The organism is Chromohalobacter sp. 296-RDG (genome assembly GCF_029889885.1).
Classification (GTDB): domain Bacteria; phylum Pseudomonadota; class Gammaproteobacteria; order Pseudomonadales; family Halomonadaceae; genus Chromohalobacter.
Genome location: NZ_JARANY010000017.1, coordinates 1 through 57,671 on the forward strand (window position 1 = coordinate 1; position 57,671 = coordinate 57,671).

48 protein-coding genes, 11 tRNA genes and 2 pseudogenes (1 of these 61 running past the window's edge) are annotated in these 57,671 nt (G+C 60.7%); 15 read left to right on the forward strand and 46 right to left on the reverse strand.

The window, feature by feature from the left end:
• Positions 1–295: pseudogene (locus OP495_RS08565) on the forward strand (cryptochrome/photolyase family protein); the annotation flags it as partial.
• A 128-nt stretch (positions 296–423) separates the two neighbouring features.
• Here the strand turns inward: OP495_RS08565 and OP495_RS08570 are convergent.
• The 9 genes from OP495_RS08570 to rnr form a co-directional block, all read right to left on the reverse strand.
• Positions 424–726, reverse strand: a complete 303-nt coding sequence (locus OP495_RS08570; protein ID WP_280563048.1) for a DUF6482 family protein — start codon at positions 724–726, stop codon at positions 424–426.
• A 353-nt stretch (positions 727–1,079) separates the two neighbouring features.
• Positions 1,080–1,379 carry a hypothetical protein gene (locus tag OP495_RS08575; protein ID WP_280563047.1) on the reverse strand — a complete coding sequence of 100 codons (300 nt, stop codon included), beginning with the start codon at positions 1,377–1,379 and terminating at the stop codon, positions 1,080–1,082.
• Between the two features lie 65 nt (positions 1,380–1,444).
• Positions 1,445–2,833 carry a replicative DNA helicase gene (gene dnaB / locus OP495_RS08580; RefSeq protein WP_280563045.1) on the reverse strand — a complete coding sequence of 463 codons (1,389 nt, stop codon included), beginning with the start codon at positions 2,831–2,833 and terminating at the stop codon, positions 1,445–1,447.
• A gap of 204 nt (positions 2,834–3,037) precedes the next feature.
• On the reverse strand, positions 3,038–3,484 hold the full coding sequence (rplI, locus tag OP495_RS08585; protein WP_280563043.1) for a 50S ribosomal protein L9: 447 nt from the start codon (positions 3,482–3,484) through the stop codon (positions 3,038–3,040).
• A 15-nt stretch (positions 3,485–3,499) separates the two neighbouring features.
• The gene (locus tag OP495_RS08590) at positions 3,500–4,351 is read right to left on the reverse strand and encodes a hypothetical protein (RefSeq protein ID WP_280563041.1); all 852 of its coding nucleotides are present in this window, start codon (positions 4,349–4,351) and stop codon (positions 3,500–3,502) included.
• 18 nt (positions 4,352–4,369) lie between these two features.
• Entirely contained in the window at positions 4,370–4,597 is a 228-nt protein-coding gene (gene rpsR, locus OP495_RS08595; RefSeq protein WP_040244525.1) for a 30S ribosomal protein S18, read from the reverse strand.
• 23 nt (positions 4,598–4,620) lie between these two features.
• Positions 4,621–5,037, reverse strand: coding sequence for a 30S ribosomal protein S6 (rpsF, locus tag OP495_RS08600; protein ID WP_280563040.1), 417 nt, complete (start codon positions 5,035–5,037; stop codon positions 4,621–4,623).
• A gap of 189 nt (positions 5,038–5,226) precedes the next feature.
• Positions 5,227–6,012, reverse strand: coding sequence for a 23S rRNA (guanosine(2251)-2'-O)-methyltransferase RlmB (rlmB, locus tag OP495_RS08605; RefSeq protein ID WP_280563039.1), 786 nt, complete (start codon positions 6,010–6,012; stop codon positions 5,227–5,229).
• Between the two features lie 31 nt (positions 6,013–6,043).
• Positions 6,044–8,458, reverse strand: a complete 2,415-nt coding sequence (rnr, locus tag OP495_RS08610) for a ribonuclease R (protein WP_280568568.1) — start codon at positions 8,456–8,458, stop codon at positions 6,044–6,046.
• A 203-nt stretch (positions 8,459–8,661) separates the two neighbouring features.
• Here rnr and OP495_RS08615 point away from each other — a divergent pair.
• From OP495_RS08615 to OP495_RS08625, 3 genes are all read left to right on the forward strand, one after another.
• Positions 8,662–8,748, forward strand: a tRNA-Leu gene (locus OP495_RS08615).
• A 31-nt stretch (positions 8,749–8,779) separates the two neighbouring features.
• Positions 8,780–8,866, forward strand: a tRNA-Leu gene (locus tag OP495_RS08620).
• A 28-nt stretch (positions 8,867–8,894) separates the two neighbouring features.
• A tRNA-Leu gene (locus OP495_RS08625) sits at positions 8,895–8,981 on the forward strand.
• A 72-nt stretch (positions 8,982–9,053) separates the two neighbouring features.
• Here the strand turns inward: OP495_RS08625 and OP495_RS08630 are convergent.
• The 5 genes and pseudogenes from OP495_RS08630 to OP495_RS08650 all read right to left on the reverse strand — a co-directional run bounded on the left by OP495_RS08630 (position 9,054) and on the right by OP495_RS08650 (position 14,354).
• Positions 9,054–9,905 carry a DNA/RNA non-specific endonuclease gene (locus OP495_RS08630; RefSeq protein ID WP_280568570.1) on the reverse strand — a complete coding sequence of 284 codons (852 nt, stop codon included), beginning with the start codon at positions 9,903–9,905 and terminating at the stop codon, positions 9,054–9,056.
• Positions 9,906–9,978: 73 nt separating this feature from the next.
• A complete protein-coding gene (locus tag OP495_RS08635) occupies positions 9,979–10,254 on the reverse strand; it encodes an Lrp/AsnC ligand binding domain-containing protein (RefSeq protein ID WP_280563034.1) in 276 nt (91 codons plus the stop codon).
• A gap of 253 nt (positions 10,255–10,507) precedes the next feature.
• Positions 10,508–10,768: pseudogene (locus OP495_RS08640) on the reverse strand (DUF444 family protein); the annotation flags it as partial.
• A gap of 190 nt (positions 10,769–10,958) precedes the next feature.
• Positions 10,959–12,008 (reverse strand): low specificity L-threonine aldolase, encoded by a 1,050-nt coding sequence (locus OP495_RS08645; RefSeq protein ID WP_280568573.1) that lies wholly within the window; start codon positions 12,006–12,008, stop codon positions 10,959–10,961.
• A 333-nt stretch (positions 12,009–12,341) separates the two neighbouring features.
• Positions 12,342–14,354 (reverse strand): NADPH-dependent 2,4-dienoyl-CoA reductase, encoded by a 2,013-nt coding sequence (locus tag OP495_RS08650; RefSeq protein ID WP_280568576.1) that lies wholly within the window; start codon positions 14,352–14,354, stop codon positions 12,342–12,344.
• A gap of 145 nt (positions 14,355–14,499) precedes the next feature.
• On the opposite strand from OP495_RS08650, the gene OP495_RS08655 reads away from it, so the two are divergent.
• On the forward strand, positions 14,500–15,501 hold the full coding sequence (locus tag OP495_RS08655; protein WP_280568578.1) for an alpha/beta fold hydrolase: 1,002 nt from the start codon (positions 14,500–14,502) through the stop codon (positions 15,499–15,501).
• A gap of 24 nt (positions 15,502–15,525) precedes the next feature.
• On the opposite strand, the gene OP495_RS08660 is transcribed toward OP495_RS08655, so the two are convergent.
• The 9 genes from OP495_RS08660 to OP495_RS08700 all read right to left on the reverse strand — a co-directional run bounded on the left by OP495_RS08660 (position 15,526) and on the right by OP495_RS08700 (position 20,395).
• A tRNA-Asp gene (locus OP495_RS08660) sits at positions 15,526–15,602 on the reverse strand.
• A gap of 23 nt (positions 15,603–15,625) precedes the next feature.
• Positions 15,626–15,702 (reverse strand) — tRNA-Val (locus OP495_RS08665).
• Between the two features lie 74 nt (positions 15,703–15,776).
• A tRNA-Asp gene (locus tag OP495_RS08670) sits at positions 15,777–15,853 on the reverse strand.
• 47 nt (positions 15,854–15,900) lie between these two features.
• A tRNA-Asp gene (locus OP495_RS08675) sits at positions 15,901–15,977 on the reverse strand.
• A 53-nt stretch (positions 15,978–16,030) separates the two neighbouring features.
• Positions 16,031–16,106: transfer RNA gene (locus OP495_RS08680), tRNA-Val, on the reverse strand.
• Positions 16,107–16,171: 65 nt separating this feature from the next.
• Positions 16,172–16,909, reverse strand: a complete 738-nt coding sequence (locus tag OP495_RS08685; protein WP_280568581.1) for an alpha/beta family hydrolase — start codon at positions 16,907–16,909, stop codon at positions 16,172–16,174.
• Positions 16,910–16,941: 32 nt separating this feature from the next.
• Positions 16,942–17,796 (reverse strand): tRNA 2-thiocytidine(32) synthetase TtcA, encoded by an 855-nt coding sequence (gene ttcA, locus OP495_RS08690; protein WP_280563026.1) that lies wholly within the window; start codon positions 17,794–17,796, stop codon positions 16,942–16,944.
• 87 nt (positions 17,797–17,883) lie between these two features.
• Positions 17,884–18,501: a 3'-5' exonuclease gene (locus tag OP495_RS08695; RefSeq protein WP_280568584.1), complete on the reverse strand. Its 618-nt coding sequence runs from the start codon at positions 18,499–18,501 to the stop codon at positions 17,884–17,886.
• Positions 18,502–18,577: 76 nt separating this feature from the next.
• Positions 18,578–20,395 carry a DUF294 nucleotidyltransferase-like domain-containing protein gene (locus OP495_RS08700; protein WP_280568587.1) on the reverse strand — a complete coding sequence of 606 codons (1,818 nt, stop codon included), beginning with the start codon at positions 20,393–20,395 and terminating at the stop codon, positions 18,578–18,580.
• Positions 20,396–20,951: 556 nt separating this feature from the next.
• Between OP495_RS08700 and OP495_RS08705 the strand changes: the two genes are divergently transcribed.
• The 6 genes from OP495_RS08705 to mntR all read left to right on the forward strand — a co-directional run bounded on the left by OP495_RS08705 (position 20,952) and on the right by mntR (position 29,494).
• The gene (locus OP495_RS08705) at positions 20,952–21,212 is read left to right on the forward strand and encodes a DUF4212 domain-containing protein (RefSeq protein WP_280563023.1); all 261 of its coding nucleotides are present in this window, start codon (positions 20,952–20,954) and stop codon (positions 21,210–21,212) included.
• Between the two features lie 6 nt (positions 21,213–21,218).
• A complete protein-coding gene (locus OP495_RS08710; protein ID WP_280563022.1) occupies positions 21,219–23,015 on the forward strand; it encodes a sodium:solute symporter family protein in 1,797 nt (598 codons plus the stop codon).
• 93 nt (positions 23,016–23,108) lie between these two features.
• Positions 23,109–23,624 (forward strand): hypothetical protein, encoded by a 516-nt coding sequence (locus OP495_RS08715; RefSeq protein WP_280563021.1) that lies wholly within the window; start codon positions 23,109–23,111, stop codon positions 23,622–23,624.
• 66 nt (positions 23,625–23,690) lie between these two features.
• The gene (locus OP495_RS08720) at positions 23,691–27,641 is read left to right on the forward strand and encodes a NahK/ErcS family hybrid sensor histidine kinase/response regulator (protein WP_280563020.1); all 3,951 of its coding nucleotides are present in this window, start codon (positions 23,691–23,693) and stop codon (positions 27,639–27,641) included.
• A gap of 139 nt (positions 27,642–27,780) precedes the next feature.
• Positions 27,781–29,061, forward strand: coding sequence for an Nramp family divalent metal transporter (locus OP495_RS08725; RefSeq protein ID WP_280563019.1), 1,281 nt, complete (start codon positions 27,781–27,783; stop codon positions 29,059–29,061).
• Positions 29,024–29,494 (forward strand): manganese-binding transcriptional regulator MntR, encoded by a 471-nt coding sequence (gene mntR, locus OP495_RS08730; protein WP_280563018.1) that lies wholly within the window; start codon positions 29,024–29,026, stop codon positions 29,492–29,494. The genes OP495_RS08725 and mntR overlap by 38 nt, the downstream gene beginning before the upstream one ends.
• 134 nt (positions 29,495–29,628) lie before the next feature.
• Here mntR and OP495_RS08735 read toward each other — a convergent pair whose 3' ends face one another.
• The 3 genes from OP495_RS08735 to OP495_RS08745 all read right to left on the reverse strand — a co-directional run bounded on the left by OP495_RS08735 (position 29,629) and on the right by OP495_RS08745 (position 33,197).
• A complete protein-coding gene (locus OP495_RS08735; protein WP_280563015.1) occupies positions 29,629–30,291 on the reverse strand; it encodes a response regulator transcription factor in 663 nt (220 codons plus the stop codon).
• A gap of 260 nt (positions 30,292–30,551) precedes the next feature.
• Positions 30,552–32,501 carry an acetate--CoA ligase gene (gene acs, locus OP495_RS08740; protein ID WP_280563134.1) on the reverse strand — a complete coding sequence of 650 codons (1,950 nt, stop codon included), beginning with the start codon at positions 32,499–32,501 and terminating at the stop codon, positions 30,552–30,554.
• Between the two features lie 153 nt (positions 32,502–32,654).
• Entirely contained in the window at positions 32,655–33,197 is a 543-nt protein-coding gene (locus tag OP495_RS08745) for a SprT-like domain-containing protein (RefSeq protein WP_280563014.1), read from the reverse strand.
• Positions 33,198–33,268: 71 nt separating this feature from the next.
• Between OP495_RS08745 and OP495_RS08750 the strand changes: the two genes are divergently transcribed.
• Entirely contained in the window at positions 33,269–33,919 is a 651-nt protein-coding gene (locus tag OP495_RS08750; RefSeq protein ID WP_280563013.1) for a UPF0149 family protein, read from the forward strand.
• An 8-nt stretch (positions 33,920–33,927) separates the two neighbouring features.
• Here OP495_RS08750 and OP495_RS08755 read toward each other — a convergent pair whose 3' ends face one another.
• Complete coding sequence (locus OP495_RS08755) at positions 33,928–35,040, reverse strand: phospholipase D-like domain-containing protein (protein ID WP_280568590.1); 1,113 nt, start codon at positions 35,038–35,040, stop codon at positions 33,928–33,930.
• Between the two features lie 149 nt (positions 35,041–35,189).
• On the opposite strand from OP495_RS08755, the gene plsB reads away from it, so the two are divergent.
• Positions 35,190–37,625, forward strand: a complete 2,436-nt coding sequence (plsB, locus tag OP495_RS08760; RefSeq protein ID WP_280563011.1) for a glycerol-3-phosphate 1-O-acyltransferase PlsB — start codon at positions 35,190–35,192, stop codon at positions 37,623–37,625.
• A gap of 23 nt (positions 37,626–37,648) precedes the next feature.
• Here the strand turns inward: plsB and OP495_RS08765 are convergent, their stop codons facing one another.
• The 7 genes from OP495_RS08765 to ampD all read right to left on the reverse strand — a co-directional run bounded on the left by OP495_RS08765 (position 37,649) and on the right by ampD (position 46,910).
• The gene (locus tag OP495_RS08765) at positions 37,649–38,419 is read right to left on the reverse strand and encodes a class I SAM-dependent methyltransferase (protein WP_280568593.1); all 771 of its coding nucleotides are present in this window, start codon (positions 38,417–38,419) and stop codon (positions 37,649–37,651) included.
• Complete coding sequence (locus OP495_RS08770; RefSeq protein ID WP_280563007.1) at positions 38,416–39,213, reverse strand: undecaprenyl-diphosphate phosphatase; 798 nt, start codon at positions 39,211–39,213, stop codon at positions 38,416–38,418. Before OP495_RS08770 ends, OP495_RS08765 begins: the two co-directional genes overlap by 4 nt.
• Positions 39,214–39,299: 86 nt before the next feature.
• Positions 39,300–39,986 carry a tRNA (adenosine(37)-N6)-threonylcarbamoyltransferase complex dimerization subunit type 1 TsaB gene (gene tsaB, locus OP495_RS08775; RefSeq protein WP_280568596.1) on the reverse strand — a complete coding sequence of 229 codons (687 nt, stop codon included), beginning with the start codon at positions 39,984–39,986 and terminating at the stop codon, positions 39,300–39,302.
• 144 nt (positions 39,987–40,130) lie between these two features.
• Positions 40,131–40,787: an adenylate kinase gene (gene adk, locus OP495_RS08780; RefSeq protein WP_280568598.1), complete on the reverse strand. Its 657-nt coding sequence runs from the start codon at positions 40,785–40,787 to the stop codon at positions 40,131–40,133.
• A 293-nt stretch (positions 40,788–41,080) separates the two neighbouring features.
• A complete protein-coding gene (aceF, locus tag OP495_RS08785; RefSeq protein ID WP_280568600.1) occupies positions 41,081–43,159 on the reverse strand; it encodes a dihydrolipoyllysine-residue acetyltransferase in 2,079 nt (692 codons plus the stop codon).
• Between the two features lie 156 nt (positions 43,160–43,315).
• A complete protein-coding gene (gene aceE, locus OP495_RS08790) occupies positions 43,316–46,006 on the reverse strand; it encodes a pyruvate dehydrogenase (acetyl-transferring), homodimeric type (RefSeq protein ID WP_280563003.1) in 2,691 nt (896 codons plus the stop codon).
• Between the two features lie 331 nt (positions 46,007–46,337).
• A complete protein-coding gene (gene ampD, locus OP495_RS08795) occupies positions 46,338–46,910 on the reverse strand; it encodes a 1,6-anhydro-N-acetylmuramyl-L-alanine amidase AmpD (RefSeq protein WP_280568603.1) in 573 nt (190 codons plus the stop codon).
• Between the two features lie 168 nt (positions 46,911–47,078).
• Here ampD and nadC point away from each other — a divergent pair, with 168 nt between their 5' ends.
• Complete coding sequence (gene nadC, locus OP495_RS08800) at positions 47,079–47,933, forward strand: carboxylating nicotinate-nucleotide diphosphorylase (RefSeq protein ID WP_280568606.1); 855 nt, start codon at positions 47,079–47,081, stop codon at positions 47,931–47,933.
• A 35-nt stretch (positions 47,934–47,968) separates the two neighbouring features.
• Here the strand turns inward: nadC and nadA are convergent, their stop codons facing one another.
• From nadA to OP495_RS08860, 12 genes are all read right to left on the reverse strand, one after another.
• A complete protein-coding gene (gene nadA, locus OP495_RS08805; protein WP_280563000.1) occupies positions 47,969–49,000 on the reverse strand; it encodes a quinolinate synthase NadA in 1,032 nt (343 codons plus the stop codon).
• 204 nt (positions 49,001–49,204) lie between these two features.
• Positions 49,205–49,279 (reverse strand) — tRNA-Lys (locus tag OP495_RS08810).
• 34 nt (positions 49,280–49,313) lie between these two features.
• A tRNA-Lys gene (locus tag OP495_RS08815) sits at positions 49,314–49,388 on the reverse strand.
• 55 nt (positions 49,389–49,443) lie between these two features.
• Positions 49,444–49,518, reverse strand: a tRNA-Lys gene (locus OP495_RS08820).
• A gap of 68 nt (positions 49,519–49,586) precedes the next feature.
• The gene (gene rluB, locus OP495_RS08825; protein WP_280568609.1) at positions 49,587–50,447 is read right to left on the reverse strand and encodes a 23S rRNA pseudouridine(2605) synthase RluB; all 861 of its coding nucleotides are present in this window, start codon (positions 50,445–50,447) and stop codon (positions 49,587–49,589) included.
• Positions 50,444–51,364 (reverse strand): SMC-Scp complex subunit ScpB, encoded by a 921-nt coding sequence (gene scpB / locus OP495_RS08830; RefSeq protein ID WP_280562997.1) that lies wholly within the window; start codon positions 51,362–51,364, stop codon positions 50,444–50,446. Before scpB ends, rluB begins: the two co-directional genes overlap by 4 nt.
• On the reverse strand, positions 51,364–52,236 hold the full coding sequence (locus OP495_RS08835; RefSeq protein ID WP_280568619.1) for a ScpA family protein: 873 nt from the start codon (positions 52,234–52,236) through the stop codon (positions 51,364–51,366). Before OP495_RS08835 ends, scpB begins: the two co-directional genes overlap by 1 nt.
• Before the next feature lie 153 nt (positions 52,237–52,389).
• The gene (gene pqqE, locus OP495_RS08840; protein WP_280562996.1) at positions 52,390–53,499 is read right to left on the reverse strand and encodes a pyrroloquinoline quinone biosynthesis protein PqqE; all 1,110 of its coding nucleotides are present in this window, start codon (positions 53,497–53,499) and stop codon (positions 52,390–52,392) included.
• Positions 53,499–53,780, reverse strand: coding sequence for a pyrroloquinoline quinone biosynthesis peptide chaperone PqqD (pqqD, locus tag OP495_RS08845; protein WP_280562995.1), 282 nt, complete (start codon positions 53,778–53,780; stop codon positions 53,499–53,501). Before pqqD ends, pqqE begins: the two co-directional genes overlap by 1 nt.
• Before the next feature lie 18 nt (positions 53,781–53,798).
• Positions 53,799–54,560 carry a pyrroloquinoline-quinone synthase PqqC gene (gene pqqC / locus OP495_RS08850; protein ID WP_280562994.1) on the reverse strand — a complete coding sequence of 254 codons (762 nt, stop codon included), beginning with the start codon at positions 54,558–54,560 and terminating at the stop codon, positions 53,799–53,801.
• Positions 54,560–55,459, reverse strand: coding sequence for a pyrroloquinoline quinone biosynthesis protein PqqB (gene pqqB, locus OP495_RS08855; RefSeq protein ID WP_280562993.1), 900 nt, complete (start codon positions 55,457–55,459; stop codon positions 54,560–54,562). Before pqqB ends, pqqC begins: the two co-directional genes overlap by 1 nt.
• Positions 55,460–55,639: 180 nt before the next feature.
• Positions 55,640–57,496 (reverse strand): DEAD/DEAH box helicase, encoded by a 1,857-nt coding sequence (locus OP495_RS08860; RefSeq protein ID WP_280568611.1) that lies wholly within the window; start codon positions 57,494–57,496, stop codon positions 55,640–55,642.
• A gap of 167 nt (positions 57,497–57,663) precedes the next feature.
• On the opposite strand from OP495_RS08860, the gene OP495_RS08865 reads away from it, so the two are divergent.
• On the forward strand, positions 57,664–57,671 hold the 5' portion of the coding sequence (locus OP495_RS08865) for a transposase (RefSeq protein ID WP_247619524.1). Its footprint extends 202 nt past the window's final position; the window shows 8 of its 210 coding nt (coding positions 1–8); it begins with the start codon at positions 57,664–57,666; the stop codon falls past the right edge of the window.

Sequence of the window (57,671 nt, forward strand, 5' to 3'; positions counted from 1 at the left end):
CTCGGGCAAGTACATTGATCGCATGTCGGATCACTGCTCTCAGTGTCGCTATGATCCAAAACAAAGCGTAGGCGACGATGCCTGCCCGCTCAACGCCTTGTACTGGCGCTTTCTGGAACGCCATGCCGACCAGCTTGCTGATAATCCTCGCATGCGCGTCATCTACGGCACGCTCAACAAAATGCCGGCTGAGAAGCGTCGGGCATTGCGCGAACGGGCGGAGACTTTTCTCGATACGCTGACGTGGACGTCACCCTATGGGCAAGGGCAGCATGCAAAAGACTATGGGGAGTGAGGCTTCAAGCGAGGGAAATGCCCGGTGCCTTCGCACCCAGGCCCCGGCTTCTCGCCGGGCTATAAATTCAGCATTGCGGTGGGTGAATGGAGCGCTGGACGCACGTTGGATGAATCATGCGTGGGACGTCAAAATACCAACGGCACGCGCGAAGTCAGCGGAGACTGATAATGAGTGTCACGACCGATCACCTCGTCATGGGCCACCCACTGTACGAGATAGGCGCGATGGATTCCTGCCTGATTGAGCTCGGCATAGACATCGTCCAGGGCACGAAACAGCATCGGTTTGCCACGCCGCATCAGCGGGTAGCACTGGCCTTCGATGTCCTCCATCTCGACGCGGTACAGACGACTGCCTGCGTGGCTTATGACGCGAATCTCGAAGTTATGCTCCGCATCCATGAAGTGTTTGAGCTCTTTGATTTCCATAACGTTCTCCCTGAGAAAATAAAACTCGAAAAGACATACGCCACTTAGCGCAGCGCACGTCCATCTTGCCTTGTTCAGATGACAGAAATGTTGCAATAAGTATGACGAAGACAGTGATCAACGTCTCGTCGAAGAGCGTGCCATCCGTCTAAACCTTGACTGAAAAGAGGAAAAATACACTCATTGAGACGTATCGCCGCGCAAGAAGTTCCACCACTGGCACACTTGGCGAGGGAAATACATAAAGGAAGGAAAGGATATGAAACGCTCAAACAATGAGACGGGGTCCGACCCGACAACCCCTCTCGCCAGGAGCCGGCATACCGGCCCCTGCGTTCACTCAACGTGATGTATCAAGAATCACGCTGGTACGTGGATGGATCGATAGCCACCCCGAGCGAGTTACGATCGACCCAGTTGCCCGCACGGGTTTCCTTGTAGCGAAACACCACTAGATCACCGATCGCGACAGGCAGTTCGGCATCCTCAGTCTGATAGCTGTATGTTTCACCATCGACGACCAGAGAATAACGGTAGAGATCGGGCATCCCCAACCATTCCTTGAACGGCCCTTCACGCTCGACGCTTTCCAGTTTACCGCGCCCCTCGAGCTTAGGGGTACGTTTCTTGCCACGTTGAAATCCGCTCGCCATCTCCCCTCCTGTTCACTTGCGAGCCGGCATTATAAGGCAACACCGGCATGTTTGCCTGGCCATCATCACTCGTCCATATGCTGACCGTAGCTGTCGGGAGCGAGATCCTCAAAACGTGTGTACTTGCCGATGAAGGCCATGTGCACGGTCCCGATCGGGCCGTTACGTTGCTTGCCGATAATCAGTTCAGCCAGGCCGTGATTGTCGGGGTTGTCAGGATTATAGACTTCATCACGATAGACGAAGGCGATGACGTCGGCATCCTGCTCGATAGCCCCCGACTCGCGAAGATCCGACATCACCGGCCGCTTGTTGGGCCGCTGCTCGAGCGAGCGGTTGAGCTGCGACAACGCGACGACCGGGCAGTTGAACTCCTTGGCCAAGGCCTTGAGCGAGCGCGAGATTTCGGAAATCTCGCCGGTACGGTTCTCGGAAAAACCGGGGATCTGCATGAGCTGCAAATAGTCGATCATGATCATGCCGATGTTACCGTGCTCGCGCGCCAGACGCCGAGTGCGTGAGCGCATCTCATTGGGTGAAAGTCCTGCCGTATCGTCAATGAAGAGTTGCTTGTCCTTGAGCAAGTTGACCGCCGAGGTCAGGCGCGGCCAGTCTTCGTCTTCCAGTTGCCCGGTGCGCACACGCGTCTGATCGATACGCCCCAACGAGGACAGCATGCGCAGCATCAAGGCATCGGCGGGCATTTCCATGGAAAACACCATGATAGGCTTGTCACTGGAGATGACCGCATGCTCGACCACATTCATGGCGAATGTCGTCTTACCCATGGAAGGGCGTCCGGCGATGATAATAAGATCCGACGGTTGCAGCCCCGACGTCATCTCGTCCAGATCCCGGAAGCCGGAGGAAAGCCCCGTCATCTCGCCCTGCATGTTGAAAAGCTCGTCGATACGATCGACGGCCTTGCTGAGCAGGTCGCTCATACCGATCGCCCCACCGGTCTTGGGACGGTCCTCACTGATCTGAAATACCAGGCGCTCGGCTTCATTGACCAGCTCGTCAGAGGGCCGGCCCTGCGGAGCAAAGGCGCCTTCAGCGATCTGATTGGCTGCCTGGATCAACTTGCGCAAGGTGGCACGCTCGCGCACGATATCGGTGTACGCACGAATGTTACTCGCCGATGGCGTGTTGCGCGCCAACTCGGCCAAGTAAGCCAGTCCGCCCACGCCTTCCAACTGATCGCGGTTTTCCAGCGCCTCCGAGAGCGTGACCACATCGAGCGGATGCCCTGCTTCGGCGAGCTGCGCCATCGCATTGAAGGTCAGACGATGTTCGTAGCGATAGAAATCGTCAGCGGTCAGACGCTCGGAAACCGTATCCCAGGCGCTATTGTCCAGCATCAGCCCGCCGAGCACTGATTGCTCAGCTTCCAGCGAGTGTGGCGGCACCTTGAGAGCCGCAGTTTCCTGGTCGTGCTCGACGTATTCGCTCATGCTCGTTTCCTGACCGGTCGATATCGAAGGTCGGTGAAGTGCAGACGGTCACCGTTTCGGCCACCCCCATGATGCCGTGATGGCTATACCTTTGCACCTCATGGCCCCTGTCTCACGTACCCCAAGCCCGTGGGTCATGGCACAAAAAGGGCGCGAAGGTTAACCTTCGCGCCCCATACCGGCATGTCACTTGGCGGTAATCGCTTACTCGGCCACGATCACGATGCGCACGCTGGTAGCGACTTCCGAGTGCAGTTGCAGCGTAATGTCGTACTCACCAGTCCGGCGAATCGGGCCTTCTGGCATACGCACTTCGCGCTTGACCACATCAAGGCCTGCCTGCGTCAGTGCGTCAGCCAGATCACGCGGGCCGATAGAGCCGAAAAGCTTGCCTTCATCACCCGCCTTGGCGACCAACGACAGCTCGATTTCAGCCAGCTGTTCAGCGCGTGCTTCGGCTTCGGACTTACGCTCTGCGGCTTGCGCTTCGAGCTCGGCACGTTGCGCTTCAAAAGCGGCAACGTTTTCTTTGGTGGCCGGCACGGCCAAACCGTAAGGCACCAAGTAGTTGCGACCATAACCGGCCTTGACGGCGACTTGGTCACCCAAGTTACCCAGCTTGCCAATCTTATCGAGCAGAATGATATCCATCTCGTTAACCTCTCATCAGTGGTTGCCGGCCAAACGTGCGCGGAAATCCGCGAAAGTATCGACAACGGCCAGCAACAGCACAACCAGAATCGTGGGCCAAGTCGTCAGCAGCAATGCATAAAAGCCGACCAACCAGAACCCGCTCATCCCCTTCAATCCAATCCAACCATGCACCAGCGCAATGCCTGCCACGAGCAAGGGTATCCACGCCAGCATCGTCGCCATCGGCATGGATACCAGCACGCCCAATACACCAACGCCTACCAGCAGCAAAAGCTCCTTGGTGTTCAAGCGCAGCGCATGGAACTCGTTGCGAAAGCCGCCGGGGTTATACAACCCGGCTTGCCAGCTACGCGCTAGTGCCAAACAAGCGACTGCCGCAAGCAGTACCACTAGCCCTGTCACGCCGCCAATCAACATGCCCGCCAACTGTTCGCTGGGCACACCCTGGGCACTCATCTCGGTGAGCATGGCATCGACGTCCGCCGAATTCTGGCGCACCTGTTCGAGCAGCGGTCCCGCCCCACCCGGAGGAAGGAAAATGCCGGACTGGACCAGCACCACACAGACCAGCATGCCGGCAATCAGGGTCTCCCCCCAACGCATCCGAGCGCGTAGTATGGTCGCCATCAGCGTCACCAGCAAAACGCTGGCAAGCGGAACGGCATCCCCCTGCACCCACCACCAGCCGGCTGGCAGCGCGGCGGTAATCAAGACGGGCAGGCCAGGGCCCAGACCGCGACGTAACGTTACCAGCGCGGCGACGGCGGCACTCAGCCAGAACAACCAGGGAATCAACGCCGCAATCAACGTGACCATCGCCGCCTGCGGAGTACCACGCATTACCCAACGGGCCAGTGCCTGCATCGCGCCAGTCGCCTTGTTTTACTGGTGACTGTCGGTATAAGGCAGCAGCGCCAGATAACGAGCGCGCTTGATGGCCGTGGACAGCTGACGCTGATAACGAGCCTTGGTGCCGGTAATGCGGCTGGGGACAATCTTACCGGTTTCAGTGATATAGGACTTGAGGGTATCAAGATCCTTGTAATCGATGTACTTCACGCCTTCGGCGGTGAAGCGGCAAAACTTACGGCGACGGAAAAAGCGTGCCATGGTTTATCCTCCAGAGGTACGAATCAGTTGGCTTCAGCTTCGGCGTCGGCATCAGCGTTCGTTTCGGAACGCTCAACGTTCGGACGCTCGTTTTTCTCTTCACGACGACGCGTCTTTTCTTCAGCCGGCTTCATCATCGGAGACGCTTCGGTGACCGCCTCTTTGCAACGCACCACCAGGCTACGGATGATGGCATCGTTGAAGCGGAAGATATTCTCGATTTCGTCGAGAGTTTCGCCGCTGCACTCGATGTTCATCAGTACATAGTGGGCCTTGTGGATCTTGTTGATCGGGTAGGCCAGATGACGACGCCCCCAATCTTCCAGACGATGCACAGTGCCGCCGTTTTCGGTAACGAGCCCGGTATAGCGCTCGACCATGGCCGGCACCTGCTCGCTCTGATCCGGGTGGACCATGAACACGATTTCGTAATGACGCATGATAGCTCCTTACGGTTTGACAGCTTCCACGAGGCCCGTCATGCACAAGTACCTATACAAGGCTGCAGGACCGCGAGAAGCAAGGAGAGAAAATCTCTATGTTTCCAGACACGCAAAACGATGCCCGGAAAGCCGACCAATTGTAGTGATCACCCCGCGTGCATGCAACTTGTCTCGCCCAACCAGGCATCAAGCGTCATGGCGTTGGCGCACGGCTTCGAACAGACACACGCCTGTGGCAACCGAGACATTGAGACTGGAAACACTACCCGCCATGGGCAGTTTGGCGAGCAGATCGCAGCCCTCGCGCGTCAGCCGGCGCATGCCTTTGCTTTCGGCGCCCATGACAATGGCCACCGGCCCTACCAAGTCGATCTCGTAAAGGTCCTGCGCCGACTCGCCCGCCGTACCGACGATCCATACCCCGTGCGTCTTGAGGCGCGCCATCGCCCGCGACAAGTTGGTGACCTGATAGACAGGCGTGACATCGGCAGCGCCGCAGGCCACCTTGCGCACCGTGGTGTTGAGGGGCGCGGCCTTGTCCTTGGGTACGATGACACCGTGCGCACCTGCCGCGTCGGCGCTGCGCAGGCAGGCACCGAAGTTATGTGGATCGGTCACCCCATCGAGGATCAACAATAACGGCAGAGACGGCTGCTGCCAGGCACCGAGGCGAAACCAAAGCGCTTCCTCGCTCTCGGCCTGCAGCGGTGGCGCGAAGGCGATCACTCCTTGATGCACGGCACCCTTGGCCACTCCATCGAGCGTTTCGCGGGCGACGCCGACGCACTTGATGCCAGCCTGACGGGCGCTCTCCAGAAGGCTTTCAAGGCGTGCCTCGGCACGCCCTTCCTGCAACCAGAGCTCTCGTGGCGGCTGGCCTCGCTCGAACAATGCCCGCACGGCGTGCACACCATACACGGCGTCCAAGCCTTCGGGTGTCGCGACACGCGCCCGGGAAGGTTTAGCTTTCATGATGCTCTACTACCCGCTCTATGGCGCCTATTCAACGCTTGTCACCTTTGCCGCCGCCCTTGCCGCCTCGCGAACGCCGACGCGGCTTGTTGCCGTCACGCTCCTTCTTCGTCGCGTTGCCGGCTTGCCCTTCGCCCTGCTTGCCGCGTGCCGATGCACCATCGCTAGGGGATTTCTTGCGCCGAGCGGGGTTCTGCGGACGCGGTTTCTCGTCGGCCAGTTCGAAGTCGATCTTGCGATCGTCCAGGTCGACGCGCGCCACCTGCACGGTGACCCCATCGCCCAGTCGGTAGGACATGCCGCTACGCTCACCCTTGAGACGGTGTTTCTCGGCCTCGTAATGATAATAATCGGACGGCAGCGAGGTCACGTGGACCAGACCCTCGACATAGACGTCGTCGAGACGCACGAAAACGCCGAACTGCGTTACCGAGGCGATGGTGCCCTCGAAAACCTCACCCAGCTTGTCCGACATGAACTCGCACTTCAGCCAGTCCTCCACGTCACGCGTGGCATCGTCGGCACGACGCTCGGTCATCGAGCAATGCTCACCGAGCTCGAGCATTTGCTCGAAACTATACGGTGCCCATTGGCTGGGCGGCTCTACCGGCGCGCCTTCAGCACGCAGCACCGTATTGGTCTGCCGCGGACCGCGAATCACCGAGCGAATGGCGCGATGCACGAGCAGATCCGGGTAGCGACGAATCGGCGAAGTGAAGTGCGCATAGGCAGGATACGCCAGACCGAAGTGACCATCGTTCTGTGGCGAATAAACCGCACGACTCATCGAACGCAGCATCACCGTCTGGATGACGTCGGCGTCGGAACGACCCTTGATCGCCTCGGCAAGGTCACGGTAGTCCTGCGGCGTGGGATCGTCACCCCCGCCCAGAGACAGCCCCAACTCGTTGAGGAACAGACGCAACTTGTCCAGGCGTTCCGGCGAGGGCTTCTCGTGAATGCGATACAGCGCCGGCAGATCATGCTTGTCGAGAAAGCGCGCCGTCGCCACATTAGCGGCCAGCATGCACTCTTCGATGATCTTGTGCGCATCGTTGCGCGAGCGCGGCACGATTTTCTCGATCTTGCGCTGATCGTTGAAGACGATGGCCGTCTCGGTCGTCTCGAAATCGATGGCGCCGCGTTCCTCGCGGGCTTGCCTCAGGATCGTGTAGAGACTCTTGAGATTCTTGAGCGATGGCACGAGATCGCGATACTGCTCGCGCAGAGCATCCCCTTCGGGGCCTTCGTCATCGAGAATCGAGGAGACTTTGTTGTAGGTCAGGCGCGCATGGGATTGGAAGACCGCTTCGTAGAAACGGTAACGGCTGATCGCACCGTTCGGTGAAATGTTCATCTCGCAGACCAGCGCCAGACGGTCGACCTCGGGATTGAGCGAGCACAGCCCGTTCGAGAGCAACTCCGGCAGCATCGGCACGACCTGGCCGGGGAAGTAGACCGAGGTGCCGCGCGTCAACGCCTCCTGATCCAGCGCGCTACCCGGACGCACGTAGTGCGACACGTCGGCGATGGCCACCAAGAGTTTCCAACCCCCGGACTTGGTCTTCCAGGCACAGACGGCATCGTCGAAGTCCTTGGCGGACTCGTCGTCGATGGTCACCAGCGGCACATCGCGCAAGTCGATGCGGTGCTGCTTGTCGGCCTCGTCCACGGACGTGGACATGTCGGCGATCTCGGCATGCACTTCGGGCGGAAATTCGGCAGGAATCTCGTAACTGCGGATGGCGATGTCGATTTCCATCCCGGGATCCATGCGTTCGCCGAGCACTTCCGTGACTTCGCCCACCGGCTGCACGCGGGTCGCCGGCTGCTGGGTGATACGAGCCGAGACGATCTGTCCGTCACGCGCGCCGCCGCTGACGCTATGCGGGATGATGACTTCCTGAGCGATACGCGATTTCTCGGGAATCAGCACGCCGAATTCGGCGGTATTCTGACGGTAGATGCCCACCAGCGACTGCGTGTTGCGGGCGATGACTTCAACGATGGTCGCTTCGTCACGCCCGCGCCGATCACGACCGCTGACACGCACCAGCACCTGATCGCCGTCGAAGACACGCCGCATTTGACGTGGCGGCATCACCAGGTCGGGCTTCTTGCCATCTTCTCGGATCAAGAAGCCCATGCCATCACGGTGGCCCTGGACCTTCCCCTTGATGAGGTCGAGCTTGTCGATCAACGCGTAGGCGCCACGTCGATTGCGTAGTATCTGGCCTTCACGCTCCATCGCAGCAAGCCGCCGACGCACGCCTTCCAGGCGCTCTTCATCATCCACCGCCAGCATACTACTGAGGTCTTCGGGTGTGATGGGCTTACCGTATTCTTCCAGGCGGGCGAACAAGTATTCGCGGCTGGGGACCGGATTATCGTATTTACTCGCTTCACGTTCCGCATGCGGATCGTCACTGAGCTTCCAATGATTCATGGTAATGACTTCCTTACAGGCGAAGTGGCAAGTAAACGTGGTGCGCCAATGGCGTTGTTATAAAATTCAATCATGCCGCCAGTATAGCGGGCACAGCCAGTCGACCCAACCATGACGACTACCTGCCTGCCAAGAAACAAGGCATGATGCATGGCGAAGTGGCTTGCATTCGCACTCAAAATGGGTATTATACATCGCGCCTTGCCCAGGTGGCGGAATTGGTAGACGCGCTAGCTTCAGGTGCTAGTGTCCGTATGGACGTGGAGGTTCAAGTCCTCTCCTGGGCACCATCGATCTTTCACGAGATCGACGCAAGGCAACGCCCGGATGGCGGAATTGGTAGACGCGCTAGCTTCAGGTGCTAGTGTCCGTATGGACGTGGAGGTTCAAGTCCTCTTCCGGGCACCATCAGAAACATCAGTAAAGTGCATGACGCGCCCAGGTGGCGGAATTGGTAGACGCGCTAGCTTCAGGTGCTAGTGTCCGTATGGACGTGGAGGTTCAAGTCCTCTCCTAGGCACCACCGTGCATGCTGATTTATAATGTTTCAAAGTCCCCGCTCTCTAGAACCCCCTTTCTGTAACTCCCTATTCTCCTATTGGTAACGCCCGGGTCGCCGCGCGACACGCTGCAATCCCCACCCGTCTGTCTCGATATTCGCTTCCAAGGACGTTTCGACACCTTCCGGCAAGCGTGGGAAAAAATCGAGCCGCGTTCTCGCTTCGAGCTCATCGATACTGACCAGAAAACGGTCGAGCGGCTCGTCGCCACGCACCGTCTGCGGAATCAGGAACGCCAGCGCCCGCGGATGCTCACCAGGCACCACGATGATCTTGTAAAACGCCGACGGCACTTGGGTGAAGCCCACCCGATGCATGAAGCGCTCATCGAAGACCGGACCGGTGACCACTCGGAGTTGCTCGAAGCGCGGTAGGAAATCGTCCATCACGACCTCTTCGAGACGTTGCCACACACGCCGGTTCAAATCGGGGCGCTGCGGCGTGATATTGGTCATCTGGAAGGTATCGAGCTGGGCCGCACGCCCGTATACGCGGGCAATGGCGTAGTTGGGAGCCAGGTGGCCGCGGTCGTAGCCGCTGTGCGTGTACTGATCCGAAGTGACCGGCCACAACGAGCGCCAGTCCTGCGCAAAGCCATGCGGGCGATCACCGATCGGCGCATCAGGCGTTTCATGAAGCGAATAACTGACCCATAGGGGGCTGACCCGAATATCCGACCACCCCACCAGAAAGGCGTCACTACGCAGTACCCGGTTAAATCCTTGCCAACTGGTGGTCTGCCACGCGGGCACACCCATCCAGCTAAGCTGGTCGCGGACCTCGCGCTCCTGCCAATACCACAGGCCGGACCCCACCACGGCAAAAACCAGAGAAATGCCCGCGCCACGCACCAAGCGCCGAAACTGATAGGAAATAACGGCGATCATGCCGGCGACGTGTCCTTGTCCTGCGAAAACGAAAACGTGAAGTGAGCGATTACCCTAGACGATGAGGACGCCGCTACCAACCTAACGAGAACATGGTCTCGAGATCGTGACGCGAATGCACCTGCATGGCGTTGAGTGTCTCCGTTTCACGAATGCCCTCGACCTCCATCAGGCGCTCGGTCACGAGCTGCGCCAGCGACTCGAAGTCGCGCGTACGGGCAATGGACACCAGGTCATAACGGCCACAGGTGGAAAACACCTCGCTGATCCCCTCCAGCTCGGCCAACCGCTGGGCGACCGCATTGATCTGGCCCTTTTCCACATCGATCAAAATCACCGCACTTTGCATGACACTCTCCTACACTGCCTACTGCACTCGGGGCGTCGCACCCGCCTAGGCCGGCACGCTCAAGACGCACCGGCACGACACTTCGCCGACGGCGCGAAGGCCAGTATATCAGCCCTGCGCACCGCGGCTAGCGACGCGTTTCAGTCACCGCCTGGCGCATCACCGGGGAGCGGCCACTGATACCGGGGAGCGGCCACTGATAGCGGCGATATCCGCGTTCATCGTGAATGGCACTGATGGTAAGCATCTCATCACGATCGCCCTCGACGAATTCCTGGTTGCCGGAACTGACGATGGTCCGTGAGCCACCAGGGCCATGCTGAAACACCGGCTCGGAAATGTCCTTGGTGAGGTTCGAAACCTTCTCGCCACGCTCCATGTCGGTGATCGAGCGCCGGTTGACTGCTTCCTCCACCGAGCGCTTGATATGACTGCGATAGCGCTGCAGGAAACGCTGCCGGTTCACAGTGATCTTGTTCTTGGCATTGGCGCGTCGATCAATGAAATAGCGCATGTCGCTCACCTCGTCACCAATATTTGTCGATAGATTCGGCGCCCCTCGTAGCTCGTAGCCCGTAGTATTTCCTTTCAACGAAGCGCCACGACCCTGGACATGAGAGCCCATAAACGGCCATTGGTTCGTTGAAATCCAAAAAAGGCGGGCCAGGCGAGAGTACATCGATACCCTCGCCCTGGCGTCTCGATCAGGCAGCCGACAAGACGTCGCGCGCATCGTCGAGCAAGCGATCGAGCAGTGCTTGGGTGGTGTTCCAGGCACAGACGAAGCGCGCACCGCCCGCGCCGATGAAGGTGTAAAACGTCCAGCCGCGCTGGCGCAGGGTCTCTAGTACCGCGACGGGCAACGTCACGAAAACACTGTTGGCCTGGGCGGGAAACATCAACTCAGCTCCCGGCAAGGCAGCGAAGCCTTCCGCAAGATAACGTGCCATGCCATTGGCATGCTCGGCGTTACGCAACCAGGCGCCGCTTTCCAGCAATCCCAGCCAAGGTGCCGTAATGAAGCGCATTTTGGAGGACAGTTGCCCCGCTTGCTTGCAACGGTAACCGAAATCCTCCGCCAGGGCGTGATTGAAGAAGACCACCGCCTCGCCCATCGGCAAGCCATTCTTGGTCCCCGAGAAGCACAACGCATCGACACCGGCCTGCCAGGTGAGCTCCGCCGGCCTGGCCTCGAGCGACGCACAGGCATTGGCGAAGCGCGCCCCATCCATGTGCACGTGCAGACCATGTTTATCCGCCATGGCACGAATCGCCATCAGCTCATCGCGGGTATACACGGTGCCCACCTCGGTGGCCTGGGTCAGCGAAATCGTGCGCGGCTTGGGGTAGTGGATGTCACTACGCTGCGTTACCAGCGACTCGATCCCCTCGGGCGTCAACTTCCCATCCGCACCCGAGCATGTCAGCAGTTTGGCGCCGTTGGAGAAAAACTCCGGGCCGCCGCATTCGTCGGTTTCGATATGCGCCAGTTCGTGGCAAATGACGCTATGAAAGCTCTGTCCCATCGAGGCGAGTGTCAGCGAGTTGGCAGCGGTACCGTTGAAGACGAAAAACACGTCGCAGTCATAGTCGAAGAAACGACGAAAGCGGTCGGCGGCTTTCTGAGTCCAGGCATCGTTGCCATAGGCGAGATCATCGCTTTCGTTGGCACGCAACATATAGTCGAGCGCCTCGGGGCAGATGCCGGAGGTATTGTCGCTGGCCAGAAAACGCGGCGTACAGTCGGATTCCATGCCTTGTTGTCCTCATAGGTGGCGAGAAGGAAGGACGCTTGAAACGCAACGCCAGGCGTCGGGTGCCAACGTCTGCCGTTAACCTGCAAAAAATTGCGTCTCGATCCAGTCTACTCATCGCCGCCTCTCATCGGAAGCCCGCCAGCATGCGCCTTCTTATACACGCGCTTTTTTAGAGGGGGAGTTACAAAACGGGCGAGCGAAGTCAAGACAAGGCAAAATCGGGCGAAAAAACGGAGTTTACACGGGGTAAATGAGTATTTTGACCGGGCTCGCGTACGAGGCCGATTTTAACGCCGGATTGTCGAGCGCAGTCCTTTTGAAAACACCCTCTTATAAACGTGCCGCCAGACGAGTGCCCTGATCGATGGCCCGCTTGGCATCGAGCTCCGCCGCCGCCTGCGCCCCGCCGATGACGTGCACTTCACAGCCGGCCGCCGTCAGCGGCGCTTCGAGATCCGTCACCGATACCTGGCCGGCACACACCACGACCGTCTCCACCTCGAGGCATTCCCGGTGACCATCACGCACGATATGCAGCCCCGCAGCATCGATGCCGAGATACTCGCAGCCGCTGAGCATGCGCACCCTACGCTGGCGCAGGGCGGCACGATGCACCCAGCCGGTGGTCGTGCCCAGCTCCTTGCCGGGCTTGCTGGTCTTGCGCTGGAGCAGCGTCACCTCGCGGGGCACCCTCGGCGCTTGCGGTGTCACGAGACCACCCCGTGCCGCCAACGACAAGTCGACGCCCCACTCGGCACACCACGCCTCGCGATCCAACGCGGGATGCTCGGCATGGGTCAAGAGTTCCGCAACATCGAAGCCGATCCCGCCGGCGCCGATGATCGCCACGCGCTCGCCGACACACTCGGGGTGCATGATCGCCGTGGGATAGTCCACCACGCGCGGATCCTCGCTACCAGGCAGCGACAACGCCCGCGGCGCGACGCCCGAAGCCAGCACCACGACATCGAAGGCCCGCAAGCGTTGTGCCTCGGCCGATGTATTCAGGCACACCGTCACATCCAGCGCCTCGAGCATGCTGCGGTAATAGCGCAGCGTCTCGCGAAATTCTTCCTTGCCAGGGATACGCTGCGCGTAGCGAAATTGACCGCCGATCTCGGCCTCGCGTTCGAAAAGCGTGACGCGATGACCGCACTGCGCCGCCGACACGGCAGCCGCCAGCCCCGCCGGCCCGGCCCCGACCACCGCGATGTCACGCGGCGTCGCTGCGGGTGCGAGCGTCAATTCGGTCTCGTGACAGGCGCGTGGATTGACCAGGCACGAGGTCAACTTGCCCTGGAAGGTGTGGTCCAGACAGGCCTGGTTGCAGGCAATACAGGTATTGATGAACGCCTCACGCCCCTCGCGCGCCTTGGCCACCCACTCGGGGTCGGCAAGAAAGGGGCGCGCCATCGAGACCATGTCGGCGTGCCCTTCGGCCAGCACACGCTCGGCCACCTCGGGCATATTGATGCGATTAGTGGCAATCAACGGCACCTTGAGCACCTCCCGCAGGCGCCGCGTGACCTCGGTAAAGGCCGCTCGCGGCACGCTGGTGACGATGGTCGGCACGCGCGCCTCGTGCCAGCCGATCCCGGTATTGATCAGGTTGGCGCCCGCCGCCTCGATCGCGCGCCCCAGGGCTACGACTTCGTCATGGCTGCTGCCGTCCTCGACCAGGTCGATCATCGACAGGCGAAAGATGATCAAAAAATCATCGCCCAGTGCCCGACGAATGCGCTGCACGATCTCCACCGCGAAGCGCATGCGCTTCTCGAATTCGCCGCCCCACTCGTCGTCGCGGTGGTTGGTACGCCGACACAGGAACTGATTGATCAGGTAGCCTTCCGACCCCATGACCTCGACGCCGTCGTAGCCCGCCTCGCAAGCCATTTGAGCGCAATTGACATAGGCCTCGATCTGCTCCGTCACCTCATCGCCGCTCAACGCCCGGGGCGTGTAAGGGTTGATCGGTGCCTTGAGCGCCGAGGGCGCTACCAGGGCAGGCGAATAGGCATAACGTCCGGCGTGCAGGATCTGCATGCAGATATGGCTGCCTTCGGCATGTACTGCCTGGGTCACCTGCCGGTGCGCCTCGACCTCGTCCGGCTCGGTCAATTTGGCGGCGCCTTCGAACACAGCACCCTCGGGAATCGGAGCGATGCCGCCGGTGACAATCAACGAGATACCCGCGCGTGCCCGTTCGGCATAGAACGCCGCCAGACGCGCGAAGCCTTCGGGGGCTTCTTCCAGATTGGTGTGCATCGAGCCCATCAGAATGCGGTTATCGAGCGTCACGGGCCCCACGGTCAGCGGGCGAAAGAGATGCGGATACTGAGTCACGGCGCGTCCTCGCTTGCACACGGTTTGAAACCACCATACATTTTCAAACAACTGTATGAACAGTGTAGCGAAGGCGTTCCGGGAGGCAATCCCGACCAAGGGCGCAGGCATGACTACCTTCTCACGCTAGACAAGCGAGACCCGAATGAACTACCAGACCTCTCGACATCGCATTCCCATCGCCACCGGCGGAGAGCTGAACCTCACCCACTTCCAGCCGGAACGCATCGACGGCCTGCCCATCCTGTGCTGGCATGGCGCCATCGAGTCGGGGCGCATTTTTCACAGCCGTAGCGGCAAGGGGCTCGCGCCCTGGCTCGCCCGACAGGGCCACGAGGTCATGGTGATCGATCAACGCGGTCGCGGCAGCGCCTCGCCGCGTCCGGCACGCGGTGTATCGTTCTCGCAGCGCGAGGTCATCATCGATGAAGTCGCCGCCGCACTGGCCACCTGCCTGAATCTGAGCGGGCAATCGCGCTGCCATATCATGGCGCATTCCTGGGGCGGCGTCTTGATCGCCGCGCACCTGGCGCGCGTCCCCGGCAGTCGCGAGCGTATCGCCAGCCAGATCTATTTCGGAACCAAGCGTCGAGTCCGGGTCCAGAATCCCAGCAAGAGGCTCTATATCGACCTGATCTGGAAAGGGCTCGCACCGCTGGCACGTCGTGCGTGCGGTTATCTGCCGGCTCGCGCGTTACGCTGGGGCAGTGACGACGAATACGCCGCCAGCCACGCCGACAGCGTCGCCTGGGTGCGCGAGACAGCGTGGCGGGACCCCGAGGATGGCTTCGATTACGCCGCCGCCCTGGCACAGGCAGAATTGCCCCCCACGCTGCATCTGGCCGGACAGCGCGACCAGGCACTGGGACACCCCCGAGATGTCGCACGCTTCGTCGAGGAATGCGGCCCGCATCGGCATGCATTACGCGTACTGGGACGCCAGAACGGTCAAGCGCGAGATTACGGTCATCTGGACATGCTGACGCACCCCGACGCCACAGAAGACGTCTACCCGCAGGCACTTGCCTGGTGCCAGGCACATCAGGGCGACACGGTCTCGATCGAGGAAGACGTTGAGAGCGCAGCGCGACAGGCGCATCTGCGCATTAAAAAGGAAGGCCCAAACGACAAAACCCCAAGTCAATGACTCAGGGTTGGCCGATGGCGATCGTGGCGGACCGGACGGGACTCGAACCCGCGACCTCCGGCGTGACAGGCCGGCATTCTAACCAACTGAACTACCGGTCCGCATTGTCCGATTTGACTCGGATTGGTGGGTGATACAGGACTCGAACCTGTGACCCCCAGCATGTGAGGCTGGTGCTCTAACCAGCTGAGCTAACCACCCGGATCGCATACTACTTGATACTGCGTGTTACTACTTCATGCCTCATCGTCAATGACGCGTCGGCGAGGAAATCGTGGCGGACCGGACGGGACTCGAACCCGCGACCTCCGGCGTGACAGGCCGGCATTCTAACCAACTGAACTACCGGTCCGCTGAATACAACGCTAACCACACATTGTCGAATTTCCTATGAAGAATTGGCGGACCGGACGGGACTCGAACCCGCGACCTCCGGCGTGACAGGCCGGCATTCTAACCAACTGAACTACCGGTCCGCTGCATTCCTCTTTTCACGTGCTCCCCATCACTCGAAATGCATTTCGCGTAATGGTGGGTGGTACTGGGCTCGAACCAGTGACCCCCAGCTTGTAAGGCTGGTGCTCTTCCAACTGAGCTAACCACCCCTGGTCACGTGGCGCTGCATTCTACAGAGAGACTGTGGAAAGTCAACCGATTACATTCATCTGGTTCATTCACTTGCCTGCATGGCAGCGGCCACGACACGTGCCGCTTCCTCGATCAACGCTGCCTGATCATGCCCGGCTCGCCGTCGCGGTTGCCAATCATGATCGCCATCGTCGAGAAAATGCACGTGCGCCACCTCGGGCAAAGCATATTCGCGAACTTCACGGTCACCCCCGAACGGGTCTCGCGTACCCTGCAACACCCAGGTGGGACAGGTCAGATCCGGCCAATGCGCCAGTCGCGTGCGCTCGGGCTTGCCGGATGGATGAAACGGATAGCCGAACAGTGCCAGGCCCGCCGCTTGATCGTGCGCCGCCAGCAGACTCGCCACGCGTCCGCCCATCGACTTGCCGCCTAGCCACAGCGACGATGGTGTATCGTCGGCGAGCGATTTCAACGTGTCGCGCCATACGGCCAGCTCATCGACCAGGCTCTCGACACGCGGCGGCGGGCGCCGACGATTTTCATGCCATACCCGCTGCATGTAGGCGAAATCGAAGGCCCAGACCTGTACGCCATGCAGCGCCAGTGACTCACGCAGGCGCTGCATGAAGGACGAGGTCTGCCCTGCCCCGGCGCCGTGGGTCAGCAACAAGCGCCCCACACGCGGCATGCCACGCACTTCCAGCGGGCCAAGGTCGTCCAGATAAAAATACTGCGCCGCGACGCCGGGCGAGACGCCGCTGTCGTGCAGTGACGTCAGTGAGCGTGGCGTCGAGGCATAGGCATGCTCGAAGCTCATATCAGCCGTGCCTCATTGGGAGGCGGAGTGCGTCACGCCTCACGGCTCAGCACGTCGAGTGTCTCGATACGTTTGCTCTGGAACTCGCGTTGCTTGTCTTCCAGCCCTTCGAAATCGAAGAGGTTTCGGTCGGCCAACTGCGACGGCGCCACATTGGTGATCGACTTGAACATCGTCTCCAGGCGCCCGGGGTGTTTCTCTTCCCACTCAGTGAGCATTTCCTTGACCACCTGGCGCTGGAGATTGGGCTGCGAGCCGCACAGATCGCAGGGAATGATCGGAAACTCGCGCCACTCGGCGTACTCGGCGATATCGGCCTCACGGCAATACGCCAAGGGCCGGATGACGACATTCTTATTATCGTCGGAGAGTAGCTTGGGGGGCATGGACTTGAGCGTGCCACCGAAGAACATGTTGAGGAACAACGTCTCCAGCATGTCCTCGCGGTGATGGCCAAGCGCGACCTTGTTGGCACCGATTTCCTCGGCGAATCCATAGAGGGTGCCACGCCGCAGCCGCGAACAGAGCGCGCAGGTAGTCTTGCCTTCCGGGGTTTTCTCTTTGACTATTGAATAGGTATCACGCTCGACGATGTGGTAAGGAACACCCAAGTCATCCAGGTATTTGGGCAAAACGTGCTCGGGAAATCCCGGTTGTTTCTGGTCGAGGTTGACTGCCACCAGCTCGAACGAAACCGGCGCGTTACGCTGCAGGTTCATGAGGATATCCAGCATGGTGTAAGAATCCTTGCCACCGGAGAGGCATACCATGACCTTGTCGCCGTCACGGATCATGCCGTAATCGACGATAGCGTTTCCCACCTGGCGCCGCAGGCGTTTTTGCAACTTATTGAATGCCAGTTTGTCTTGGCCGGTGAGTGCTTGCATGACGATAGCGCTTTGACCTGCCGTGGTAAGTGAATCCTTCCATGTTATCACCGCAGTCCATCACGACGAAGTCTCGAACCTGGCCGCTCAGGCACTGATCGCACGTCCATGACACAACCGCAGATACATCAGCGCCGTGGTCACGGCATCCCCCAACGCCGTATGGCGCCCCATGACCGGCACGCCCAAGGCCTCGCTCATGGCCTCGAAACGCACATCCGGCTCGATATCCAGCTGCACGCGACGGCGTTCACGCGCATACAATCGGCACACATCCAGCGTTCGATTGGGGAGGTCGAACCCCGTACGCGGGCGCAAGTGGCGATTGATGACCGCCACGTCGTAGTCGATACACCAGCCAACCAACGGGCGATTGCCGATGAAGTCGAGCAGACGGTCGAGTGCATCGCCCAATGCCTCGCCGCCCCACAAGTCGACACCGCGCAAACCATGAATGCGGATGGAGTCGCCCGACAAGCTCTCCGGCCGCTGCAGGCGCAGGTCCAACGACTCGCTGGTCAGGACACGTCCATCGCGCACTTTGACCGCCGCCAGCGCCACTAACTCCGCGCGCCGCGGATCAAGATCGGTCGTCTCGCAGTCCAGGGCAATGACCTCGCTGCCGCAATACGGCTCGAAGCGCCAGGCGTGATGCCCGCCCAGTTGGCGTCGTCGATCACCGGCACGGCGTAATGCTTTTATCATCGCAACCTCCGTATACCTCTGACGATAGCCCGAGTGGCTTGACTCAGCCATTCGTGGCGCTTGCCTGACGAGCACCTCAATACTCGAGATGAAAACGCTGCGACAAGCGTTGCTTGAATTCCTTGACCGTATGCAACGCCTCGCGCAGCAAGTCACGCTCGAAGCCGCTGAGACGCTGAACGACAACGCGATTGGCCTCCTGCGACGTGTCGCTCTCCTCCAGATTTTCCAACTGCTGACGCAGGCGCAGCTCGGAAAACAGTGCCATGGCTTCGCCCAGGTCGTCGGCGAAAGGCCGGTCGAGGCGACCGTCGTCGACCAAGGCATCGAGACGCGCAAACGTCGAAGTGGCCGCGACACGCCGCTCTAGTGCCAGAGTGCGCACACCATGCACGATGGGGAAAAGCCCACCTTTCTTGATCTCGATGCCATGCTCCGGACGCTTGAGCGTGCCGAACAGGGTCAGCGGCGTGGAGTAACGCAACACCCCCCGAGCGAAGTACGACAGTAACAACTCATCGTGGGAACCGCGCGCGAACAGGTGCTCACGCAAGCCCTCGAGCAAGCTCGCGTTGCCGGCGATGGCATGGGCGTCAAGCATGATGGCGAGATTCATCAACGCATTCGGATCGCGGCTCGAGGTCCAACGGGCAATTTTGCCGCGCCATGCCGACTCGCTCGCCACCCACTGCGGATTGGAAACCATGATGTTGCCCGGACAAGGCGGATAGCCAAGCCTGCCCAGCGTGTCGGTCAAGCTGCCCATGGCCGCTTCGATACCCGGCCAATCGCTGCCATCGGCCAGAATCAGCGCATTGTCCTGATCGGTCTTGAGGATCTGCTCGCCGCGTCCTTCGCTACCCATGACCAGTAGGCACGATTGCTCCCGTTGCGTTTCGGGCATCAGGAAACGAAACGCCTTGTGGATGATGCGCCCGTTGAGCGCCGCCATAAGCTCCATGGCGAAACGCAGCTTTATCCCTTGCGCCATCAGCGCCTGGATCAGTTGTGGCAGTCGTGCGCTGGCACGCGCCAAGGTATCGATATCCTCGGCTTGCTCGATTTGCAGACTGACGACATGGGCACGGCTCGAAAAATAGCCCAGCACATCGGTCAACTCGACGACACCCACCGCCTGCGCGCCCTCCATGACCACGACACGCGCCACTTCGTGACGCGTCATGCTGACCAGTGCGGTAAAGAGATAGTCGTCGGCATGCGAGGTGATCAGCGTAAAATGCGCGATGCCACCCACCTCGGAGGAATGTGGCAAGCCTTGCTGAACCAGCGCATCGAGAAGGTCGGTCTTGGTCACCATACCGCAACGCCCGGCATGACTGACCAACAAGCTGTCGGCATGACGCTCGCGCAAATGCGTGACGGCCTCGGCAATCGTGGTATGCCCTTCGACCACGACGGGTTCGCGCATGCATTCCGCCACCCGTGCCAGCATGAAGCGTGCCATGCTCATGCCACCCTCCGCCCGCCGCTGAAGCACATGGCGCGCCTTTTCGGCCAGGTGCTGGCGGAAGTACTTATCGAAGGCAGGATAGGCAGCGCAAATGTCTTCGAAAAGCCGGCGGGGCAGCAAGTAACACAGACTTTCTTGCTCAGCCTGAAACCTATAACGACTCGTACCGTTGAGGATGCTGATCGCCCCGAACAGATCACTCGCCGTGTAGTGGCCGATACGCCGCTCCCCCTCGCTCGCGTTGAGGTCGAGCTCCGCCACTTCGCCCTTGTGAATCAGGAATACATGCTCACCGGGTTGTCCGGCATCGAGTATAATCTCGCTCTCATTGAAATAGGCGAGATCGACTCCGTCCCGAACGCGTTGACGCCCTGTTTCATCGAGCAAGCTGAAAGGTGGTTGCGAGAGGTTAATATCGACCATGGTAGTACCCTCGTCCTGTGCCGACCCTGGCGCGACTTGGTGTCATCATTACCGCTTCATGTTCCTTATACTTTTCGGTAACACGGCCGAAAGATGCTTACTATATTACGTAATCAAGAGTAGCAAAGCTGAATTTTATTACGACACATAGACTATCGTTCTACGCTGAGACCGCATCCCCAAAAAGCCATTGACTTACGCCCCACAAGACTCGCTTACGCCTTTTTTATAAGCCTGCTAAAAAGTCTTGCCCCCTTCACAACACCATGAAAAAAATGATGATTCAAAAAATGACTCTTTAAACTAAGGGCTCGATACCAAAGTATGGGGTTCTTTTTTCCACGTCATTAGCCACTATCATCAGCATGACTATTCAAGGCAATCGCAGATAATTAACACAACGACGGACAGCACTGCCATGGTCGATAAAAGTCTAGCGCCACTATCGTATCAATGACGCCACTCTACAGAGTGTTCTATAACTTAGACTGCTTTGAAGCGTCTCAAAAACTTTCATCACAACGTCCACATATCCCCACCAGTGGAGAGCGATACCATGGCAGATGACAAATCCAATGCCGAAGCTTACTGGAAAGCCAACGTGCGACTAATCACCGGCTGCCTGATCGTCTGGGCATTCGTTTCTTACGGCTGCGCGATCCTCTTCCGGCCGTTGCTGGCCAGCATTCCCATCGGCGGGACCGACCTGGGATTCTGGTTCGCCCAGCAAGGCTCCATCCTGACCTTCGTCGCCCTGATCTTTTTCTACGGCTGGCGAATGAACAAGATCGACAAAAAATTTGGCCTGGAGGAGTAAGCCATCATGAGCCAATTCGTCATCAATTTGCTGTTCGTTGGCGCATCCTTTGCGCTCTATATCGGTATCGCAATCTGGTCGCGAGCCGGGTCGACCAAGGACTTTTATGTCGCTGGCGGGGGCGTGCATCCTGTTCCCAACGGCATGGCAACCGCCGCCGACTGGATGTCCGCCGCCTCGTTCATTTCCATGGCCGGACTGATTTCCTCAGGCGGCTATGCCAACTCTACCTTTCTCATGGGCTGGACCGGCGGCTTCGTCATCCTGGCCATGCTCTTGGCGCCGTACTTGCGCAAGTTCGGGAAATTCACGGTACCTGACTTTATCGGCGACCGTTTCTATAGCCGCACTGCGCGCGTCATCGCGGTAGTCTGTCTGATCGTCGCCTCAGTGACATACGTCATCGGTCAGATGACCGGGGCTGGGGTAGCATTCTCACGCTTTCTCGAGGTCAGCAGCACTGCCGGCATCTGGATCGCGGCGGCCATCGTCTTCCTGTACGCGGTCTTCGGAGGCATGAAGGGCATCACCTACACCCAGGTGGCGCAATACATCGTGCTCATTGTCGCCTACACGATTCCGGCAGTGTTCATCGCCATGCAGCTAACCGGCAACCCGATACCGATGTTCGGCCTGTTCAGTACGCACAGCGAATCCGGGGTGCCACTGCTCGAAAAGCTCGATGAGGTCATCAACGCACTGGGCTTCCAGGACTACACCGCCGACGTCGACAACAAGCTCAACATGGTGCTGTTCACCCTATCGCTGATGATCGGCACTGCAGGCCTACCGCACGTCATTATCCGTTTCTTCACGGTGCCCAAGGTCGCCGATGCTCGCTGGTCCGCTGGCTGGGCGCTAGTGTTCATCGCACTGCTTTACCTCACGGCCCCCGCCGTGGCATCCATGGCGCGCCTCAACCTGATGACCACCGTCTACCCTGAGATGGCCGGCCAGGTCGAGAACTACGACGCCGCCGCCGACAACGCACTGCAATACGAGGACCGTCCCGGTTGGTTCCGCACCTGGGAGGAAACCGGCCTCATCAATTTCGAGGACAAGAACGACGACGGCCGTATTCAATCCTACAACGATAGCAATGAAGACTTCGCCGATACGGCACAGGAACGTGGCTGGGAAGGCAATGAGCTGACGGTCAACAACGATATCCTGGTACTGGCCAACCCGGAGATCGCCAACCTGCCACCTTGGGTCATCGGCTTGATTGCCGCCGGGGGTATCGCCGCCGCGCTCTCCACGGCAGCCGGGCTGTTGCTGGCGATTTCATCGGCCATCAGTCATGACCTGATCAAGAACACGATCAACCCCCGCATCAGCGAGAAAGGCGAAATGCTCGCGGCCCGCATCTCGATGGCCGGTGCCATCCTGGTGGCGACCTACCTGGGCCTCAATCCTCCGGGCTTCGCCGCACAGACCGTGGCCCTGGCCTTCGGCATTGCCGGCGCCTCGCTGTTCCCGGTGTTGATGATGGGCATCTTCTCTACCCGAATGAACAGCGCCGGGGCTGTCTGCGGCATGCTGGCAGGCCTCCTCAGCACGCTGCTGTACATCTTCACTTACTTGGGCTGGCTGTTCATTCCTGGTACCAACATGCTGGCCAATACGCCGGAGAACTGGATGCTCGGTATCTCACCGCTCTCATTCGGAGCTGTGGGGGCGATCATCAACTTCGTAGTAGCCTTCGCTGTCTCCCGGGTCACCAAGGCACCGCCGCAGGAGATCCAGGACTTGGTACAGAGCGTTCGTTATCCGAAAGGCGCTGGCGCCGCGCTCGACCACTAAGCCATAATGACGCGGCCTGGCACGCTAGGCCGCAGCCAACCCTCTCACTCGGGCTTCCTCAGGGAAGCCCGAACGCTTTCAGGAAAGACGCCCATGATATGGCACTTGATAGCAGCGCTTTTCGCCGGACTCGGCACCGCCGGTATCGGCCTGGTGCTGCGTTTCATCAGCGCTAAGCGTCTGCCGCGGTGGATCGTTCCGGCACTGGGTGGCCTCGGCATGCTTGGCTACCAAATGTATTACGAGTACAGCTGGCTGTCGTTCAAGCAGCAGCAACTACCCGACTCGGCTGAAGTCGTCGATGCCGAGTACGGCGCGATGCTATGGCGTCCCTGGACCTATTTGTACCCCATGCCCGTTGCCTTCGAAGTCATCGACCGCGACCATCTGCGCGTCGTCGAGGCCGACGGGGAGCGCATGGTCGAGTTCTTTCTCTACCGTTTCGAAAAACAGGTCGCGGATCGCGTGACCCATCAAGCCTACCTGATGAACTGCGGCGAACGGGAATGGGCACCGCTGGTCGGCGATGAGCGCCAACCGGACGCCTCCGCGCTGCACGACATTGGCGCCGACACCCCGCTTTATCAGGCCCTGTGTGAAACATCCTGAGCATATGGACGACTGACGCGCGCCAGCGGATTACCCTAGAATGGCGGCAGACATAGGAGAGAGAGCATGTTTGCTGGCTGGCTACTGATCGTCGTATCGCTGATCTACATTGCCGTATTGTTTGCCATCGCTTGGCGTGGCGATAGCCAGGCCAAGCGCCATGGACCGGGCAAACGGCGTCCCATCGTCTACAGTCTCGCGCTGGCGGTCTACTGTACGTCGTGGACATTCTATGGCGCCGTCGGTGAGGCCGCTACGTCGGGCTGGTCGTTCGCCAGCATCTTTGTCGGCCCGATTCTGACCTTCCTGCTGTTCTGGCCCGTGTTGGCCAAGATGATCCGTGTCGCCAAGCGCCAGAACGTGACCTCGATCGCCGACTTCATCGCCTCGCGCTATGGCAAGACCCAGTCACTGGCGGCGTTCGCCAGCCTGGTGGCCTTGATCGGCACGCTACCCTACATCGCCTTGCAGCTGAAGGCCGTGGCCTCGGCGTTCACCGTATTGACCGACAGCGCCGACCTGACTCGTGCCCCTGTATTCGGCGATACAGCCTTCTATATCGCGGCTTTCATGGCGCTGTTCGCCATCCTCTTCGGAACGCGACATACCGATGCCACCGAGCATCACGAGGGGCTGATTCACGCCATCGCCTTCGAATCGGTGGTCAAACTGCTGGCGTTTCTGGTCCTCGGCGCCTACGTCACCTGGGGCATGTTCAACGGCCTCGGCGATCTGTTCGGCCGTGCCGATACCTATCTAGAATTGCAGCGCCAGTTGACCGAGCAGGATTTCGGCCACGGCTTCTGGGCACAGACGCTGCTGGCAATGCTGGCCATCTTCTGCCTGCCGCGCCAGTTCCACCTCGCCGTGGTGGAAAACACCCATGCGGACGATGCCAAGCGTGCCCGCTGGCTGTTCCCGCTATATCTAGCCGCCATCGGACTCTTCGTGCTACCTATCGCAGCGGCGGGCTTGACGATATTTCCCGATGGCGACGTCAACCCCGACACCTTCATGCTTGCGCTGCCCATGGCCGGCGGCAGCGAATGGCTAGGTCTACTCACCTTCATCGGCGGGCTCTCAGCAGCCACCGGCATGGTCATCATGGCCGCCATGACGGTGTCGATCATGATCTCCAACGAGATCATCATCCCGCTGCTGTTCCGCCTACGCTGGTTCGTCACCGAAGGCGACTACGCCAAGCTGGTGCTACGTGCGCGACGCGCGACCATCGTCGTCATTCTGCTGCTGGCCTATATCTTTTATCGCCTGATCGCCGAATACAGCACCCTGGCTTCGACAGGCATGTTGTCGTTCGCCGCAGCCGCCCAGTTCGCGCCTGCCTTGCTGGGTGGGCTTTACTGGAAGCGTGGCAACCGCCTCGGTGTCATTGCCGGCATGAACGTCGGTTTCGCGGTGTGGGCCTACACGCTGTTGCTACCATCGCTGGTGCAGGCCGAATTACTGCCGATGACCTGGCTGACCAGCGGCCCCTTGGGGCTCGACTGGCTGGCACCGACGCACCTGTTCGGTCTCAACGTCGGTGACAGCTTCACCCACGGCGTCATGTTGTCCTTGGGACTCAACCTGTTCTGCTACATCTTTGTCTCGCAGATCACCCCGCAGCGCGTCGTCGAGCGCATCCAGGCATCATTATTCGTCGATAGCGTCGAAACTCGCCAGACCTCGGTCAACCGTCCGTGGACCGGTGCCACTACGGTTGGCGATCTCAAGGTTCTCTGCGAGCGCTTCCTGGGCACCAGCCAGGTACAGCGCGCCTTCGAGGACTATTCACGCCGTGGTGGCCAGTCCGTGGACGACAATACCCGCGCCTCGATCGACGTCATCCAGTTCACCGAACGGCTATTGTCGTCGGTACTCGGGGCGTCCTCGGCACGCATCGTGGTCAATTCGGCGTTGCAGGGACGCGGTATCGGTATTTCCGATGTCATCTCGATCGTCGACGAAGCCTCGCAGGTACTGGAGTTCAACCGCGCCCTGCTGCAAGCGACCATCGAGAACATCAACCAGGGCATCAGCGTGATCGATCAGAACGCGCGCCTGGTGGTATGGAACCAACGTTATCTGGAACTGTTTCGCTTCCCTGACAGTTTGATCCGAGTCAACGCGCCGTTCGACAAGATCCTGCGCTACAACGCGCATAACGGTGAATACGGCCCCGGCGACCCCGAGGAGCACGTCGAGCTCTTGATGGACAATATCCGCCAGGGGCAACCGCACCGCTACGTGCGTTACCGCCAGGATGGTACTGTGCTCGAGGTCCAGGGCAACCCCATGCCAGGCGGTGGATTCGTCTACACCTATCAGGACATTACCCAGCAAAAGCGCACCGAAGAGGCGCTGATCCGCTCCGAAAACAACATTCGCATCTACACCGACAATGTGCCGGCGCTGATCGCCTATTTCGACAAGGAATGCCGCTACCTCTTTACCAACCGCGCCTATGAAGCGGCGATGGGCATTGACCGCAACGAAGCGATCGGCGAACGCTTCGACCACGTCATGCCCGCCCAGGTCATCCGCGAGCGTTCGCCGTGGATGCATCGTGTTCTGGCCGGCGAGCGGGTGAGCTTCGAAATCTCACAGGACGACGGCGACGGCGGCGTGCGTTACATGCTGGTGACCTACACGCCGCACTTTGGCGAAGGCGAGAATGTACTCGGGTTCTTCGCCCTCTATCAGGACATCACCGAGCGCCGTCTGGCCGAAATCGCTCTGCGCGAGACCAACGAAAATCTCGAGGAACGCGTCCGCGAGCGGACCCAGGCACTGTCCGAGGCCAATGCGGCCCTGCGTCAGGAAAACCACGTGCGCGCCGAGGCCGAGTCGGCGCTGCGCCAAGCCAAGCAGGTCGCCGAGGAGGCCAACGCCTCGAAAACACGTTTTCTGGCTGCCGCCAGCCATGATCTGCTCCAACCGCTCAACGCCGCGCGTCTATTCACCTCGGCACTGGGGCAGCAGGTCGAAACCGACGAGCTGCGCCATACCATTGATCATATCGACAATTCGCTACAGGCCGCCGAGGAGCTTTTGAGCACGTTGCTCGACATCTCCAAGCTTGATGCCGGCGCCCTGACACCCCGCCGCACACAGTTCCCATTGACCGACATCCTGCGCCCGCTGCGCGCCGAGTTCGAAGTCATGGCGACGGATCGTGGGCTCGATCTGGATGTCGTCGCCACCGGGACCTGGGTGGACAGCGACGCCCAGATGTTGCGACGCATCGTGCAGAATTTCCTCTCCAACGCGCTGCGCTATACACAGCAAGGGCGTGTGCTGCTGGGTTGCCGGCGCAAGGGCGAAAAACTGAGCATCGAGGTCTGGGATACCGGTCCGGGAATTCCCGAGGCCAAGCAGGCGGAAATCTTCCAGGAATTTCGTCGCCTCGATCAGGCCTCGCGTCACAAGGAGGGCGAGAAAGGCCTGGGACTCGGGCTGTCCATCGCCGACCGCATGAGCCGAGTGCTTGAGCATCCCATCAAGATTCGCTCGTGGGAAAATGTCGGCACCGTGTTCTCGGTGTCGGTGCCACGGGTCGAGGAACGCCAGCAGGAAAAAAGCGCCGAGGATACGCCCACGCGGCGTCCCGGCAACAAACTCGCAGGCGCCAGAATCCTGTGTATCGACAACGAGACACTGATCCTCGAGGGCATGAAGGCGATGCTCGATGGCTGGGAGTGCGAAGTCTTCACCGCCACGTCCATCGGCGGCGCCAAGTCGGTGTTACGCCATCTGGACAGCGATCCCGAGGCCATTCTCGCCGACTACCATCTAGATAACGAGGTCACCGGATTGATGACTCTGGAAGCCCTCGAGAAACTCTGCGATGGGCCCGTCCCGGGTATCGTGATCACCGCCGACCAGACCGACGAGGTCGCCGAGGAGATTCGTCGCAATGGCTATCAGTTACTGCTCAAGCCGGTGCGCCCGGCCGCCTTGCGGGCGCTTTTGACACGCACCCTGCAAGCCAACCGCGCCGCTCGCCAGGACCGCTAGCGTGGGAGACAGACGACACCCGGAAGCAATTAATAGTCAAAATCAATCGCCTCTCGGGACAACGACTATTGGTCAAGCCAAGGCCTCTAAGTTAACCTTTAGACATTCGATTAACCATGGTTAAATTAGGGTCGCTACCATGCTGAGTACAATTTCCGACAGTGCGATCCGCGAGCAAGCGGCCTCGACGCTCAATGGCAAGGCCCGACGCTGGGGATGGACAGCCTTTTTCGGCCCTGCGCTGATCGCCGCGGTGGCCTATATCGACCCCGGCAACTTCGCCACCAACATCGAAGCGGGATCGCGCTACGGCTATACCCTACTGTGGGGGGTACTCGTCGCCAACCTGATGGCCATGCTGATCCAGACCCTCTCGGCACGCCTGGGGCTCGCCACCGGGCGCAACTTGCCCCAGGTGATTCGCGCACGCTATCCACGCCCCGTGGTCTGGTGCTATTGGATACAAGCAGAGGTCGTGGCCATCGCCACCGATCTCGCCGAATTTCTCGGCGCGGCATTAGCCTTCAATCTGTTGTTCGGGCTATCGCTGATGGAAGGCGCGTTGCTCACCGGAGCGATCACCTACCTGGCACTGCATCTCTACCGCTACGGTTTCCGCCTCATGGAGATCGTCATCGGCGCCATGATCCTGGCCGTGGCGGGCGGCTTCATCCTCGAGCTGGTGCTCAGCCGACCGGAAACGACACCGCTACTCGAAGGTTTGCTGATTCCCGGCTTTCCAGATAGCTATTCGCTCTACCTGGCGGCGGGTATACTCGGCGCCACGGTCATGCCGCATGTCATCTATCTGCATTCGGCCCTGTCGCAGCAACGCATCCAAGTGAAGGACGATGCCCACCGCTTACGCTTGATGCGTTACTATCGCCTCGATGTCATCATCGGCATGGCTATCGCCGGTGTGATCAACCTCAGCATGCTGGCCATGGCAGCGGCAGTCTTTCATGCCAACGGCCGGTTGGATGTCGCCACCATCAGTGATAGCTATCAATTGCTGGCACCGATGCTGGGGCAGGTCACTGCGAGTCATGTCTTCGGTGCCGCCTTGTTGCTCGCCGGGCTGTCGTCGTCCATCGTCGGCACGCTGTCTGGGCAAGTCATCATGCAGGGCTTCGTGAACTTCACGATCCCTCTTTGGCTGCGCCGCCTGGTGACCATGTTGCCGGCGCTGGTGATCATCATGCTCGGCGTGTCCGAGCAGAAGGCCTTGGTCGCCAGTCAGGTGATTCTCAGCTTCGGGATTCCGTTTGCACTCATCCCACTGCTTTTCTTCACCGCCAATCGCCGTATCATGGGCAACCTGGTCAATCACAAATCGGTAACCGTGGTGGGCGGTATCGTGTGCACGTTAATCGTCGCCCTTAATGCGTACGTGCTATTTTCTACGTTCACGGGACACTGAAAGCAGGGGTTGCATGAAGTCTCAGCCCAAGCACGAATATTTCAAACGCGTTCGGCAGGATCATCAGACCGAGCTGGTCGAGGATTATGTCGAGGAAATCGCGCACCTGCATACGCAGCTGGGCGAAGCTCGTGCCAGCGATCTGGCCGAGTGCTTCGGCGTCAGTGCGGCGGCAGTGTCAAAAGTCATCGCACGTTTGAAACGCGACGGCCTTGCCGTCGCGCGCCCCTACCGCGGGATCTTCCTGACCGACGAGGGGGATGCCCTCGCCAAGCGCGTCATGGCACGCCACCGGGTAGTACTCGATGCCTTGCGGGCGCTCGGTGTGCCCGAGGAAGTCGCACGTGCCGACTCCGAGGGCATCGAGCATCACTGCAGTGAAGAAACCGTCAACGCCATGCGCGATTTCCTGGACCGCCAGTCGCCTTCATGAGCCGCCTGACACGGCCCTGGGAGTGCGTACTGATACGCAGATAGCCCCCGTACGAAGAAGCCGCTCCCATGCTACTGGGAACGGCTTCTTGTCTCTCACATGGCCTCGTCTCGTATGCTGTCGCCAAGGGCAGCCTAGGACTCGACCTTGGGCGGCTCGACCTCGAGTTTCTGTGCAGCGATGACCGCCTGCGTGCGCGAATGCACCCCCAGTTTGCGGAGTATCGCCGTGACGTGCGCCTTGATGGTCGCCTCCGACACGTTGAGCTCATAGGCGATCTGCTTGTTGAGCAGGCCTTCGTTCAACATGTTGAGTACCCGGAACTGCTGGGGCGTCAGTGAGGCGATGGCTTCGGCGAAACGTGCTTCCTCTTCGTTCGATTCGCCGAGAATTTCAGCCATCTCTTCTGGCAACCAGACCTCTCCCTCGAGCACCTGGCGGATCGCCTCGGCGATAACATCCAGCGACGAGGACTTGGGAATGAAACCCGATGCGCCATAGTCGATGGCACGACGCACGACGGGCGGCTCCTCGCTACCCGAAATGACGACCACGGGCACCTCGGGCGACTGACCGCGCAGTTGGATCAGTCCCGAAAAGCCATGTGCGCCCGGCATGTGCAAGTCAAGCAAGATAAGATCGGCATCGGGATGGCGCATTACCATGTCGGAAGTCGCCTCCATGGTATCGGCTTCGACGATCTCCGCCTGTGGCGCTACTTGGCGCAACGCCTGGTTGAGCGCGGCACGAAATAGCGGGTGGTCATCGGCGACGATGAATTTCTGGGCAAAAGCCATTGTGTCTCCTCCGGATCCCCCATGGAGCGAACGGTCGTGCCGCGATTGTCTTCGGCAAGCATCAGGTTCACGTCTTGTTTTCAACATGTTACCCCATGCTGTAGACAATACCCAAGCCTTGCGTCGACGCACCCCCGAACGTTCCTGGTGGCACGAAAAAGCCGGCCATCGGCCGGCGAAAGTCGGGCGGGCACCCGAGGCGAGCTGGCGTGCCGCCCCATGTCGAACGAACCGACGCCGGATACCCACCCCAACACGTGTCAACGATTGGCGCGATGCTCGATCAACTCATCGACCACGCTCGGGTCAGCCAACGTACTGGTGTCGCCCAAGCCCTCGCACTCGTTGGCGGCGATCTTACGCAAGATACGCCGCATGATCTTGCCGGAACGGGTCTTCGGCAGCCCCGGCGCCCACTGAATGACATCCGGCGTCGCTATAGGCCCGATATCCTTGCGCACCCATTGCGTCAATTCCTTGCGTAGCTCCTCACTGGGTTCGACGTCGTCACCCAGGGTCACGTAAATGTAGATGCCCTGTCCCTTGATGTCGTGGGGATACCCAACCACAGCGGCTTCGGCAACAGCGCTATGTGCCACCAGCGAGGATTCGATCTCGGCGGTGCCCATGCGATGTCCGGAGACGTTGAGCACGTCGTCGATGCGGCCAGTGATCCAGTAGTAGCCATCTTCGTCACGGCGGCAGCCATCGCCGGTGAAGTAGACGCCTTCGTAAGGAGAGAAGTACGTCTGCACGAAGCGTTCGTGATCGTTCCAGATGGTACGTGCCTGACCAGGCCAGGAATCGAGGAGCACTAGATTGCCCGAAGTGGCGCCTTCGAGCACGTTGCCATCATTGTCGAGCAACGCCGGGCGCACGCCGAAAAACGGCCGCGTGGCGGAGCCCGGTTTGAGATCAGTCGCCCCTGGCAACGGTGTGATCATGATGCCACCGGTCTCGGTCTGCCACCAGGTGTCGACGATCGGGCAGCGCGAATTGCCGATCACACTGTGAAACCAGCTCCAGGCCTGGGGATTGATCGGCTCGCCCACCGACCCCAGTACACGCAGACTGTCACGCCGGCTAGAGTCCATGATGTTCTCGCCATGCGCCATCAACGCGCGGATGGCAGTCGGCGAAGTGTAGAGGATCGATACCTGGTGCTTGTCGATGATCTCGCCGAGACGCCCATGCGAAGGATAGCTTGGCACGCCTTCGAACATCAGCGTGGTCGCGCCGTTGGCCAGCGGACCATAGACGATGTAGCTATGTCCGGTGACCCAGCCCACATCGGCGCTGCACCAGTACACCTCACCCTCATGGTAGTCGAATACGTAGCGATGCGTCAGCGCCGCATAGAGCAGATAGCCACCGGTGGTGTGCTTGAGCCCCTTGGGACGTCCGGTAGAGCCGGAAGTATAGAGAATGAACAGCGCATCCTCGGCGTTCATGTTCTCCGCCGGGCATTCGCTGGACTGGCGCTCGACCCACTCGTGGTACCAGACGTCACGGTCGTCATGCCATTCGATCTCCCCGCCGGTGCGGCGCACGACCAGCACCTTGTCGACGATATCGGTACCGTCGCGAGTCATCGCGGCGTCGACGTTATCCTTGAGCGGCACATGCTTGCCACCACGTACCGACTCGTCGGCGGTGATGACCACCCGCGACTGGGCATCGACCACGCGCTGAGCCAGAGCATCCGGCGAGAAACCGCCGAATACGACCGAGTGGATAGCCCCGATACGCGCACACGCCAGCATGGCCACCGACGCCTCGGGGATCATCGGCATGTAGAGCGTGACGGTGTCACCCTTGGTGACTCCCATCTCCTTGAGGGCGTTGCTCAAGCGGCACACCTCGGCATGCAGCTCGCGGTAGGTAATGGTCTTGTCCTGCCCCGGGTCGTCGCCTTCCCAGATGATCGCTGGTTGATCGCCACGGGTCTCAAGATGGCGATCGAGACAATTGTAGGCAGCGTTGAGCTCGCCATCCTCGAACCAGCGAATATCCACGTTGGAAGAAGCGAATGAAGTATTCTTGATCTTGGTCGGCGCCTTGAACCAATCCAGAGACTCGGCCTGTTCCGCCCAGAAGCCTTCGGGATCGTCGACGGAGCGCTGATAAAGGCTCAGATACGTCTCGTTATCCGCCCAGGCATTGGCGGCGAAATCCTCCGCCACCGGGTAGACTTTCTGCTGTTCGGTCATGGCTTCCTCGCAAAGGTCGAGAAATGGATAATCGGTCACACGCTTGCCAATGTGACCGTCCAAGAATGTGTTACCAGCATATACCCCTAGCCCCCCTGGCTCCCTATTAGACCTTGGTATTACCATTTTTTCTTTTTAATTCATTGAGTTACATCATTTTTTAGCAACGAAGTGCAAGCGCTGTCGACAATGTCGGCAATGATAGTTCGTGCCTCGCTGTGCCAGCGAATGACGCCGTGCGGAAAAATGATGCTCAGTGACACAACCACAACGGTAGCAATACGGCGCGGGACTGGCACGCGTGACATCGAAGCGATGCGTGGTACGTGGTGGCAAACCGTAGAGCTTGCGCATGACGGTACGCCATTCGTGACCGTGCGGACGCGCTGGCGGCCCCTCGAGATGGAAGACCAGCCAATGCGCCATCTCATGCGGCACCACATCCACCATGAACGCCTGGCGGTTCTCGCGCAGCAGGACCGGATTGAAACGTAGACCACCGCGCGAGAAGTGCGCCTGACCGGCGCCCTTGCCACGCAGATCCAGCCACACGCCGGGGCGCGGCAGAGAAGGATGAACATCGAGGGCAACGCGCCAAGCCGCCTCGACACGCGCATATAGCGCCTCGTGCAGGGCCGGCTCGTCGAGCGACACTAACCAATCGTTATCGGGAGAGGGCAAGGTGACAGACATCATGGGATGCTAGAATGCCGCGCAACGCGACAGGCGTCCACCACTCACCGACAGCTCCCTGCAAGAGGCCCATCATGTCCGAGACGTCGCCCCCCATGCCACTGCTCGACGACGCAGCGCTCGAGACCCTCGACGATTTCCTGGCATCCGACCAGGTCGATCCCGAAGCGCTCGACTTGATCGGCACGCACGGCTTCCTCATCGCTCTCGCGATCGCGCCGATCGAGACACCGGCCACGACCTGGGTCGCCGAGCTTTACCATGGCGAACCGCAGTTCACCGACGCCGCGCAACGCGAGCAGATTCTCGGCCTCTGCGAGACACTCAAGCAAAACGCCATCGAAGCCCTCGAGCACGGCCATCTGCCCGAACTGCCGTTCGATCTCGAGCTCGGCGACATCGCCCCGGAGGAAACGCCCATCGGCGATTGGTGCGCGGGCTTCATGGAAGGCGTATTCCTTAATGAAGTCGCCTGGTTTGAACACGACGAAACTCGGGTCGCCGAACTGCTGCTGCCCTTCATGGCGTTGTCGGGATTGTTCGATGACGAACCCGACATGCACGAGCTGATCGCTGACAGCACTCGCGCCGAGGCACTCGTCAAGCAGCTACCCGAGCTGATTCTGGATCTCTATCTGCACTACCGCGTCCCCGAGGAAAAGCCCAAGCCCACGCCGCGCAAGAAGAAACCCGCCGGACGGCCAGGCAGCAAGGGACGCGGCTAAGCACACGTTCAGCGCAATCGCGTCATCCATCCGTTGAGGGTGCCGAAAATCCATTCACGACCGCGCTGAGTCCATGGACGCTGACGCCACTGATCCCAATGGATTTCCTCGCTGGCAGCGAAGTTGCGCTCGAACAGGGCCGCCACGTCGCGGGCGAAACCGGCGTCCTCGACTTCCTGGTTGGCCTCCAGATTCCACTGCAGACTCCAGTGGTCGAAATTGCACGAGCCGATCGATGCCCAATCGTCGACCAGCACGAACTTGGCGTGAATGAAGGTCGGCTGAAACTCGTAGATGCGCACCCCGGCCCGCAACAGTCGCGCGTAGAAACGCTGCCCAGCATAGCGAATACCCGGATGGTCATGGCGCGATCCCGGAAGCAACAGGCGCACGTCGAGCCCCAGACGCGCGGCACGGATCAGGCGTCGGCGCAGACTGAAGGTCGGCACGAAGTAGGGTGTGCACAGCCACAACCGCCGCTCGGCAGTGGCAATACGCTGATGCAGCGAATGCCGGATCGCCTGGTAACGATGCCCACGCCCACTGATCATTCGCCCGCGCATGTCCTCCGTGAGTGGTGCGATGTGGCGCGGGGACGGCCAGTACCGCAGCGCTGCCTTGCGGCGTGTCAAGGGCGACTCCCAGAGCTGCGCGAACAGTCTGGTCCAATCCGCGACGACCGGTCCCTCGATACGTACGGCGACTTCATACCATGCCTCGATGAAGGAATCGACGGCGCCGAAACCACCAGTAAAAGCCAGTTGCTCGTCGACGATCAGCAGCTTGCGATGATCGCGCGACAGATTTTTGCCCAGTTGATGCCAGGCCAGCGGATTGAAGAAGCGCAACGTCACGCCTGCTTCGCGCAAGCGCTCGCGGTCCGCATGCGCGAGCTTCATCGAACCGTAGCCATCGAGCAGTACCAGCACCGTGATACCCCGCCCAGCCGCCGTGCACAAGGCATCGATCACCCGCGTGGCGAGCGTGCCCGATTCCATCAGATAGAGTTCGAGATAAAGCGTAGTGCGCGCTTCATCGATGGCTGAGAACAAGGCGGGAAGAAAACGCTTGCCTTCCGGCAATAAGGTGAAACGGTTGCCTACCTGCCAACGTCCGCGCATGGTGTCTCCTTGATTCGCCGCCTGCGCAGCGGCTTGGTCATGCGTATTGACGCACGTTTGCAACGTCGCTTAAAAGCGCCAGCCTTGGGCCTACCCCGCCTGGACCTGGCTAGCTATACTGCTTTATCGCGTTCCTTCAAGGCTAATGGATGGCTGTTCTACGCACGCTCCTCGCTCCCTTGCACGCCCTGTGCCGCACCCTGCTCGACCACTGGCTCGACTACCGTCATGTCGAAGCGCAGCAGCTCGCGCTCGATGCCACGCGGCCAACGATCTACGTGCTCCCGCACCCCGCCTTTTCGGACAGACTGGCACTCGAACTGATAACACACCGCGAGGGCCTGCCCAGTGCCCGAGGCAGTGTCGCGCTCGGCGAGACGTACCTTCACGCTTGTATCGCCCTGCCCCGGCTCAGTCGCGGGCTGACGCAGATACACGGACGACGCTCTCTGCATCTCGACACCTTGCTGGCAGAGCTAGCCGACGCACCCGATCGAGATATCCAGCTCGTGCCGGTAAGCATGTTCTGGGGGCGTGCCCCAGGCAAGGACTTCGGCTTCTGGAAATTGCTCGCAGCGGATAGCTGGCAGTGGAGCGGACGCCTGCGCCGACTCTTGTCGATGGCGATCAATGGCAAGCATGTGCAGGTACATATCGGCGCACCGTTGCAACTACGCACGTTGGTCGAGACACGTTCGCTACCGGTCGCCCAGCGCAAGACGGCACGCGTACTACGCGTTCACTTTCGTCGTGTACGCGCTCGCGTGCTGGGTCCCGATCTTTCGCATCGCAATACGCTGATCCGCGGCGTGGTCGACAGTCCACAAGTGCGCCAGGCGATCGCCGATGCGGCCACCGCCCGCGGCACAAGCCCCGCGCGTGAAACCCGCCGCGCGTTGCGCTATGGCCGCGAGATTGCTTCCAACACCTCGTACCCCGTGCTGCGTTTCCTCTACCAGCTGCTACGCCGGCTCTGGAATCGCCTCTACAACGGCGTCACCGTGAACGGACTCGATGACGTCAAGGCACTGGCCGGCGATCATGAATTGATCTATGTGCCCTGTCATCGCAGCCATATCGACTACCTGCTGTTGTCCTACGTACTATTTCGCGAAGGATTGATGCCGCCGCACATCGCGGCGGGCCGCAACCTCGACATGCCGGTGATCGGCGCTTTGCTACGTCGTGGCGGGGCTTTCTTCCTGCGCCGCAGCTTTCGTGACAACCGCCTCTACGCGGCGGTGTTCAACGAATACGTGCATCGCCTGATCTCGCGTGGGCACCCACTGGAGTACTTCATCGAAGGCGGACGCTCGCGCACCGGGCGCATGCTGGCACCGCGCCCAGGCATGCTGGCCATGACCCTACGCTCCTTCGCCCGCGACCCCCGCCGCGAGGTCGCCTTCGTGCCGGTCTATGTCGGCTACGAGAAAGTGCTGGAAAGCGGCAGCTACCTCAAGGAATTGCGCGGCGGGCACAAGAGGAAGGAATCGCCCTTCGATCTGTTGCGCATCGTGCGTCGTCTACGCCAGTCGTACGGGCATGTCACGGTCAATGTCGGCGAACCGCTCATGCTCAGCGGCTTTCTCGACCGCCAGGTCCCCGATTGGCGGGACAACCGCCGTCAAACGCGCCCCGACTGGATTAATCAGGCCGTGCCCGCGCTGGGGTCTATCCTGGCCCAACGCGTCAACGCCGCAGCGGCTATCACGCCGGTCTCGCTGGTCGCTCTGGGACTGCTGGCCAATTCGCACCACGCCATCGAGGCCGACCTGCTCGAGCGTCATATGCGCTTGCTGGTGGACCTGAGACGGCATCTCCCGGGCGGTGAACGTATCACCCTGCCCGCGGGCGAACCTCGGGACTGGATTTCCCACACCGCTCAATTGGCATTCATCGAGTGCCGCCAACAGGCACTCGGCGAACTCGTACTCGCCACGCCGGAGCAAGCCACTTTATTGACCTGGTATCGCAATAACGTCTTGCATCTATTCATCGACATGGCGCTGGTCGCCTTCGCGTATCGGCATAACACCCGTTTTAATACGCAAGAGTTGCTCACGCTGCTGGGCCCCGCCTGGCCGGTGCTCGCACATGAATTCCACCTGCCCTTTGAAGCCTTCGCGCCACGCCTGGAACGCGCTCTGGCAGCGCTGGCATCGGAGGATCTGCTGATCGAGACCGATCACGCCTGGGAGCGCCCGGCGGGGCATCTGGCCAGCAGCGAACACCTGCGCCTGCTGGGGCGGCTGGTACAACCGACCCTGGAGCGCGGTTATCTGCTGCTGGCCGTACTGCTGCGCGAGGGAAGCGGCACCCTGACCCGCGAGGCATTGGAGGAACAAAGCCGTCAGTTGGCTGAACGTCTCACCCTGCTCTCCGGGCTCAACGCGCCGGAGTTCTTCGACAAACGTCTCTTCAGCGGCTTGCTCGACACCCTCGAGGCACAGGGCTGGTTATGGCAGGAAAACGACACGCTGTGCTATGACAGCTCGCTCGAAAGCGCTCAGCGTCGCGGGCAGGCGCTCTTTGATCCCAGCCTGCGCCACCGCCTGACCCAACTGGTACATCGCCAGCCATCGTAGTATCGGGCGTTAGATGATGACGGTCACGCGGGTTTCAGGCTGCGATGCACATAGAGATCATAGCGGCTGGTCTTGCCCTCGAGAACGTGATCGGGCGCGGGGCCCTCAAGTGGCAGCGCGCGGCGTGGGCGCTTGACCACCACCCGGTGCGTAGCGACCTGCAGAGCGGCTTCCAGCAGACGTGGCGCGTCATCATCGCCACCGGCCAGTTCGCGGAAAACGCGCATCTCCTTCTTGACCAGCGCACTCTTGTCGCGGTGTGGAAACATAGGGTCGAGATGTACCACCTGCGGCGCGACGTCGTGATGCGCCACCAGGGGCGCCAGCTCACGCGCAGCATCGCCATTCGCCACTCGCATGCGCGCCACGATCTCGGCGGCCTCATCATCCGCTTGGGCACGCCGCACGCCATCTTCGAGCAGGGCGTAAATCGCTGCCACGCGCTCGATCAGCAACACCTGGGCGCCGAGGCTCGCCAGCACGAAGGCATCACGCCCCAGCCCCGCCGTGGCATCGACGATGCTCGGTGTCACGCCGTGCGCCAGTCCGCATGCCTTGGCGATCAGTTGCCCACGCCCGCCGCCAAAGCGGCGTCGGTGCGCGACTTTGCCAGCGGCGAAATCGACTCGAATCGGCGCGCCATAGCGACGCGTGTCGCCCGACAGCGCTAGGCCCTCATCGCTCATGACCAAGTACAAGGCAGTGTCGGCATCTGCCTCGGGCTGCCAGGGCAGCCCGAGCCGCGCAGCCAGCGCACGTACCGGCTCACCGATGGCCGTGACCCGTTCACTCATGCCACCCACACCAGCAGCACGACGCCCAGAATCAGGCGGTAGATGACGAACGGCAGCATGCCGATGCGATCCAACGCGGCCAGGAACAACTTGATACACAGCCACGCCGCGACGAACGACATCAGCGTCCCCGCGATGATCGTGCCCCAGGCCACACCCTCGCCCGCTTCGACAAGCTCGATGCCCTTGAGCGAACCGGCGGCGAGAATCAACGGGATCGACAGCAAGAACGAGAAACGCGCGGCGGCCTGGCGGGTGAAGCCCAGCAGTAAGGCCGCCGTGATCGTGATGCCCGAGCGCGACGTCCCGGGAATCAATGCCAAGGCCTGGGCGAGCCCGATGATCAGCGCATTGCGCAGCGACATCGCGGTCAACGCATGCTGGCGACTACCGCGTACATCCGCCCACCACAGCAGCAGCCCGAAAACCAGGGTGGTGATGGCGATCACCAGCGAGGCGCGAAGATATGACGCGATGACACTTTCCAGCAGAAAACCGATGATGACGGCCGGCAGGGTGCCGATAATCACCGCCCAGCCCAGGCGGCTTTCCGGCGTCGCTGGTGCACCGCGACACTGCGCCACCCAATCACGCACGATTCGAGTCACTTCACGATGAAAGACCAGCACCACCGCGGCTAACGAGCCGACATGTACAGCAACATCGAAGGCCAATCCCTGATCGGGCCAACCCAGCAACTGCGACGGGAGAATCAGGTGAGCGGATGACGAAATGGGCAGGAATTCGGTAAGGCCTTGAATGATGGCCAGCGCAACGACGTGCAACCAATCCATGAAGTGTCCTTGAAGCAACGAAAAACATGACGCTGCGTACGAGCGTGCGAGCACGCCATTATTATTCTCGAGAGCTTAAGAAACGCTTAGCCGCGCTGCCATGCCACCTCATTGCGCAGATACACCGGAACCGCCACGTCGGGCGACGGGCGTTCGCCCGACTGCCAAGCCCGCACGGCCAGATGGATCATATCCTCGGCAGCTGGCTGCGGTTCACTCAGGCACTGGCCAAGCGCCGACTGCACTTCCACGGTCATACGCTCGCGTAAGGTCCAGCCCGAGCCGATGCCGACCCAATCGATATCGTGGGAAGCGACAGGCAGGCGCACCCGCTCCGGTGCCAACACGGCTTCCTCCATAAGCGGCTCGAGTACGCCATCGTGACAGCGATAGGCCGCGGCATAGATCTCATCCATGCGGGCGTCCATTGCCGCCACCACATAGCGCGCATAGAGACGCCGATGGGCAGCAAGCGCCAAGGCTTCCAAGGTGGAGACGCTGATCAAGGGGCACTCGAGCGCGAAAGCCAGCCCCTGCGCCGTCCCGGCAGCGATGCGCAAACCGGTAAACGAGCCCGGCCCACGACCGTATGCCAACGCATCAAGATCGGAGAGCCCTACGCCCGCCTCGGCCAGCACGTCATCGACCATCGGCATCAGGAGTTGGGTGTGCTGACGCGGGGCATCACGATAACGGGAGATGACATGGCCATCGCGCCACAGGGCGCAGGAACAGGCGCTAGTAGAGGCATCCAAGGCCAACAGAGTGGGCATCAGCGATCATCGAGCAACGGGTGAGCCCGCACTATAAACGTGCCATCGGTCATTGGCAAAACGCCCGGCACACTACTCGACGCAATGTTTGACGCAGGTCGTCATTGCGCGGCGCCAGGGACGCCGCGCGGCAGGAACGGAGGCTTATCCCTCGAGCGCCGTCAGCACCTGCTGGCGGATCGACGCGACGCTGCCAGTACCTTCCACACGGTGGTAGGATGGCGCGCTTTGCGGGTCTTGCTGGGCCCATTCGCGGTAATACTTCACCAGCGGCTCGGTCTGTTCATGGTAAACGGACAAGCGGTTGCGCACGGTCGATTCCTGATCGTCGTCGCGCAGCACGATCGCTTCACCCGTCACGTCATCCTTGCCCTCTTCCTTGGGCGGTTGATACTCGACGTGATAGACACGCCCAGAGCCCGGATGCACCCGGCGACCCGCAAGGCGCTTGACGATTTCTTCGTCATCCACGGCGACTTCCAGCACATGGTCGAGCTTGACGTTAGCATCTTTCATGGCATCGGCTTGGGGAATCGTGCGTGGGAAACCATCGAACAGGAAGCCGTTGGCGCAATCAGGCTGGGCGATACGCTCCTTGACCAGCGAGATGATGATGTCGTCAGACACCAGACCGCCGCTGTTCATGATCTCCTTGACCCTGAGCCCCAGTTCACTTTCCTCCTTGACCGCCGTACGCAACATGTCGCCGGTGGAGATCTGCGGAATGTCAAAATATTCGCAGATGAATTGGGCCTGGGTGCCCTTGCCTGCGCCCGGGGCGCCCAACAAGATCAAACGCATCGATAGTGCTCCTTGAACGAGTCATCACATGTTCGTTATTAGCCATGGCATGCTCCATGAAGCACACGCCATCGCCTTGGGAATGGCCCATGACGATACCTGCACGGCTCAAGCGGCACAAGCACGCCCGCCCCGGGCTCGGCCTGCTCCAATCGCCATAATTCGTCTTTTTTCATAGAGTTGCCTGAAGCGTTGCACTTTCGTAGCGCGCCTGACAGCGGCTTTATTTGTCGCGACATAAAAAAGCGGCCCCCTTAGGAGGCCGCTTCTATCACGTCACCTATGTGCCTGGATCACATCAACAGGCGACGAATATCGCTCAGCGCCTGGGCCAGGAAGGCCGTGAAGCGAGCCGCGTCGGCACCGTTGACCGCCCGGTGGTCGTAGGACAGCGACAGCGGCATCATCAGCCGCGGCGCGAACTCGGCGCCGTCCCATACGGGTTTCGTCTGTGCCTTGGAAATGCCGAGGATGGCGACTTCCGGTGCATTGACGATGGGCGTGAAGGCGGTACCGCCGATGGAGCCCAAGCTGGAGATGGTGAAGCAGCCACCGGTCATCTCTTCGCGCTTGAGCTTCTTCGACTGTGCCTTGCCGGCCAGTTCGACCGATTCCTTGGCAAGATCGATCAGCGATTTCTGGTCGGCGTTGCGGATCACCGGGACCATCAGGCCGTCCGGCGTGTCCACGGCAATGCCGATGTGCACGTAGTGCTTCTGTACCAGCGTTTCGCCGTCGCTCTTCAGGCTGACGTTGAACTGCGGGAATTTCTGCAAGGCGTAGGCACAGGCCTTGATCATGAACGGCAGCGGCGTGAGCTTGGCGTCCTGCTTGGCAGCCTCGTCCTTCATCGACTTGCGGAAGGCTTCAAGCTCGGTGATGTCCGCCTCGTCGAACTGCGTGACGTGCGGCACGTTGAGCCAACTGCGGTGCAGGTTGGCCGCGCCGGCTTTCATCAGGCGGCCCATGGGCTTTTCCTCGACCTCACCGAACTGGCTGAAGTCGATATCCGGCACCGCTGGGATGCCCGCACCGCCACTCGGCGCAGCAGTGCTTCCGGCCCTGCTGGAACGCTGCTGAAGGGCGGTCTTGACATAGCCTTGCACGTCTTCCTTCAGCACGCGACGCTTGGGCCCGGTGGGCGTCACCTGAGCCAGATCGACGCCCAGTTCGCGGGCCAGCATGCGCACCGCCGGACCGGCATGCACATGCGCGCCAGCGGTCTTTTCCTCGCCTTGCTTGTGACGCGCCTCGGGGCTCGGTTCACCCGTGGGCTGCTTGGTAGACGGCGTCGACTTGGAAGCACTAGCTTTTTGCTGACCGGAGTCGGCCTTCTGATCCGCCTTGCCAGCGTCGGACTTCTTGCCGGCATCGGCTTTCTTGGCCGGCTTCTTGGCGCCGGCTACGTCGATATAGCCGATCAAGTCGCCCTCGGAGACGCTATCGCCTTCCTTGACCGAGACCTCGACCACCTTGCCCTTGTAGGGGCTGGGCACGTCCATGGAGGCCTTGTCGGATTCCAGCGTGATCAGTGTGTCTTCCTCGCTGATCTCATCACCTTCGCTGATCGCCAGCTCGATGACCGGCACGTTTTCGCTGCCGCCGATATCGGGGACGCGGAGTTCCTTGCGGCCACCCTCGTCACCATTTTCTTGTGTCTCGTCGTCGGCGTCTTGATCCTCGGCACCCGCGTCTGACTCGGCACTGCCGGAATCGTCTTCCGCCGGCGCTTCGTCAGTAGCGGCGTCGTCACCTTCATCGACGATCTCCATGCTGCCGATCAGGTCACCCTCGGAGACGCTGTCGCCCTCCTTGACCGCCAGCGAGACGAGCTTGCCGCTGTAGGGGCTCGGCACGTCCATGGAGGCCTTGTCGGATTCCAGCGTAATCAGCGAGTCTTCAGCGTTGACGTCGTCGCCTTCGCTGACCGGCACCTCGATGATCTCGACACCTTCGCCACCGCCGATGTCCGGTACCTTCACTTCAACGGTGCGCTTGCCGCCACCGGAAGATTGCTTCTTCGGCGCCGCCTTCTCAGGCTCGGCTTCGTTCTGAGACTTGGTATCGTCCTGAGACTTGGCATCGTCCTGAGAGGACTCGTCGGCATCGCTATCGCTCTGCCCGTCGCCACCACCTTCGGCTTCGAGCTCGAGGATATCGTCACCTTCGGAGACGCTATCGCCTTCCTTGACCAACATCTTGACGACCTTGCCGCCCTTGGGCGCCGGGACGTCCATGCTGGCCTTGTCGGACTCCAGCGTGATCATGGCGTCCTCGGCGACGATGACATCGCCTTCGGACACCGCCACCTCGATGATCTCGACGCCGTCACTACCGCCGATATCGGGAACTTTGATGATTTCGCTACTCAAGGTCGCGCTCCTTTCCAATCTGGCAGTCTGGTCGTCCCGGCAACACATCGCACCCGGGCAATACGACCAGACCAGGCAATCTGGCCATGGCCGCCACCACATCTAACCGGTGGCGGCACCTTGATGGGACACTTCAGCCCATGACATCAACGGGGTTCAAGACACCAGCGGGCTGGGCTTGGTGGGGTCGATGTCGTATTTCTTCATGGCATCATTGACGACCTTGGCGTCGATCTCACCGCGGTTGGCCAGCGCACGCAGCGCCTGAATGGTCACGTAGTAGCGGTCGACCTCGAAGAAACGACGCAGCGCGTCACGCGTGTCGGAACGCCCGAAACCATCGGTGCCCAGCACATGGAAGTCGCTCGGCACCCAGGCACGAATCTGATCGGCGTAGAGCTTCATGTAGTCGGTCGAGGCGATAACCGGCCCCTCGACATCTTTCAGCTGCTGTGACACCCACGGCTTCTCACGCTTCTCATCGTAGTCGAGGAACTGCAACCGGTCGTATTCGAGCGCTTCACGACGCAGCTCGTTGAAGCTGGTCACACTCCACACATCGGCGACGACGTCGTGCTCGTTCGCCAGCATCTCGGCGGCGGCTTCGACCTCGCGCAGAATCGTCCCGCTGCCCATGAGCTGAGCGCGTGGCTGCTTCTTGCGGCCGTCCTTCTTGCCTTCCTGAAGCAGATACATGCCGCGAACGATGCCCTCTTCGCTGCCCTTCGGCATTTCCGGATGCGGGTAGTTCTCGTTCATCACGGTCAGATAGTAGAAGCAGTTTTCCTTGTCCTGGAACATGCGCTTCAGACCATCCTGCATGATCACCGCGACCTCGTGGCCATAGCACGGGTCATAGGCACGGCACGACGGCACGGCCGACATCAGGATATGGCTGTGGCCGTCCTGATGCTGCAGGCCCTCGCCGTTGATAGTCGTGCGTCCGGCAGTACCGCCAATCATGAAGCCGCGCGCCTGCAGATCACCGGCGGCCCAGATCAGGTCACCGACACGCTGATAACCGAACATCGAGTAATAGACGTAGAACGGAATCAACGGCAGGTGGTGGTTGGAATAAGCCGTCGCTGCTGCAATCCAGGCGGAAATGGAACCGGCTTCGGTGATGCCTTCCTCGAGGATCTGACCCTTCTGGTCCTCGCGGTAGTACATGATCTGGCCGGCATCCGTGGGCTCATACTTCTGTCCTTCGGCGGCGTAGATACCCAACTGGCGGAACATGCCTTCCATCCCGAAGGTACGCGCTTCGTCGGGAATGATCGGTACCACGCGCGAGCCCAGTTGCTTGTTCTTGACCAGGCCGTTGAGCACACGCACGAAGGACATGGTGCTGGACACTTCGCGGTCGCCAGAGCCCTTGAGCTGGCTGGCGAACATCTTGTCGTCGAGCCCGGGAATCTCGAGTGCCTCGAAGTCGTTCTTGCGCGCCGGCAAGAAGCCGCCGAGCTTCTCGCGCTGGAGATGCAGATACTTCATCTCCGGGCTATCGTCGTCAGGCTTATAGTAAGGGATGTCACCGCTTTCGATCTGCTCGTCAGAAATCGGCACGCCGAAACGATCGCGAAACGCCTTGAGGGCTTCGTTATCCATCGACTTGATCTGGTGCGCTTCCATGTCAGCTTCGCCGCTGCCGCCGCCCATACCATAGCCCTTGACGGTGTGCGCCAGGATCACGGTAGGACGATTGCCGGCATTGTTGACCGCTTCATGATAGGCCGCGTAGATCTTCTGCGGATCGTGACCGCCACGATTGAGACGGAAGATCTGCTCGTCGGAGTAGTCCTTGACCATCTCCGCCGTTTCATCGTATTTACCGAAGAACTGATCGCGAGTGTACTTGCCACCCTGAGCCTTGTAGTTCTGGTACTCGCCGTCGACCGCCTCGTCCATGCGCTTTTGCAGCATGCCCTTGGTGTCCTGTTCGAACAGCGGGTCCCACTGACCACCCCAGACGACCTTGATCACGTTCCAACCGGCACCGCGGAAGACCCCTTCGAGCTCGTCGATGACGCGCGAATTGCCGCGTACCGGCCCATCGAGACGCTGCAGGTTGCAGTTGATGACGAAGATCAGATTATTGAGCTTCTCGCGGCTGGCCAGATGCAGCGCGCCCAGCGATTCCGGCTCGTCGCACTCGCCGTCGCCGAGGAAGGCCCAGACCTTGCGGTCCTGCATGTCCTCGAGCTCACGCGAATGCAGGTACTGCATCACGTGGGCCTGGTAGATCGCCTGGATCGGCCCCAGTCCCATGGAGACCGTGGGGAACTGCCAGTAATCCGGCATCAGATACGGGTGCGGGTAGGACGGCAGGGCCTCGCCGTCGACTTCCTGACGGAAGTTATCCATCTGCTCCTGCGTCAGACGGCCTTCCAGGAACGAGCGCGCATAGATACCCGGCGTGACGTGCCCCTGGATATACAGCAGGTCGCCCTTGTGGTCACCGTTATCGGCACGGAAGAAGTGGTTGAAACCGACTTCATAAAGCGTGGCACTGGACTGATAACTGGCGATATGACCGCCCAGGCCCTTGTGCTTCTTGTTGGCACGCAACACCTGCACCATCGCGTTCCAACGAATCGCCGAACGAATCTTGCGCTCGATGAACATATCGCCGGGCATCTTGGCTTCACGATGCACCGGGATGGTATTGCGATGCGGCGTGGTCCCGGAAAAGGGGGGTGAAGAGCCATCGCGACGCAGACGATCCGCCAAGCGGCTCATGATGTAACGAGCGCGCTCTTCGCCCTCATGCTCGATGACCGAGGCCAAGGAATCCAGCCATTCCGTGGTTTCGATCGGATCGAGATCGTTTTTTGCCTCCAGACTCATAGACGTCTCTCCGAATGAAGATTGTATGTCGGTCATGGCCCGTCGCGATGGGGCCTGTGGCGCTCTTCAGTGCGGGCGCGACCTTCTTTGGGTCGTGTCTCCGAGAAAACTTTCTGTAATTTCCTTACAGCGGGGCGTGCAAGACGCACGAATTCAGGTCACGACGATACCGCAAACGCTGTCTGCTGCCAATTCGATAGGCCGCAAGCGACCTGCAAAAGACATATTGCCCATGCCCGCTAAAGACTTATTGCCCATGTCCGCTTAGGCCATCCCGCAGGAATTCGACAAAGGTTTACACGAGGTAGTGAATTTACACGCATGCGGTACTTCAGGACGCCGTGCCCACTACCTCCTCGAGACAACGGTGAAAATAGACCCAGTCAAAGGCCGGGCCAGGATCGGTCTTGCGCAACGGCGCGATACGCGCATGGCTGGTGATCCGCTCGCCACTCAAGGCAGGATATTGCGCTCGCAAGGCACTGAACACACGCACCAGGCAGCGATACTGCGCGTCACGATAAGCATGAATGTCATCGCCCTCCAACTCGATACCGATACTGAAGTCGTTGAGTTCACGACGTTCACGCTGGCCATCCCACCAGCGCGAGCGACCGGCATGCCAGGCGCACCGGTCGAACCCCACGAACTGCACCGCCTCGCCGTCGCGACGAATCAGCACATGCGCCGAGACCCGCAAGGTGTGAATCGTACCAAAGTAAGGATGCGCGGCGGGATCGAGACGATTGGTAAACAAACGCTCGATGGCATCGCCACCGAAGTGTCCCGGCGGCAGGCTGATGGCATGCAGCACCAATGCCGACACCTCCCCTTCGGGGCGCACGTTCTGATTGGGCGAGACAACATGTCGCGCCGTCGTGAGCCAGTGATTGTCGACCCGCATGCCTGCTCCTATCTTGTCGGGGCGTATTTCCCTAGAAGTACGCCTCGAAACGTACTTCTCGGGACGTACTTGTCGGAATCCGCCCGGATGGCCAGCATACCCCTGACCGAATCGCCGTGATCCCGATATAATGTTCCTATTGTCGCATATCAAAGAAAGGCGCCTGACATGCAATATCGCGAAGCTCTCGCGGAGGATATCCGCACCAGTGCTGCCCGCCTGCTGGCCGAGGACGTCGGCCCCGGCGACATCACTGCACAGCTGATTCCCGCCAAGCAGTGGGCCTGGGCACGCGTCGCGGCCCGCGAGGACGCGGTGCTGTGCGGGATGGCCTGGGTCGACGAGCTTTATCGGCGTCTCGACCCAAGCGTCAAGCTACATTGGCATGCCGCCGATGGCGATGCCCTGGCGCCCGAGGAGACATTTCTCGAACTGGAAGGCCCTGCGCGCAGCCTGCTGACCGGAGAGCGAGCAGCCCTCAACCTGCTGCAGACACTCTCAGGTACGGCGACGCGCACACGCGATTACAGGGCGTGGGTCGCCGACACCGGTGTGGCACTGCTGGATACGCGCAAGACCCTGCCCGGCCTGCGCCTGGCGCAGAAATACGCCATCACCTGCGGTGGCGGCCATAACCACCGCCTCGGGCTACACGACGCCTTTTTGATCAAGGAAAACCATATCGCCGCCTGTGGCGATATTGCCAAAGCCGTCACCGCCGCGCGCCGCATCGCCAGCGACCTGCCGGTGGAAGTAGAAGTAGAAACGCTCGACGAGCTCGACGCCGCACTCTCCGCCGGCGCAGACACCATCATGCTCGACAACTTCGATCTCGAGACGCTGCGCGAGGCAGTCGCACGTACGGCTGGACGCAGCCGCCTGGAAGCCTCCGGCAATGTCAGCGAGGCCACCCTGCGTGATATCGCCGAAACCGGGGTCGACTGCATCTCCATCGGCGCGCTGACCAAGGACGTCAAAGCCGTCGACCTATCGATGCGCGTCGTGCGTACCGAAATGCTTTGACGGTCCTCATACGGCCGTTGATTGACCTGGCGGGCTCAGCGACCGAACGTCAGCATCCGCTCCAGGGGCTTGAGGGCCCGCTGGCGCAGCCCCGCCTCGATGTGAATCTCGCCACCGCCTTCACTAAGAGCGCGTTCGAGGCGATCCAGGTCATTCATCGCCATCCACGGGCAGTGCGCGCAACTCTGGCAGGTCGCGCCGTTGCCCGCCGTAGGCGCCTCGAAAAGCGTTTTGTCCGGGACCGCCTGCTGCATCTTGTAGAAGATGCCGCGGTCGGTGGCCACGATCAGGCGCTGTTGGTCGAGTTCGCGTGCAGCCTTGATCAGCTGCGAGGTCGAGCCCACTACGTCGGCCAGCTCGATCACCCCCATCGGCGACTCCGGATGCACCAGCAAGGCGGCGTCGGGGTAAACCTTCTTGAGATCCCGCACACCCTGGGCCTTGAACTCCTCGTGCACGATGCAGGCGCCATCCCAAAGCAGCATGTCGGCGCCGGTACGCTCGCGGATATAACGTCCCAGGTGCTTGTCCGGCGCCCACAGGATCTTTTCGCCGCAGGCCTGGAGATGCTCGATGACCTCGACCGCGATCGACGAGGTCACTACCCAATCCGCGCGCGCCTTGACCGCCGCCGAGGTATTGGCATAGACCACGACCGTACGGTCGGGATGCGCATCGCAGAACGCCGCGAACTCATCCGCCGGACAGCCGTCATCCAGCGAGCAGGTCGCTTCCAGCGTGGGCATCAGCACTGTTTTCTCGGGGGACAGGATCTTGGCGGTCTCACCCATGAAGCGGACGCCCGCCACCACCAGGGTCGTGGCCGAGTGCCGAGCGCCGAAGCGCGCCATCTCCAAGGAATCGGCCACACAGCCGCCGCTTTCCTCGGCCAACTGCTGAATGGCATCGTCGGTGTAGTAATGCGCCACCAGGGTGGCATTACGCTCGCGCAGCAAACGCTTTATCGTGTCGGTCTGCGCACGTGCCTGTGCACTCGGCGCGACCGGAGAATACGCCCGGACCAACGGCGACGCCGCTTCGGGCGCTTTCGGTGTCATGATCGTCATCGTGTCTACCACTGTGACTGGCAGGGGCTCCCCCTGCATAACGAGAAGCGTCGCGCCGCGATCTCTTCGCGGACACAGCGCACCCGACTTCATGATACTGCCCGTCGATGCCGGCTTGCCAGCCTTGTGCTCGCACGCATGTCATCATCGTCGCAGACGCCCAGAACGCAAAAACCCCGCCTCATGCGAGGCGGGGTTGAATGCTGGTGGGTCGTGTAGGATTCGAACCTACGACCAATTGGTTAAAAGCCAACTGCTCTACCACTGAGCTAACGACCCATAACTTGCCCGTTCAGACAGTTGTCGGCGGCAATGGTGGGTCGTGTAGGATTCGAACCTACGACCAATTGGTTAAAAGCCAACTGCTCTACCACTGAGCTAACGACCCGCCGCCGGGTCTTCGAAACGTACCTTGCACCACGCCATTCAAGGACGCTTGCCAATGGTGGGTCGTGTAGGATTCGAACCTACGACCAATTGGTTAAAAGCCAACTGCTCTACCACTGAGCTAACGACCCGTCTCGATAGGGCGCACATAGTACTGATAATACTCGACATTGACAAGATTTTTTTGCTGAAAAGCCGCTCACCGCGAGCGCCGCGAGCTCTTCGGCTTGCGCATGGCATTGACCGGGCGACGCTTGTTCTTGTCGCGGCTCCAGCGATTCTTCTCGTCGGGTGTCAACGCGGGTACCTTGCGCGCCGACAGACCTGCCAATTGCGCCAGGTCGTCTACTTCTTCCTGGGACAGCTCGACCCACTCCCCCGCCTTGGCGCGTTTATCGAGAAAGATATTGCCGTAACGAACGCGTTTAAGGCGGCTCACCGTGAGCTCTTGCGACTCCCAGAGACGCCGCACCTCGCGATTGCGCCCCTCGAGAATCACCACGTGGAACCACGTATTGATGCCTTCGCCGCCGAACTCCTGAACATCGGTGAAACGCGCCGGACCATCTTCAAGCATCACTCCCTCGGTCATGGCGGTCACGTTCTCCGGACGAACGCCGCCCATCACGCGTACCGCGTATTCACGCTCGACCTGCGTGGAGGGATGCATCAAGCGGTTCGCGAGTTCGCCGTCAGTGGTAAATAACAACAAACCGCTGGTATTGATATCCAGGCGACCGATGGCGATCCAACGCTCTCCCTTGAGGCGCGGCAAACGATCGAAGACAGTCCGCCGTCCTTCGGGATCGCGGCGCGTGCACAACTCGCCCTCAGGCTTGTTGTACATGATGACGCGCCGCGGCACTTCCTCGGCATCGCGCAGATTGACGGGGCGCTCGTCGAGGGTGACCCGGTCACGCGTCTCGATGCGATCGCCCAGTGTCGCGACCTGACCATTGACCTTGACGCGGCCATCGCTGATGGCGGTTTCCATCTCACGGCGCGAGCCGAAGCCCGCACGGGCCAGTACCTTCTGCAATTTTTCGGTAGGCGTGTTCATGAATCGAACGTTGTCTCGTCTGTTGAATGTTCCGCGTCCGCCGCGTCCAAAGCGTTGTCGTCACCCTCGGTAGACGACGCCCCGGCTTCCTCTTCCCGTCGGCGGGCGCGTTCAGCCAGGCGAGCTTCGAGCTCAGCGAAGCTCACTCCCGACCGCTCGGACGCCGTCCCGGCGTGCTGATCGTCGGCCGTCCCGGCCGTCGTCGTATCTGTCGTCTCTATCGCGTCTGACTCGGTCTCGGATGGCGACGTTGCCTGCGACGCCCCCTCTACCGGTGACGTATTCTCGACGTTATCGGCGTGACTGTCACGCGCCGATGGATGATCCGCCTCATCCTGACCCAGCGTTTCCTTATCGTGCCCGAGAGCCTCCTCAAAACGCGTCTCGAATTCCTTGAGTTCGTGCATCGGCGGCAAGGCATCGAGGGTCTTGAGGCCGAAGTCGTCGAGAAAGGCACGCGTAGTGGCATAGACCGAGGGCCGCCCCGGCACGTCACGCTGTCCCACGACGCGGATCCATCCCCGCTCGGTCAAGGTGCGCATGATCGAACTGCTCACCGAGACCCCGCGTACCTCCTCGATATCGCCACGGGTGACGGGTTGACGATAGGCGATCAGCGCCAAGGTCTCCAGCAGCGCACGCGAATAGCGTTGCGGCTTTTCATCCCACAGTCGCGATATCCACGGAGAAAAATGGGCACGAATACGCACTTGAAACCCAGATGCGGTCTCGATGAGTTCCAGAGCGCTATGCTCGAGGCGTTCGCCCAGGCGCGCCAAGGCATCGCGCAGCTCACCGCGCGATGGGCGCTCACGCTCGTAGAACAGACTCTCCAGGCGTTCGGCGGTCAGCGGTGCGCCAGCGGCCAGCAACGCCGCTTCGCAGACTTCGTCGAGAGACGTCGGCGCCTCGTTCATCAGGGGTCCTCTTCGGCATCGGCGAAGGCGCTTTCTCCGCCATCGCCATCATCCGTCGCAGCGGTGTCGTCGACCGCCTCGGCCACTAGCCGGGCTCGCACATGAATCGGCGACAGCGACGCGTTCTGCGCGATCTCGATCATCGCCTCCTTGGCCAGCTCGAGAATCGCCATGAAGGTCACCACCACGCCCGCACGCCCTTCCTCAAGCGTGAACAACGCCTCAAACGGGGTATAACGTTGGCCGTCCAACTGCTCCATGACACGTAACATGCGCTCGCGGGTGGATAGCACCTCGCGGCTGATCTGGTGAGACTGCTGAAACTCGGCCCGCTTGAGCAATCCCGACAGGGCGTGCAGAAGCTCATCCAGCTCGACCTTGGGATGAACCACTCGGGTCTCGAGCGTGGGCAGCGCAGCCTGCGCCGCTACCCAATCGCGCCCTTCGCGCGGCAATTCACCCAGCCCCTCGGCGGCCAGCTTCAACTGCTCGTACTCCTGCAGGCGGCGGATAAGCTCGGCGCGCGGATCTTCGGCATCCTCGTCCTCGCCCTTGGGCGGACGCGGCAACAACGTGCGCGACTTGATCTCCGCCAGCATCGCCGCCATCAGCAAATACTCGCCGGCCAGATCGATCTCCAACGCACGCATCAGCTCGACGTATTCGATGTACTGATGCGTGATGGCCGCTACGTCGATGCCCAGGATGTCGAGGTTCTGACGCCGAATCAGGTACAGCAATAAATCCAGCGGCCCTTCGAAGGTTTCGAGAAAGACGCGCAACGCCTCGGGCGGAATGTAGAGATCTTCCGGCAGCTCGGTGATGGGCTGATCGTGCAGGCGCGCCAACACCGCTGCTTGGGACGCGGCCAAGGTGGTATCGGCACTGACAGGCTCGGCGGTATCACTCACGCGTAACGCTCTCCTCGACTGCGCCTCACGGCGCGACCTTCGACAAACACGCAGTGTAGCAAGGCCACCGGGAGGCGAACACGCCCGCGGCACGCAAGACGTGCCAGTGGACCGTCAGGCGCCCTGGGTCGTTCGCGCAAAGCGCCGATAGGTAAAGTCGGCATCCCCTGCGGCATCGAGCACCGCCAAGGTCTGGACCTCGTCGTGATAAGGCGATTTTTCGCACACTGGGTCCATCTGCGCCGCATCGCCGGTAAGCATCAGCGCCTGACAACGGCAGCCGCCCCAATCGATTTCCTTGCGCTCGCAGCTCTGGCACGTTTCGGGCATCCAGTCGGTACCGCGATAGGCGTTGAAGGCAGGGCTGTCGTACCAGATTTCTCTCAGCCCATGATCCGCAACATTCCAGAACTCCAGATGCGGGATCGTTTCCGCCGCATGGCACGGCAGCACTTTACCCGATGGCGTCACATTAAGTGACTGGCGTCCCCAGCCATTCATGCAGGGCTTAGGAAACCGCGCATGGTAATCCGGCACCACGGCGTCGATGACGAGACGTCCTTGCAGGCGCTCACGCGCCGCCTCGACGCGTTCGACGGCCGCCATGACCTGCTCGCGACTTGGCATCAAAGCCGCGCGATTGACGAGCGCCCAGCCATAATACTGGGCGTGGGCAATCTCAAGGCGTCGCGCGCCGAGCTCTAGCGCCAGCTCGACGAAGTCATCGATCTGATGCAGGTTGGCTCGATGAATCACCGCGTTAAGCGTCAACGGCAGCCCGATATCCGTCACCTCGGCGGCGAAGGCGCGCTTGCGTGCATGCGCGCCGGCCATGTTGGCGATATGATCCGTTACCTCAGGCGTGGCGCCTTGTACCGACAATTGCACGTGGTCCAGGCCCGCATCCGCCAGCGTCTCCAACCGGGCACGGTTGATGTTGACGCCCGCAGTAATCAAATTGGAATACAAGCCCGCGTCCGCGCAGGCCTGTACCAATTCAGGTAAGTCCGGGCGCAGGGCCGGCTCGCCTCCCGAAAGATGAACCTGCAATACGCCAAGTTCAGCCGCATCGGCAAAGACCCGCTGCCAGGTCGCGGTATCAAGCTCTTGGCGGCGGCGCTCCAGCGCCACCGGGTTGGAGCAATACGGACACTGCAGCGGACAGCGATGTGTCAACTCCGCCAGCATGCCCATGGGCGGCTGGGGAACCTCGGGCGACGCCATTACATAACCTCCAGCACACGCTTTTCGACCAGCCCCGCGAACATGCTCGTCACGTCCTCGGCAATACGCTCGCGCGGCGCTTGATAAGTGTCGCACAGCCTATCGATGATCGTGCCGACACTACGCTCGCCGTCCACTTCGCTGACCACCGTTTGCGCGATACCATCGAGCTGGAAGACGCGCTCAGGGGCCAACAGTACCCAACCGCCCCGCTGTTTGTCTTCTCGTAGCCTGACACCACGCGGCAGGCGCACGATATCGCTTTCCTGAATCGCTGTCATAACATCTTCTTCGTATCTCTATCGGTCACCGGCCGTGTCGCCCCATGCGCCGGGGGGCACGTGACCGGGGGCGACATAGGCATGATGAAGGGCATCCAATTGAGTCCACAGCACATTGCACTTGAAGATCAACGCATCGAGCACCGCCTGCTGCTGGTCGAGTCGCCGCGCGTGGCGCTTGACGTAATCGAGCGCCATATCAGCATCCCGCGGGGCCTGGCTCAGGCGCGGCTCGAAATAGGCCAGGGTCTCGGCGGAGACAAAATCGTAGTGCTCGAGCATGCCGCTGACGCGCTGACCGATCACCTTCGGGGAAAACAACTCGGTCAGTGAAGACGCGATGGCTTCCAGCACACTGCGCTCGCGCACGAAATGGAGGTAGGCATCCACCGCGAAACGCGTGGCCGGCAATATGTGCCGCGTCGAGACGACCATGTCGCGGTCGAGGCCTAGCCCATCGGTGAGCATCAACCAGCGGGCGATACCGCCTTCACCTTCGGCTTCGCCATCATGATCCACCAGACGCGAGCGCCATTCGCGGCGCAGCGCCGGATCGTCAAGGCGCGCGATCAGCGATGCATCCTTGTGCGGGATCATGGCTTGGTAGTAATAGCGATTGAGCGCCCAGGCCTGCACCTGACGGCGATCAAGCTCGCCGTTCTGCAACATCAACTGAAAGGGATGCCGGTGGTGGTAACGCTGCTCACCAATGCTGCGCAGACGAGCTTCCAGGGCCTCTGCGCTCAATGGTTCTCGCAGCGGCGCGTCGATATCGTTCATCAGCACTCCAGTTCCATGCCGTCATGGGCGATTTCCCATCCCATCCGCGCCGCTTCCCGGCGCTCGGGTGAGTCATCGATCAATACCGGATTGGTATTGTTGATATGCAGGAAGACACGCCGGCCAAGCGAGGTCGACGACAATGTCGCCATACTACCCGTTTCGCCGGACATCGCCATGTGCCCCATGCGCTGCCCTGTCTTGTGGCCGACCCCAGCGCGGATCATCTCGTCGTCACGCCACAAGGTGCCATCGAACAGCAGTACATCGGCCCCTTCGAGACGCGCCGCCAACGCGGGCGTCATCGCCGCGCAGCCGGGAATGTAATACGTACGACGACCTGCGGCGCGAAACTCGATGCCCACGGTCGCTTCGCCCTCGGCGCCAATGTCTACCTGATCACCTTCCAGGTACAACGCCGTCTTGCCCGGCACCGCAAACATGCGTGCCTCCAGCCCTTCGGCAAGCATCAGAGGCTGCTCCAACGCCACCGACACACGCTCGACGTAATCCGGATTGAGCACATTGAAAATCGGACTGTCACGCAACACGGCCTGGATTTCCGCCGTGGCATACAACCGGTAGGGAGAGCTTTCACGCAGACTCAACAAGCCGCCGACATGATCCACATCGGCATTGGTCAGCAGGATCGACGCAATGGGCGTGTGGCGACTTCCCTGTTGGGGAAAGAGCGCCGGCGTCCGGCGTATCTGTGTCAGCACCTCGGGCGCGCAATTGATCAAGGCCCACGAGCGACCATCGGCACTGACGGCAATGGAGGATTGTGTTCGCGATGTGACGCGTGGATCGCCCGACCACGCCAACCGACATACTTCACAGCGGCAATTCCATTGGGGCAGACCGCCACCGGCGGCCGCCCCGAGTACACGAATATACAAAGCCGCCTCAGAATTCGGCGGGCATGTAATCGTTGATTTCCAGCGCGATGCAGATCTCTTTGACTGTCGGAGTGGTCCAAGTCATGTCATTTCTCCACTAGTGAGTTTGCCCTTTCATCATAACCCCTTGATAGCACTATCGCATTAGCAACTACCAAGAATGCGTATATTGAGGGCGCATCATCCATCGGCCTTGCGATAGCGTCCTTTATAGTCGAAGAGCTTGTCGCGGATCTGCCAGTAACGACCGACCTTGCGTCCCACGACGAAGTCCGGAGCCTTGAGCCGCTGCTCGTCGGCGATGACCTCATCCGCCGAGCGTGGCTGCCAGTCGCTGCCCGGCGCGCGCAGGTGGTAACGCAAGAACGCCAGCGTGAAGGCGCGACGCTGCTCGGGTGTCTCCAGTGCGAACCATTCGTCGAGCGTAGCACCGTCCTCATCATGATAGGTCACCTTCAAGCGCGGCATCCCCCGCCCGTTGAGCACCGCTTGCAGCTGCATGCCCGACACGCGCAGCACCTTGGCTTCCTTTAGTCGCAGGGCTGCCTTGAGCTTGTCATCGGGATCGACCATGCGCTCACCGCATTGATGGCAAGCCCGCGCGGCGATGTCGTTTTCCGCGCCGCACTGATCGCATACCTTGAAGCGAAAGCGAAACGCGCATTGCTCCATCACCGATGCGTCAGGGGGTGATTCTGAGTCGTTCGCGCGGGGGCGGGCGCGATGAGAAGAAACCAGACCTTGGCAGCGGCGGCCGTGATGCTCGATGACCAGATCGCCATCGCGCTTGCCCCAGAACAGGTTGGCATGACCACACTCAGGGCATTCCACCTGGACCGGTTCAGCGTCTGAATCCGGGCGCGGTTCGCCGACTTCCGGCGCGTATAGATCCCAGGGGTTGCCAGCGTAATCGAGGATCAGACAGTCTTCCTTGCCAGGGGACAAGCGCAACCCACGCCCGACGATCTGCTGATACAGACTGACGGATTCCGTGGGCCGCAGGATGGCGATCAAATCCACGTGTGGCGCGTCGAATCCGGTCGTGAGCACCGCCACGTTGACGAGATACTTAATTTCGCGCGCCTTGAAGGACGCAAGCAAGCGCTCGCGTTCCTTCGTGGGCGTCGAGCCGACGATCAACGCCGCCTGCTCGGCCGGTAGGTAACCGACGATTTCCTCGGCATGAGCCACAGTGGCCGCGAAGATCATCACGCCACACCGCTCGCGCGCCTGCTCGACAACCTCGGCGATGATACCCGGCGTCGCCCGATGCCCCTGAACGACGCGATTCAACTCGGCTTCCTCGAAGCCGCCATCGCGTCCTGGTACCAGGCGCGAGAAATCGTAACGGGTCTGCCGACCATCCTCGGCATAGAGCGCCGCATCCACGCGCTTGGGCGCGACCAGGTAGCCCTGCTTGACCATCAGCCGCAGCGGCTGCTCAAACACACAATCCTGAAAGAAACTCTCGGCGTCACCACGCACCATGCCATGATGATGGCGGTGATAGATGAAGCCTTGCCCTAGGCGATACGGCGTCGCGGTCAGCCCCAGCACCTTGAGACGCGGATTGTGCTTGCGCAGATGCGCGATCACGCGATGATAGCTCGACGACGCCTTGCTGTGGCGGGCATCGTCGCTGGCTGGCGGAGGAATGCGGTGGCATTCGTCGATGACCAGCAGGGTGAACGCGCCCCACTCGTCGTGCGCCTCGAAACGCGCCAGGCTATTGACCACGGACTGCACCGAGCCGAAGACCACCTGACGTTCGCTCTCTTTACGCCCTAAGCCAGCACTGAATAAATCCGCCTCCAGACCGTAAGCCAGGTACTTGGCATGGTTCTGCTCGACCAGCTCGCGCACGTGGGCCAGCACCAGTACCCGCCCTCGCGCCAGACGCGCCAGCTCGGCAATCACCAGTGACTTGCCACTACCGGTCGGCAGCACCACCACGGCCGGATCGTCGCTCCCGCGAAAGTGCTCGACAACCCGGGACACGGCCTGTTGCTGGTAAGGACGAAGCGAGGGCGCGCTCATGGCAGACTTCCAATCGAATCAAAAGGCGCATCCTACCACCGGCGACAAGATCGGCCAGATGGCAAAACAGACCTTGATCTCGCTCCTCCGCGCCCCGACCTCATTAAAAAGGCGCGGATGACAACGATCACCCCGTATCGTATTAACGTTTCCAGCCAGGAGGCCCCATGCAAGC

Bases quoted from the DNA above. Each gene is read 5' to 3' on its own strand.
- scpB (WP_280562997.1), bottom strand. From the start codon at position 51,364: ATGAACGAGGCGCCGACGTCTCTCGACGAAGTCTGCGAAGCGGCGTTG.
- ttcA (WP_280563026.1), bottom strand. From the start codon at position 17,796: ATGCAAGCACTCACCGGCCAAGACAAACTGGCATTCAATAAGTTGCAA.
- OP495_RS08685 (WP_280568581.1), bottom strand. From the start codon at position 16,909: ATGAGCTTCGAGCATGCCTATGCCTCGACGCCACGCTCACTGACGTCA.
- tsaB (WP_280568596.1), bottom strand. From the start codon at position 39,986: ATGCCCACTCTGTTGGCCTTGGATGCCTCTACTAGCGCCTGTTCCTGC.
- OP495_RS08710 (WP_280563022.1), top strand. From the start codon at position 21,219: ATGAGCCAATTCGTCATCAATTTGCTGTTCGTTGGCGCATCCTTTGCG.
- OP495_RS08765 (WP_280568593.1), bottom strand. From the start codon at position 38,419: ATGAGTGAACGGGTCACGGCCATCGGTGAGCCGGTACGTGCGCTGGCT.
- aceE (WP_280563003.1), bottom strand. From the start codon at position 46,006: ATGAGTCTGGAGGCAAAAAACGATCTCGATCCGATCGAAACCACGGAA.
- pqqD (WP_280562995.1), bottom strand. From the start codon at position 53,780: ATGACAGCGATTCAGGAAAGCGATATCGTGCGCCTGCCGCGTGGTGTC.
- OP495_RS08635 (WP_280563034.1), bottom strand. From the start codon at position 10,254: ATGCAAAGTGCGGTGATTTTGATCGATGTGGAAAAGGGCCAGATCAAT.
- OP495_RS08725 (WP_280563019.1), top strand. From the start codon at position 27,781: ATGCTGAGTACAATTTCCGACAGTGCGATCCGCGAGCAAGCGGCCTCG.
- acs (WP_280563134.1), bottom strand. From the start codon at position 32,501: ATGACCGAACAGCAGAAAGTCTACCCGGTGGCGGAGGATTTCGCCGCC.
- OP495_RS08695 (WP_280568584.1), bottom strand. From the start codon at position 18,501: ATGATAAAAGCATTACGCCGTGCCGGTGATCGACGACGCCAACTGGGC.
- rnr (WP_280568568.1), bottom strand. From the start codon at position 8,458: ATGAATCATTGGAAGCTCAGTGACGATCCGCATGCGGAACGTGAAGCG.
- pqqE (WP_280562996.1), bottom strand. From the start codon at position 53,499: ATGGCGTCGCCCGAGGTTCCCCAGCCGCCCATGGGCATGCTGGCGGAG.
- OP495_RS08630 (WP_280568570.1), bottom strand. From the start codon at position 9,905: ATGATCGCCGTTATTTCCTATCAGTTTCGGCGCTTGGTGCGTGGCGCG.
- OP495_RS08750 (WP_280563013.1), top strand. From the start codon at position 33,269: ATGTCCGAGACGTCGCCCCCCATGCCACTGCTCGACGACGCAGCGCTC.
- rplI (WP_280563043.1), bottom strand. From the start codon at position 3,484: ATGGATATCATTCTGCTCGATAAGATTGGCAAGCTGGGTAACTTGGGT.
- rlmB (WP_280563039.1), bottom strand. From the start codon at position 6,012: ATGAAAGCTAAACCTTCCCGGGCGCGTGTCGCGACACCCGAAGGCTTG.
- OP495_RS08745 (WP_280563014.1), bottom strand. From the start codon at position 33,197: ATGATGTCTGTCACCTTGCCCTCTCCCGATAACGATTGGTTAGTGTCG.
- OP495_RS08735 (WP_280563015.1), bottom strand. From the start codon at position 30,291: ATGGCTTTTGCCCAGAAATTCATCGTCGCCGATGACCACCCGCTATTT.
- OP495_RS08590 (WP_280563041.1), bottom strand. From the start codon at position 4,351: ATGCAGGCACTGGCCCGTTGGGTAATGCGTGGTACTCCGCAGGCGGCG.
- OP495_RS08575 (WP_280563047.1), bottom strand. From the start codon at position 1,379: ATGGCGAGCGGATTTCAACGTGGCAAGAAACGTACCCCTAAGCTCGAG.
- OP495_RS08655 (WP_280568578.1), top strand. From the start codon at position 14,500: ATGAACTACCAGACCTCTCGACATCGCATTCCCATCGCCACCGGCGGA.
- OP495_RS08645 (WP_280568573.1), bottom strand. From the start codon at position 12,008: ATGGAATCCGACTGTACGCCGCGTTTTCTGGCCAGCGACAATACCTCC.
- OP495_RS08715 (WP_280563021.1), top strand. From the start codon at position 23,109: ATGATATGGCACTTGATAGCAGCGCTTTTCGCCGGACTCGGCACCGCC.
- adk (WP_280568598.1), bottom strand. From the start codon at position 40,787: ATGCGTTTGATCTTGTTGGGCGCCCCGGGCGCAGGCAAGGGCACCCAG.
- dnaB (WP_280563045.1), bottom strand. From the start codon at position 2,833: ATGAGCGAATACGTCGAGCACGACCAGGAAACTGCGGCTCTCAAGGTG.
- OP495_RS08570 (WP_280563048.1), bottom strand. From the start codon at position 726: ATGGAAATCAAAGAGCTCAAACACTTCATGGATGCGGAGCATAACTTC.
- nadC (WP_280568606.1), top strand. From the start codon at position 47,079: ATGCAATATCGCGAAGCTCTCGCGGAGGATATCCGCACCAGTGCTGCC.
- OP495_RS08755 (WP_280568590.1), bottom strand. From the start codon at position 35,040: ATGCGCGGACGTTGGCAGGTAGGCAACCGTTTCACCTTATTGCCGGAA.
- rpsF (WP_280563040.1), bottom strand. From the start codon at position 5,037: ATGCGTCATTACGAAATCGTGTTCATGGTCCACCCGGATCAGAGCGAG.
- rluB (WP_280568609.1), bottom strand. From the start codon at position 50,447: ATGAACACGCCTACCGAAAAATTGCAGAAGGTACTGGCCCGTGCGGGC.
- OP495_RS08700 (WP_280568587.1), bottom strand. From the start codon at position 20,395: ATGGTCGATATTAACCTCTCGCAACCACCTTTCAGCTTGCTCGATGAA.
- OP495_RS08705 (WP_280563023.1), top strand. From the start codon at position 20,952: ATGGCAGATGACAAATCCAATGCCGAAGCTTACTGGAAAGCCAACGTG.
- pqqC (WP_280562994.1), bottom strand. From the start codon at position 54,560: ATGAACGATATCGACGCGCCGCTGCGAGAACCATTGAGCGCAGAGGCC.
- nadA (WP_280563000.1), bottom strand. From the start codon at position 49,000: ATGACGATCATGACACCGAAAGCGCCCGAAGCGGCGTCGCCGTTGGTC.
- ampD (WP_280568603.1), bottom strand. From the start codon at position 46,910: ATGCGGGTCGACAATCACTGGCTCACGACGGCGCGACATGTTGTCTCG.
- OP495_RS08770 (WP_280563007.1), bottom strand. From the start codon at position 39,213: ATGGATTGGTTGCACGTCGTTGCGCTGGCCATCATTCAAGGCCTTACC.
- OP495_RS08720 (WP_280563020.1), top strand. From the start codon at position 23,691: ATGTTTGCTGGCTGGCTACTGATCGTCGTATCGCTGATCTACATTGCC.
- OP495_RS08860 (WP_280568611.1), bottom strand. From the start codon at position 57,496: ATGAGCGCGCCCTCGCTTCGTCCTTACCAGCAACAGGCCGTGTCCCGG.
- mntR (WP_280563018.1), top strand. From the start codon at position 29,024: ATGCGTACGTGCTATTTTCTACGTTCACGGGACACTGAAAGCAGGGGT.
- plsB (WP_280563011.1), top strand. From the start codon at position 35,190: ATGGCTGTTCTACGCACGCTCCTCGCTCCCTTGCACGCCCTGTGCCGC.
- rpsR (WP_040244525.1), bottom strand. From the start codon at position 4,597: ATGGCACGCTTTTTCCGTCGCCGTAAGTTTTGCCGCTTCACCGCCGAA.